This is a genomic window from Aeromonas sp. sif0611 (assembly GCF_019218845.1).
GTDB lineage: Bacteria > Pseudomonadota > Gammaproteobacteria > Enterobacterales > Aeromonadaceae > Aeromonas > Aeromonas media.
In genome coordinates this window covers 973,685-1,026,809 of sequence record NZ_JAHUWU010000001.1, presented here as the reverse complement: position 1 = coordinate 1,026,809, position 53,125 = coordinate 973,685, and the positions used below count along the sequence as shown (strand labels likewise).

The window sequence follows — 53,125 nt, the reverse complement described above, 5'->3', positions numbered from 1 at the left end:
ATTCTAACCAGTCGTCACAAGGTATTCGAATGGCCATACAAGGAGGTGGGGATGCAGCAACCACAAGGCGAGGTCCAGTGGCAGACCATGACGGATAACCCCTTGTCTGACAAAGGGATGGATAAAACCATGGGAGAGCGGCTCGCCCTCCTTCGCCGTAGTCTCGGGCTCTCCCAGCGCCGGGCCGCCGAGCTGAGCGGGCTGACCCATGGCGCCATCTGCATGATAGAGCAGAACAAGGTGAGCCCCTCGGTCGCCTCGTTGCAAAAATTGCTCTGCGTCTACGAGCTGCCGCTCTCCCGCTTCTTCGCCGAAGAGGAGGCGCGGGCGCCGAGCGTGGTGATCAAGGCCGATCAACTCATCGAGCTGGGCAGCCAGGGGGTCTCCATGAAGCTGGTGCACAACGGCAACAATCGTCGTCAGCTCGGCTTCATGCTGGAGACCTATGCCCCCGGCACTGACACCGGGGGACAGGTCAAGCATCTGGGGGAGGAGGTGGGCACCGTGCTGGAGGGCTCGGTCGTGCTGAGTCTGGCCGGGCAGACCTATCAGCTCAGCGCCGGAGACAGCTATGTGATCGATACCGGCGAGCCCCACAGCTTCAGCAACCCGTCGGGGCAGGTCTGTCGCATCGTCAGCGCCCACACCCCCGCCAGCTTTTGAGATTGAACAGCGCGAATATTGGAAACGAACCGGTAAGGAAACAGGGATCATGACCGAACATGTAAAGAGTTACTACGCAGCCAGCGCCAATCAGCACGCGCCCTACCCGACACTGACCGAGCAACTGGAGTGCGACGTCTGCGTCATCGGGGCGGGCTATACCGGCCTCTCCAGTGCGTTGCATCTGGTGGAGAAGGGCTACAAGGTGGTGGTGCTGGAGGCGGCCCGGGTCGGCTTCGGGGCCAGCGGTCGCAATGGCGGCCAGATCGTCAACTCCTACAGCCGCGACATCGACACCATAGAAGCGAATTGCCCGCCGGATCAGGCCAGGCTGCTCGGTTCCATGCTGTTTGAAGGGGGCCAGATCATCCGCGAGCGGATCAAACGCTACAACATCCAGTGCGATCTGCAGGAGGGCGGGGTCTTTGCCGCCGAGACCGAGAAGCAGCTTCACGAACTCAAGGCGCAATATGAGCGCTGGCAGAAGTGGGGCAACGACAAGCTGGAGCTGCTCGATGCCGACGGGGTGCGCGAGGTGGTGGCAAGCGATCGCTACGTCGGCGCCCTGCTCGACAAGAGTGGCGGCCATATCCATCCCCTCAATCTGGCACTGGGGGAGGCCGAAGCCATCCGCATGCAGGGAGGGCAGATCTTCGAGCAGTCCGCCGTCACCAGCATCACTCCCGGTCAACCTGCTCTGGTCAAAACCGCCAAAGGGGCGGTGAAGGCGCGCTTCGTGGTGGTGGCCGGCAACGCCTACCTCGGCAACCTGGTGCCCGAGCTCGCCGGCAAGAGCATGCCTTGCGGCACCCAAGTCATCGCCACCGAGGTGCTGGGGGAGGAGCGGGCCCGTTCGTTGCTGCCGCAAAACTACTGTCTGGAAGATTCCAACTACCTGCTCGACTACTACCGCACCTCCGGCGATCACCGGCTGATCTACGGCGGCGGCGTGGTCTACGGGGCGCGGGATCCGGCGGACATCGAACGGCTGATCATCCCCAAGATGCTGAAGACCTTCCCGCAGCTGGCGGGGGTCAAGGTGGAATACACCTGGACCGGCAACTTCCTGCTCACCCTGTCGCGCCTGCCGCAGTTTGGTCGCATCGGCCCCAACATCTACTACATGCAGGGTTACAGCGGCCACGGCGTTACCTGTACCCATCTGGCGGGCAAGCTGCTCTCCGAGGTGCTGAGCGGTCAGGCGGAGCGCTTCGATGCGTTTGCCAAGTTGCCGCACTACCCCTTCCCGGGTGGCCGCCTGCTGCGTATCCCCTTCACCGCTGCCGGCGCCGCCTGGTACACCTTGCGAGATCGGCTGGGGGTATAAAGTCACTCCGTTATCAATAACGGGACCAGCAGGGGCTGCTGTCACCTGGCGGTCATCAAGATGAGTGAACATGGGAGCATGCTGGGGATAGAGGGGATCCTCTTCCCAGTCAGGATCCACACTCTCTTGGAGTCTCCCATGCGCTGCTATCTGGCGAGCCTGTTTGTTCTGTTGCTGACGCTGCCTTGGTGGACGCCGCCCGACTGGTCAGTGACGCCTGCCAGCAAGATGGAAGTGCAGGCCGCACGGCTGGAACGGATTGAACGCCAACATTGGCGGTTGGCTCGCCCGGCAGTGCAATCTCATCCCTGAGAGTTACTGCCAGTCGCAATCAATCAGGCCGCCCACGGGCGGCCTGATTGATTGGGCAGGCATGGCGCCTGCCTGCGGGCTGAGGCGTTTGTCCTTACTCAATCACCTCTGGCAACTCCTTCCCGGCGCGGATCGGCGGCGCCAAACCAGCCGCCGGCATTGCGCTGTACCCCTTGCAACCCCGAGGTCTGCTCGCTGAGCACTATCTCATGACCCCTGGCCTTGAGCCCCTGGATCACGGCCTCGGGCGTGCGCCCCTGCTCCAGCTCGGTGGGGCCGTTGCGGCTGCCAAAGTTCGGCAGGTTGATGGCCTGCTGCAGGCTCAAGCCCCAGTCCTGGGTGCCAAGCAGCGCCTTGCCTACGTAGTTGATGATGGCCGAGCCACCCGGGGAACCCAGGCTCATCTCCAGCTGCTTGCTCTGCTTGTCGAACACCAGCAGGGGCGACATGGAGGAGCGCGGGCGCTTGCCCGGCTCCACCCGGTTGGCCACCGGCAGGCCGGCGGCATCCACCGAGGTGAAGGAGAAGTCCGTGAGCTGGTTGTTGAGCAGGTAGCCGTTGACCATCAGCCGGGAGCCGAAGCCGTCCTCGATGGAGCTGGTCATGGAGACCGCCATGCCGTCTCCATCCACGATGGAGACGTGGCTGGTGGAGGGCAGCTCGGGGGTGGCATCCTGGCCACGGGCCAGTGCCCGCGGCGGGGTGCCCGGTTGGGCGACGCCCATGGATGTCTCCCCGATGAGGCGACCCCGCTCGGCGAGATAGCCCTTGTCCAGCATGCCGCGCACCGGCACCGAGACGAAGTCGCCGTCGGCCACGTACTGGTTGCGGTCGGCGAAGGCGAGCCGCGCCGCCTCGCTGTAAAGGTGGATTGCATCGCTCGACGCCGCCAGCTGGCCGTCCGCCCCCTGTACCGGCCTGAGGGCCGCCATGTCGCGGCTCTCCAGCATGCCGAAGATCTGGCCGAGCGCCAGGGTGCCGGAGGAGGGGGTCGGGAAGCCGCATACCTCGCTCTGGCGATAGTCAAAGCAGAGGCCGTCCCGCAGCCTGGCGCTGTAGCTGGCCAGATCCGCGGCGCTCAGCACCCCCGGATTGGTGGGATGGGCGTGCACCTTGGCCACCATGGCCTCGGCAATGGGCCCTCGATAGAAGGCATCGGCACCGTCCCGTGCCAGCGTCCTGAGTACCCCGGCCAGTGCCGGGTTGGTGAGGCGGGTGCCCGCCGTCTTGGGGCTGCCGTCCGCCTGATAGAAGTAGGCCCTGGCCTCGGGGTCTTTGGCCAGATAGGGATCCTTGGCGAGCAGGGTGGCGAGGCGAGGGCTTATCACAAAGCCCTGCTCTGCCAGGGTGATGGCGGGTTCGAACAGGCTGGCCCAGGGCAGCTTGCCATAGCGCTCGTGAGCCAGGGCCAGGGCGCGCACCGTGCCGGGGGCGCCGACCGAGCGGCCACCTACCACGCCGTCGTAGAACGCCATCGGTTTGCCATCCTTCATGAACAGTTGATCCGTGGCCGCTGCTGGTGCCGTCTCACGGCCATCCACGGCCGCCACCTGCTTGCCATCCCACACCAGCATGAGGGAGCCGCCGCCGATCCCGGAGGATTGCGGCTCCACCAGAGTCAGTACCAGCTGGACGGCGATGGCCGCATCGACGGCGCTGCCTCCCGCCTTGACGATCTGGTAGCCCGCATCCACCGCCAGCGGGTTGGCCGCGGCCACCATGAAGTCTCGCCCCTGCCAGCCCGGCTTGTCGGTCCAGCCGCTGGCTGCCTCCGGGGCGATCAGTGTCTGGGGAGGGGGGACATAATGAAAAGCACTCTGGGGGGCGCAGCCGGTGAGCAGGCCGAAGGCGACCAGCAGGGCGAGGGGTTTGAGGGACATGACAGGCTCCTTGTCGGTTTCTTGTTCACCCGTCGAAATGTGGCACAGTTGGAGCCTGATTGAAAGATTGTCTTTATACTCATGTGGTTACAAAAATATCAAGGAGGGGTCCAGGATGCACAAGGAGAGTCTGGTGAGGCGTTGCGTGACGGGGCTGCTATGCCTGCTGCTGGCCGCCTGCGGGGAGCCAGGGTTAAGACCCCTGGCGGCGGGGGAGACCATATTGGCATTTGGAGACAGCCTGACCGAGGGACGCGGGGTCAACCCGGCCCAGAGCTACCCCAGCGTGTTGGCGAGCCTGAGCGGTCACCCCGTCATCAATGGCGGGGTCTCGGGGGAGTTGAGCCGGGCCGGGCGGGCCCGCCTGCCCGGGTTGCTGGCCGAGCACAGGCCCGCTCTGGTCATACTGCTGGAGGGAGGCAACGACATACTGCACGGCAGCGGGGAGGGGGCGCTCAAGGCCAACCTGGCCGCCATGATAGAGGCGGTGCAGGGCAGCGGTGCCCAGGTGCTGCTGGTGGCCGTGCCTCGCAAGTCCCTGTTTGCCGACGGCGCCCCCCTGTACGGGGAGCTGGCAGAGCAGTACGGGCTGGTGCTGGACAACGACAGCCTTGGCGAGCTGCTGCGCACTCCGGGGCTCAAGTCCGACGCCGTGCACTTGAACGCGCAGGGATATGGCGCCCTGGCCGAGCGGCTGCACCGGCTGCTGCAGGCCCGCGGCGCGCTCTGAGGCACTGGCTCTCACCGTGTCGCCGCCGCCGCCCGGGATCAAAAAAACCGCCATCAGGCGGTTTTTTTACAGGCAGGAGACAACTCAGAGGGACTGCTCTTCGCCACCCAGGGCGGCAAACAGCGCCGGGATGAACTGGGCCAGCTCGGCGGTCACCAGGGCGAAGTCCGCATCCAGGCGGGCGGCGGGATCCTCGCTGGTCACGTCGTCGTTCTGCTCGCGCAGCTCCTCGCTGAACTTGAGGCGCTTGATGGAGAGATCGTCCCCCAGCACGAAGCTCAGGGTCTCGCCCCAGTTCAGGGCCAGCTTGGTCACCAGCTTGTCGTTGGCCAGGTGATTCTTGATCTCGTCGCTCATCAGATCCTGCTGCTTGCAGCGGATGATGCCGCCGTGCTCCATGGCACTGCGCAGCTCGGCCTCGTCTTCCAGGGTGAAGCTGGCGGGCAGATTACCCTCGTTCAGCCACTCGGTCATGGTGATCTCTGGCGGGTTCTTGAGGGCCACCGGCACCACCGGCAGGGTGCCTATGCTCTTGCGCAGCAGCGCCAGCAGATCGTCCGCCTTCTTGGCGGAGCCTGCGTCCACCACCATCAGGTTGTCGGCGGGACTTATCCAGGCGAAGGTCTGGCTGGTGCGGCTGAAGGCGCGGGGCAGCAGGGTGTGCATGATCTCCTCCTTCAGCGCCTCCTTCTCCTTCTTCTTGAGGGCGCGGCCCTGCTCGAATTCGATCGCTTCCACCTTCTCCGCCAGCATCTCCTTGACCACGGTGCCCGGCAGCATCTTCTCTTCCTTGCGGGCGCAGAGCAGGATGTGGCCGGAGGCTGAATGGGTCAGGGTGGAGCCGAATTTACCGAGGGGCTTGACCCACCCGAACCGGGAGATGTCCTGACTGCCGCACGGGGTGAAGGCACAGGCCTCGAGCTGGGTTTCCAGCTGATCCACGGTCAGGTCAAAGGGGCGGGTAAAACGATAAATCTGCAGGTTTTTAAACCACATGGCGTCCTCGGTCTCATAGATTGTCCGGCGGGCATTGTACTAGAGAGGCGCTTTGTGATCAGCCAATCATTCTCGCTAAATAAAGGGCGATCGACTTCACATGGCCTCATCTTGACCGCCCGTCTTGTCATCGAACTCCCCTAGACTGCGAGTGTTCAGATTGTTAACAAGGATGCGAATATGTTGAGAGCGAGCCGGCCGGAAGACATGGAAGAGATCGTCGAGATCTGGCTGCTGGCATCCTTGCAGGCCCATGATTTCGTTGACGCTTCCTGCTGGTGGCAGGCTCAGGAGGAATTGCGTACCCGCTACCTCGATCACGCCCGCATCTGGGTGTTCGAGGAGCGCGGCGAGCTGCTCGGTTTCATGGCGCTGGTGGATGACTATCTGGCCGCTCTCTTCGTGCGACCCGACCGCCAGGGGCGCGGGGTCGGCCATGCCCTGCTGCAGGAGGCCAAGCAGCAGGGGGGGGCGCTCCATACCCGGGTCTTCGTGGAAAACGAGCCGGCGGTGCGCTTCTATCGCCGCCACGGATTCAGGATCGGGAATGAAGTATCGGATCCCCTGACCGGCCATCCCCAGTATGAGATGCATTGCCAGCCCGTCTGAATCTGACGTCAGCGGCCTGTTTTGCTTGAAAAAAGAGGGGCGTATCCTCATCTTGTCCTCATCGGGTACCACTGGCACCTCCCCTCTTATCTTTTATCTTTCGAGCCGTTTTTCATGAAGATCCTGCACACAGCCGACTGGCACCTTGGCCATCAACTCCATGGCCATGAACGCCGCTTCGAACACGATGCCTTTCTCGACTGGCTGACCGACACCATCAAGACGCGGCAGATCGACGCCCTGCTGGTAGCAGGGGATCTGTTCGATACCGCCAATCCGCCAGCCAGCGCCTGGCAGCAGCTCTATCGCTTTCTGGCCAGGCTGCGCGCCGAGATGCCTCACCTCAACATGGTGCTGATCGGCGGCAACCACGACTCCCCCTCCAAGCTGGACGCCCCCCACGAACTGCTGCGCGCCTTCGACCTGCATCTGGTGGGCAGCATCAGCCGGGACGGGGAGGGCAAGCTCGAAACCGATCGCCTGCTGGTGCCGCTGCAAAACAAGGAGGGCAAGGTGGCCGCCTGGTGCGCTGCCGTGCCTTTTCTTCGCAGCAGCGATCTGCGGGTGGAGCCGCTCGAAGAGGGGCAGGATCGGCTGATCGAGGGGGTTCGCCAGATCTATCAGGAGGTGTTGGCGCAAGGCCGCACGCGCTGCGAGCCCGACCAGGCCCTTATCGCCATGGGCCACGCCTACCTGGCGGCGGGCCAGCTCTCGGAGCTCTCCGAGCGGCGGGTGCTGGGGGGCAACCAGCATGCCCTGCCTGCCGACATCTTCGCCGCCGCCGACTACACGGCCCTTGGCCACCTCCATCTGGCCCAGAGCCCGGCCGAGAGGGTGCACTACAGTGGCTCGCCGCTGCCGCTCTCCCTCGCCGAAGCCAACTACAACCACCAGGTGCTGGAGGTCAGGTTTGAGGGGGGCAAGCTGGCGGGGCTGGAGCGGATCCCCGTGCCCCGTGCGGTGGAGATGATCCGCCTGCCCCAGGGCACACTCGAGGAGGCGCTGAACGCCATAGAGGCGCTCTCCCTGCCCGACTGTCCCCAGGAGGCGCAGCCCTTCCTCGAGGTGCGGCTGCTGCTGCCCAAACCCGAAGCGCGCATCCGCGAGCGCATTCTGGCGGCCATGGCGGGCAAGCCGGTGCGCCTCGCCCGCATCAGCACCCAGTATCAGGGCTCGGGGGCGGGGCTGGCCGATGGTCGCGAGCGGCGCAGACTGGATGAGCTCGCTCCCACGGAGGTGTTTCGCCTCTGCTATCAGCGGCAGTTCGAGGGGGAGCCGGCGGCCGAGTTGGTGGCGTCGTTTGAAGAGATCCTGGAGCAGGTGAAGGAGTCCAACTCATGAAAATCTTGTTGCGCTCCGGTGAGGGCCAGGCGGGAACAAGCCGCCCTGAGCATAAAGAGATGCGGATGAAGGAGTGTCATTCATGAAAATCTTGTCTCTGGCAGGGGAGAACCTGGCCAGCCTGACCGGGGCTTTCACCATCGACTTCACCAAGGGGGCGCTGGGCGCCGCCGGGCTCTTTGCCATCACCGGCAATACAGGCGCGGGCAAGAGCACCTTGCTCGACGCCATCTGCCTCGCCCTCTATGACGAGATGCCGCGCTTTATCGCCAATCGCAAGCACGTGGCCGAAGTGGGCAGGGCGGATGACGAAGAGAAGCTCAGGGCCAACGACGTGCGCGGCATCTTGAGCCGCGGCCACGCCAGTGGCTGTGCCGAGGTGCAGTTTCGCGGCTGCGACGGCCGCATCTGGCTGGCGCGCTGGGCGGTGCGCCGTGCCCGCAATCGCTCGGAGGGGCGCTTCCAGGCCCAGGAGCGCAGCCTGACCGAGGTCGAGTCGGGGCAGGTGTTCAGTGGCAGCAAGCGGGAGCTGCAGGATCGCATCGACGAGCTGGTGGGCCTCTCCTGGGAGCAGTTCCGCCGCGCCGTCATCCTGCCCCAAGGGGAGTTCGCCGCCTTCCTCAAGTCGAGCGCCGATGAGCGCTCCGCCCTGCTCGAGCGGATGACGGGCACCGAGCTCTACTCCGCCATCTCCATCCAGACCCATGAGCGGGCGCGGGCCGAGCAGCAGGCGCTGGCGACCATACAGCAGCGGCTCGGCGACGTGGCCCTGATGGACGACGAGACGCGCGAGCATTGGGTCGCCCAGCAGCTGAGTCTCTCCACCAGCCTCAAGCACGAGCAGCAGCAGCGTCAGCTGTTGCAGGACTTGCGGGATCTCAACGGACGGATTGCCGCCCAGTTGCAGGCCTGCCGGGAGGGGCAGGAGGCGCTTGCCGCCGCCGAGGCGGCCCATGGCGAGGCGGCGCCCGGGCGGGAAGAGTTTGCCCGCGCCGAGCAGGCCCAGGTGGCCCGCGCCGATCACGACGAACTTGCCCGCCTCACCCTGGAGGTGCAGCAGCAGGAGCAGCAGATAGGCCAGCTTGCGTCCCAGCTGGAGCAGGTTGAACCTGTGTTGCAGCAGGCCGCGCTGCGCGAACAGCAGCTGCTGGCCGACAAGATTGCCGCAGAGCGGGAGTGGGGCGCCCTGCAACCCGAGCTCAAGCGGGCGCAGGAGCTCGATACCCGGCTCAAGGAGAAGAGCCAGCAGTTGCAGGAGACCCGGCAGCAGGGGACCCAGGCACGCGCCCTGCAACTGGAACTGCAGCAGGAGTGGCAGCAGCAGGCGAGCCGGGTCGAGGCCCTGACGGTGCGCCGTCAGCAGTGGGCTCTGTGGCTCGAGGAGCGCAAGGCCCTGGCCCCACTGGCGCGCCAGTGGCAGCCTTTGCTGGCAACCATCCAGGACTGGGCGGCGGACAGGGAGCTGCTACAGCGCGTGTTGCAAAGCCGCGAGCACAAGGGCCATGCCCTGCGGGATCTCGCCAGCCGGCTGGCGCAGGGACAGCAGGAGCGCGACGACTGGCAGCAGGAGCAGGCGCGATTGCAGCAACAGCAGCACGAGTTGCAGGAGCAGCAGTGGGAGATCCGCCTTGCCAAGGCGCAGGAGCAGTGGCAGCAGCAGACCGAACAGCTGGGCCAGTTGCATCAGTTGTTGGAGCTGGCTGATTATGGTCGCAATCACGGCGAGCAGCATGGCCGTTTGCAGCAGGAGATCGCCCAGCTGGAGCAGGCCCTGAGCCGGCTGACCACGCTCGGCGGCGAGCTGGCGCCGGCCCGCGAGCGGCTCGCCCTGCAGCGAGACGAGGCGCGCCACGCGCTGGAGCAGTCTCGCGCCATCGCCAGTTTCGAGCAATATCGCCACATCCTGAACGATGGTGAACCTTGTCCCCTCTGCGGCGCCGAGGAGCACCCCTACAGTCAGAGCCAGCCGCAGGTGGCGGGCATTCTGGGTCAGCTGGCGGATCGATCCCGCAGCCTCGAGCTCGAGTGGGAGCGACTCAATCATCAATACATCCAGTGCGAGAGCGAACGCCAGGAGCTGGCACGCCAGCTGGCGGCGCGCCGCCAGCATTTGCCGGAGCTGGATGCCCGCGCCGAACAACTGACCTTGCGTTGGCAGCAGCTCGGCGGTGCCAAGTTGCTGGGCCATCCGTTGCCACTGAATCAGAATCAAGCCGATTCCCTGACCAAGTGGAGCGAGCTGAGGAGTACCCTGCTTGGCCGTGGCCAGACTCTGGAGCATGGGCTGGCCCAGAGCCAGCAGCAACTGCGTGAGGCCCAGTTCGGCCAGCAGCAGTTGCAGGCCGTGCGCCAGCAGCTGAGCCAGCTGACCGCCCGCCATCAGCAGTTTGAGCAGCAATGGCAGGAGGCGGAGCGGCAGAAGGTTGAGTGGGAGGCCGAGCTGAAGGCACTGGCCGAACAGGAGGCATCCTTGCGTCAGCGCCTGGCACAGGGTGAGGCCCGTCTCGATCAACAAATGGGGGCTGAGCCCTGGCGCCAGTGGCTTGGTAGCCAGCAATGGCTGGCGTGGCAGCAGACCTGCGAGGCGTATCTGCACGGACAGAATGAGTGGGAGCAGCTTGGCGGCGAGCTGGCCACTCTGACCCCGGTCTTGAGCGCCCAGGAGGCGCGGCTGCAAAGCCAGAACGAGCTGCTGCACAAGCTGGAGCGCGACTACAAGGAGGCGGAGCAGCAGCGTCAGGGGCTGCTCGCCAGCCGGGAGGCCTGCCTCGGGGGCCGCGCCATCGTCCTGATCGAGCAGGAGTGGCAGCAGCGATTGCAACTGGCGGCCAGTCAGCTCGAGGAGGCGGTGACGGCGCTGCGGGTCGCCCGGGAGAAGCAGACCGAGCTCAAGGCGAGGCTAGCCCATCTCGAGCAGGACAGGCAGGTGAGCAGCCGTCGTCGCCGCGAGGCGCTGGGGCGCTGGGCGGCCCATGCTGGCACTCTCGGCATCGCCGAATATGATCTGCGTCGGCTGCTGGCCATCACGCCGGATGAGCTCAGGGCTCGCCGTACCGCCTTGCAGCGCCTGGATGATGCCCTGGCCGAGGCCCGCACCCGGTTGGCCGAGCGTCAACGGTCGCTGGCCCAGGAGGAGGCCAAGCTGGCGCGCTATCGGGAGCATCATGGGGAGCTGACCGCCCTCACGGCCGAGGCCCTTGCCGAGCGTCTGGGCGCCTGCGAGGCTCGCTGTGGCGAGCTGGAAGAGCAGCTGTTCCAGTGCAAGAGCACGCTGGCCCAGGCCGAGGCGGCGGCGCTGAAGGCGGGGAGCCTGCAGGAGGATTTGGCGGCCCAGCAGGCGGTGGCGGATCACTGGCTGCAACTGTCCGAGCTTATCGGCTCCGCCAGCGGCGCCAAGCTGCGCACCTTCGCCCAGAGCCTCACGCTCGAACGTCTATTGTTGGAGGCCAACGCCCAGCTCGGCGAGCTGTCGCCGCGCTATCGACTGGAGCGGGTGCCCGGCACGGATCTGGCGCTGCAGGTGGTGGATTTGGACATGGGGGACGAGGTGCGCTCCGTGGACTCTCTCTCCGGCGGCGAGAGCTTCCTGGTGTCGCTGGCGTTGGCGCTGGCGCTCTCCAGCCTGTCGTCGCGCCAGACCCAGGTCGAGTCGCTCTTCATCGACGAGGGATTCGGCACCCTGGATCCGGACAGCCTGGATCTGGCGCTCTCCAGCCTGGACTCCCTGCAGGCGGCGGGCCGCCAGATCGGGGTCATCTCCCACGTTCAGACCTTGGTGGAGCGGATCGGCGTGCAAATAAGGGTTGAGGCCCTCGGCGGCGGCGAAAGCTGGGTGGTGCTGCCCTGAGGATGATATGCGTCCATGACAAAAGGCCCCTGTCAAAGGGGCCTTTTTGCTGGTGTGCAACCCGTCGCCGGTTATTTGCGCTCGGGCAGCATATTGGTCAGGGTGCTGTCTTTGAGCACGTGGTGGTGATAGAGGGCGGCCCCTGCGTGCAGGGCAATCAGGGCATAACCCAGGTTGGCCAGCGTCTCGTGCAGATCCTTGATGGTCCCTTTCAGGCCATCATCCGGTCCTATCAGCGCGGGCAACTCAAATCCGAAGAAGGGGATGGGCTTGCCACCTGCACTCAGCAGCAGCCACCCCAGCAGCGGCGTCAGGATCAAAAAGCCGTAGAGGGCCAGATGGGCGAGGTGACCGAGCTTGAGCATCAGGGGTGAGGGGGCGGGCAGGATGCGCGGTGAGGGGCTGCCAAAGCGCACCAGCAGCCGCACCACCACCAGCGCCAGAATGAGCAAGCCCACCATGAAGTGAAACTCCTTCATCAGGTCGCGTCCGGTCGAACCCTTGGGGAAAATATCCCTGAACTCCATCAGCCCATAGACGGCCATCATCAGCAACAGGGTCAGCCAGTGCAGGCCGATGCTCAGGCTGCCATAACGTTGTTCCGTATTCTTCAGCATCTTTATCTCCTTGCGGAGGGCGCATTCCATCGCCCTGGTCCATCCCGTCACGCATGGCGCCGGGATCCCGTGGTTTCCACACCCATGCTACAAGGCTTGTCGGGCAATGCCTTGATCTCGACCGCGCTTTTGCATCGGAGTGCCCTTGCCCGGTCAGGGAACTAGCTAGCCCCTGATGGTTGAGAGCAGGCGGACCTAAGGTGTTGCCCATAAAAAAACCGAAGCACATGGCTTCGGTTTTTTGTTGCAGCAGCTGGCACCAGCCAGCGGCGCATTATTTCTTGATGCGGATAACCGGGGTCTCGCCCACGGTCACGGCGCCAGTCATCTTGATCAGCTCTTTGATCTCGTCCATGTTGGAGATGACGACCGGAGTCAGGGTAGACTTCGCCTTCGCTTCCAGTACGGCCAGATCGAACTCGATGATGGTGTCGCCGCGCTTGACCTTCTGACCTTCCTGGGCGATACGGGTGAAGCCTTCGCCTTTCAGCTCGACGGTGTCGATACCGAAGTGAACGAACAGCTCGATACCAGAGTCGGATTCCAGAGAGAACGCGTGGTTGGTCTCGAAGATCTTGCCGATGGTGCCGTCGCACGGGGCAACCATCTTGTTGCCAGCCGGCTTGATGGCGATGCCGTCACCGACGATCTTCTCGGCGAAGACAACGTCAGGCACATCTTCGATGGGCACGATTTCGCCAGACAGCGGTGCAAAAATTTCGATGCCGCCGGTGTCAGAACTGTCATCGGAAACCAGTTTCTTCAGTTTATCAAACAGACCCATAGTAAAAGCTCCTAGAGATGATTGTCGCTGTTTGCAGCCGATCTTAGCAGACTGCCTTCTGCTTAATAAAGTTATCTACACAGGCTTCGATTTCGGCGGCGGTCGCATAGCTCAGTGCCTGGTCTGCCATTGCCTTCACATCTTCGAAGTTGGTGTTGCGGATAAGCTTCTTGATACGCGGTACAGAGATGGCGCTCATGGAGAACTCATCCAGACCCATACCCAGCAGCAGCAGGGTGGCGCGTTCGTCACCAGCCAGTTCACCGCACATACCGGTCCACTTGCCATTGTCATGGGAAGCGTCGATCACCATCTTGATCAGGGTCAGGACGGAGGGTGACAGCGGGTTGTACATGGCGGAAATCATCTCGTTACCACGATCGACGGCCAGGGTGTACTGGGTCAGGTCGTTGGTACCGATACTGAAGAAATCCACTTCCTTGGCAAGATGATGAGCCATCACGGCAGCGGCCGGGGTCTCGATCATGATACCCACTTCGATGGATTCATCAAAGGCTTTGCCGTCGGCACGCAGTTCAGCCTTCAGCTGCTCTACGGTGGCCTTGAGGCTGCGGAACTCTTCGACGGAGATGATCATCGGGAACATGATGCGCAGCTTGCCGAAGGCAGAGGCGCGCAGGATGGCCTTCAGCTGGGCGTGCATGATGTCTTCACGATCGAAGAAAATACGCACGGCACGCCAGCCGAGGAAGGGGTTCATCTCTTTCGGGAAATTCATGTAGGGCAGTTCTTTGTCGCCGCCGATGTCCATGGTACGGACGATGATCGGCTGATCCGGCATGGCCTCTGCCACTTCTTTGTAGGCCTTGAACTGCTCGTCTTCGGTCGGCAGCGCATCGCGGTCCATGAACAGGAACTCGGTGCGGTACAGACCCACGCCTTCGGCGCCATTGCGGATGGCACCCTCGGTATCCTTGACGGTACCTATGTTGGCGCAGACTTCGACCTGATGACCATCCAGGGTGATGGCGGGCAGGTCTTTCAGCTTGGCCAGTTCGTCCTTCTCGGCCTGGAACTGGGCCTGGAATTTCTTGGCTTCAGCCAGCTGTTCGGCGGTCGGGTTGATGATGATCTGGTTGTTGATGCCATCCAGTATCAGCATCTCGCCATTGTTGACGCGCGCGGTGATGTCGTTGGTGCCCACGATGGCCGGCAGCTCCAGGGAGCGGGCCATGATGGAAGTGTGAGAGGTGCGGCCACCGATGTCGGTGACGAAGCCCAGCACATATTTCAGGTTGATCTGAGCGGTTTCGGACGGGGTCAGGTCTTTGGCGACCAGAATGACCTCTTCGTCTATGGTGCTCAGGTTGACAACGGCGATGCCCAGCACGTTCTTAACCAGACGGGTTCCGATGTCACGGAAGTCGGTGGCGCGCTCACGCAGATAGGGGTCGTCCAGCTCGGCCATCATCTTGGCGTACTGTTCGATCACTTCATAGATGGCTTTGTCGGCGGACGCCTTGTTGTCTTTGATGAAGGATCTGATATCCCCTTCCAGCTCCTCATCTTCGAGCAGCATGATGTGGCCTTCGAAGATGGCCTCTTTTTCTTCACCGAAGGTACGACCGGCCATCTCTTTGATGGCTTCCAGCTGTGCGGCTGACTTGGTGCGGGCTTCGAGGAAGCGGTTGATCTCGGCGTCAATCTGGTCGGCAGAAATCTTGCCCTGATTGATAACGATTTCATCTTCTTTCAGAAGAAGCGCCTTACCGAATGCGATACCGGGGGACGCAAGAATGCCAGATATCATAATCCTTCCTATTAAAACGACTGTGGGGGAGGAATAAAGCTGGATTACTCCAGCTCGTCCATCAGGGCAACCAGCTTCTCAACGGCTTTCTGAGCGTCCGGGCCGTCGGCCTGGATGGTCACGTTGGTGCCTTTGGTCAGGCCCAGGGTCTGCAGCTTGAACAGGCTCTTGGCGCTGGCGGATTTGCCACCGGAGACCACAGTGATCTCGCTTTGGAATTCTTTGGCTTCTTTCACGAACTGAGCTGCGGGACGGGTGTGCAGGCCGTTTTCAGCAGTAATAACAACAGACTTCTCGTACATGGTTTCACCCCATATTATTGATATTGTGTGGAGAGATGGTCGCTAATGAGGCTTCCTGTCTCACCGTGTCAGTATGGATATGTTGTAAAGTAACGAAATCAGACCTGCAATGGTTTAATCCAGGTCAATTTTCTGTGCAGTATTCGGCGCCCTGGCTAAGTCTTTTTCGTCATCGGGCTACAAGCCGCGTCAGGTCTGGCCTGAAATTAATTTATAACGAAAAATAACACTTTGTTACCTTGTGATACCTAGCCGGTAAACACCTCGTGACGCCGCACAGGATATGAGATTTATCACAGAATGTCTGCTTTTTTTGTCACACCCAAGTTTGTTATTTTACCCCAAAAAATAAGGGGTCGACTGACACTGATGGCTACTGAGTTTAGCGCATAATGAAAACGGCGCCCCCAGAGGCGCCGTTGTTTTGGTGTAATGCGATCAATTACTGTTGCAGTTCCTGTTCGCTGAACACGCCGGCGAAGAGGGCACTGGAGAGATAACGCTCGGCAGCACTCGGCAGCACGACGACGATGGTTTTATCCGCAAATTCCGGCAGTTCGGCCAAACGGGCGGCAGCCACCACGGCGGCGCCGGAGCTGATCCCCGCCAGAATGCCTTCCTCTTCCATCAGGCGGCGAGCCATCTCGATGGACTCCTCGCTGCTCACCTGCTCGACGCGGTCCAGCAGGGCCAGGTCCAGGTTGCCCGGGATGAAGCCGGCGCCTATGCCCTGGATCTTGTGGGGACCGGGCTTTATCTCTTCGCCCGCCAGTTTCTGGCTGATGACGGGAGATTCGCTGGGTTCGACCGCCACGGAGACGATGGCTTTGCCCTTGGTCTGCTTGATGTAGCGGGAGACACCTGTGATGGTGCCGCCGGTGCCGACGCCTGCCACAAACACATCCACGTCACCGTCGGTGGCATCCCAGATCTCGGGGCCAGTGGTCTGCTCGTGGATCTCGGGGTTGGCGGGGTTTTCGAACTGCTGCAGCAGCACATACTTGCCCGGCTCGGATTCCAGGATCTCGTTGGCCTTGGCGATGGCGCCCTTCATGCCCAGCGGGCCTTCGGTCAGCACCAGGTTGGCACCAAGCGCCTTGAGCAGCTTGCGGCGCTCCAGGCTCATGGTGGCCGGCATGGTCAGGGTGATGGGATAGCCACGGGCCGCAGCCACGAACGCCAGGGCAATGCCCGTGTTACCGCTGGTAGGCTCGATGATCTCCTTGCCCTTGGTCAGCACGCCGCGTTTCTCTGCATCCCAGATGAGATTGGCGCCGATCCGGCACTTGACGCTGAAGCTCGGGTTGCGGCTCTCGATCTTGGCCAGCACGCGGCCCTTGGTAACACGGTTGAGACGAACCAGCGGGGTGTTGCCTATGGTCTGGCTGTTGTCCTCAAAAATTTTGCTCATGGTGCTATCCCTGTGTTTGTTAAGGCGATGAAACAAGATTACCCTGTGGTTTCTGAATGAGAAGTGACGAATCGTTATAACAATATGTTATTACAACATATAGAACTTATTCTCTCTCGCCGAAGGGCCCCTGGGTTCTCCTGCGACCAAAGGAATGGATCTCATGGGATTTGCAGGAAGCGATCGCTATCTCGCATCAAAGTCACTGAGTATGGCCGTCAATGCCGCCATCGTGCTGGAGAAGCCGCTGCTGATCAAAGGTGAGCCGGGCACCGGCAAGACGGTGCTGGCCGAGGCGGTTGCCGAGTCGCTCGGTGCCGACCTCATCAGCTGGCATATCAAGTCCACCACCAAGGCCCAGCAGGGGCTCTATGAATACGATGCGGTGGCCCGGCTGCGGGACTCCCAGCTCGGGGATCCGCGGGTCGGGGACATCAACCACTACATCCGCCGCGGCAAGTTGTGGCAGGCCTTCGCTGCCTCGCAGAGGCCGGTACTGCTGATCGACGAAATCGACAAGGCGGACATCGAGTTTCCTAACGATCTGTTGCTGGAACTGGATCGGATGGAGTTCGATGTCTACGAAACCGGCGAGCGCATCAAGGCGCGCCAGCGTCCGGTGGTCATCATCACCTCCAACAACGAGAAAGAGCTGCCGGACGCCTTCCTGCGCCGCTGTTTTTTCCATTACATCCGCTTCCCCGACAAGGCCGAGATGCAGGCCATCGTCCAGCTGCACCATCCCAACCTCAAGGAGGGCCTGCTCGGCGAGGCGATGGATCTCTTCTTCGAGCTGCGTAATGTGGAGGGGCTGCGCAAGAAGCCCTCCACCTCGGAGCTGCTGGACTGGATCCGCCTGCTGCTGGCCGATGACATCGCCCCCGAGGCGCTGCGCAGCCGGGAGCCTGGCAAGCTGGTGCCCGCTCTCTATGGCGCCCTGCTCAAGACGGAGCAGGACTTGCACCTCTTCGAGAAGCTCGCCTTCCTGGCGCGTCGTGGCGGCTGAATGCTCATCGACTTCTTCCTTCACCTGCGCCGTCACAAGCTGCCCTGCAGCCTGCGCGAGTTGCTGGATCTCCATGGGGCCCTGGCGGCCGGACTCGCCAGCGTGGACATGGACGACTTCTATCGCTTGTCCCGCAGCCTGCTGGTGAAGGACGAGGCTCACTATGATCGCTTCGATCGCGCCTTCGCCGAGTACTACCAGGGGCTGGAGGCCATCCCCTTGCTGCCCGAGACGCTGCCGGATGACTGGTTGCGCCAGGAGTTCGAGCGGCTATTGAGCCCTGAGGAGAAAGCCTTGCTCAGATCCCTCGGCGGGCTCGACAAGTTGCTCGACACCCTCAACCAGCGCCTGCGCGAACAAAAGTCGCGCCACGCCGGCGGCAACAAGTGGGTAGGTACCGGTGGCAGCAGTCCGTTCGGCCATGGCGGCTTCCACCCCGAGGGGATCCGCATGGGGGGAGAAGGCCAGCATGGCAAGGCAACCAAGGTGTGGGAGGCGCGCCACTATCGCAACTTCAGCGACGACTCGCCGCTCGGCCAGCGGGCTATCCAGCTGGCGCTGCGCAAGCTAAGGCGTTGGGTGCGCAAGGGCAATCCCTCGGAGCTGGATCTCGACGACACCATCAGCAGCACGGCCCGCCAGGGCTGGCTCGATGTGAAGCTCAGACCCGAGCGCCACAACGGGGTCAAGCTGCTGGTCTTCTTCGATGTTGGGGGGTCCATGGATGCCCACGTGGCCGAGGTGCAGCGGCTCTTCTCGGCGCTGCGCCACGAGTTCAAGCACCTGGTGTTCTTCTATTTTCACAACTGCCTCTACGACTTCGTCTGGCAGGACAACGCCCGCCGGGCCGAGGAGCGTTTTGATACCTTGCGGCTGCTGCGCACCTACGGCAGCGACTATCGGGTGATCCTGGTGGGTGACGCCAAGATGGGTCCCTACGAGATCACCTGGCCCGGTGGCAGTGTGGAGCAGTGGAACGAGGAGTCCGGCCAGGTGTGGCTCGGGCGCCTGCAACAACATTTCCCCAAGATGGTGTGGATCAATCCGCTGCCCAGGCAGGAGTGGCTCTGGCACCCCTCCATCAAGTTGATGAATGACGTGATCGGCGGGCGTATGCACCCGCTGACCCTGGCTGGTCTCGCCGGAGCGATCGATCAGCTATGAATCTCTGAACCCTAAAAAACAGACAAGCCGGGATTGCACCCGGCCAGGAGCAAAGATGACCTCTATCGTAATCAGTGGCTCAGGCCTCTATACCCCACCCTTTGCCGCCAGCAATGAAGAGCTGGTGGCTGCCTTCAACCAGTTTGTGGATCTCTACAACGAGGAGAACGCCTCCGCCATCGACGCTGGTCAGCTGGATGCCAAGCAGCATTCGAGCTGCGAGTTCATCGAGAAGGCGTCCGGCATCAAGAGTCGCTATCTGGTGAGCAGGGAAGGGGTGCTGGATCCGGACATCATGCAGCCCCTGCTAGCGGAGCGCCCCGATGACCAGCCCTCCATCATGGTGGAGATGGCGGTGGCCGCCGCCGAACAGGCGCTGATCGCCGCCGGTCGCGAGCCGGGGGAGATAGATCTGGTCATAGTGGCGGCCTCCAACATGCCGCGTCCCTACCCGGCGCTGGCCATCGAGCTGCAGCACTATCTGGGGGCGAGTGGCATGGCCTTTGACATGAACGTGGCATGTTCCTCCGCCACCTTCGGCATCAAGACGGCGGCGGATCTGCTGGCGGCCGGGACCGCCAGACTGGCCCTGGTGGTGAACCCCGAGATCTGCTCGGGGCATCTCAATTTCCGCGACAGGGACAGCCACTTCATCTTTGGCGACGCCTGCACAGCCGTGCTGCTGGAGCGGGAGGCCGATTGCAAGGTGGCCAACCCCTGGCAACTGGTGGCGAGCAAGCTGGTGACCCAGTACTCCAACAACATCCGCAACAACTTCGGCTTCCTGAACCGATTCAGTCCGCGCACCCGCTACGGGGATGACAAGCTGTTCCGCCAGCAGGGGCGCAAGGTGTTCAAGGAGGTGCTGCCTCTGGTGTGCACACAGATAGAGGAACAGCTGGGGGAGCAGGGCTGGCAGGCGGGGGAGCTGAACCGTCTCTGGCTCCATCAGGCCAACCTCACCATGAACCAGTTCATCGGCCGCAAGCTGCTGGGCCACGACGCCAGCCAGCAGGAGGCGCCGGTGATCCTCGACAGCTATGGCAACACCAGCTCGGCGGGCTCCATCATCGCCTACCACCTGTTCAACCAGGACCTGCCTAGCGGGGCCCGTGGTGTGCTCTGCTCCTTCGGCGCCGGTTATTCCATCGGCAGCCTGTTGTTGCAACGCCTCTGAGTACCGCCATCCGGCGGTGGCAGCAAAAAACCACCCGAGCGGGTGGTTTTTTTATTGGCCGGGGCCGGTGAAGATCAGGCGGGCTCTATGGCCGACACTAGGCAGTCGGGCTCGCTGATGTGAAAACGCACATTGAGGTCGAACAGCCTGACACCGTACTCCTTGTCGTCCGGTTTGCCCTTCTTGTAGGCGGGACGGGGATCCTGGGCCAGCACCTCGCTCACCAGCTGGCGCAGCTCGGGGTGGGCCTTGAGCCAGGGCATGAGCTGCAGCTCCGCCTCGGGGGTGAAGCTCACCATCAATGGCGGGGTTGGAGCCTCGGGGGCGAAGCCGCCCCGGGCGTGGGGCAGGCTGTCGGCATAGGGAATGTAGGGCTTGATGTCGACCACAGGGGTGCCGTCCAGCAGATCCACGGCGCCGAGGTCGAGCCACAGCTTGCCACGCTCACGGCCCACCCCGTGCAGTTCGACCACGGAGAGGCCGAGCGGGTTGGGGCGGAAGGTGGAGCGGGTGGCAAAGACCCCGACCCGCTCGTTGCCGCCAAGGCGCGGCGGACGCACCGTCGGGTGCCAGCCCTGGGCCATGGTCTGGTGAAACACGAAGCTGAGCCAGAGGTGGGAAAACTGCTCTATGCCGCGCAGCACGTCCGGCTGATCGTAGGGAGGCAGCAGCTCCAGGCGGGCGCGGGCCGATTTGACCAGGCCGGGCTGGCGGGGGATGGCGAACTTCTCCTTGTAGGGAGAGCGGATGATCCCGAGTGTGTCGATGTCGAACTTCATGGCGGATCCTGGCTGAAAACCCCGGCAATGTAGCACAGGCGGACCGAAAACGCAGGCGTCGCCACAGTCGTGGCCCCCTGTGATCCCGGTCGCAGAGCGCGGCATCCGAGGCTGTGTCCTAGCGTCAACTTGCGTAGGGTGGGGGAAGAACAGGGATTGGCCGGGGTCATGGCACCGCGGCGCACAGGAGAGACAGGGATGAAACTGCTGATTATCGGCGGCACCGGTTTTTTGGGCCGCCACCTCACCTCGCTGGCCCTGGATTGGGGTCATGAGGTGACGCTGTACAATCGGGGTCACCGCCAGCACCCTGACTGGCGCGAGCTGACCCAACTGCAGGGGGACAGGGATCAGAGCCTGGATCCCTTGCTGGGGGAGGGACTGCACTGGGATCTGGCCATAGACACCTGCTGCTATGACCCAGCGCAGGCGGCCAGCCTATCGACGGCCCTGCTCGGGCGTTGTGAGCGCCTCATCTTCATCTCCACCATCAGCGTCTATCGGGACTTCGCCCGGCCCGAGATGGACGAGTCGGCGCCGCTGCACCAGGTGGCCCCCGGCGAGTCAGCCAGCGGCTACGGTCCGCTCAAGGTCTTGTGCGAGGCAGAGTATCGGACCCGCTGGGGGGAGCGGCTCTGCATACTGCGCCCCGGCGTGCTGTGCGGCCCCTTCGACCCGACCGGTCGTCTGGCCTGGTGGGTGCAACGGGTGCAGCAAGGCGGATCCTGGCTGCTGCCGGGGGAGGGGCAGGACAGGCTGCAATACCTGGACGTGCGCGACTGCGCCGAGTTCGTGCTGCGGGCCGCCGAGCAGCGACTGGAGGGCTGCTTCAACCTCGTCAAGCCCGGCATCGCCCTGGTGGACTGGGTTGAGCGTCTGGCGGCCCGCCTGATGCTGGCCTCCCCCCTGCAACCGGAGTGGATCCCCTGGCCAGCCCTGATCGCGGCCGGGGTCGAACCCTGGCAGAGCTATCCGACCCTGTTGCCCAATGAGCAGCCCGAGTATGCCGGCTATGGCCGCATCAGCGCCGAGGCGGCCATCGTGCAGGGCCTCAACTTTCGGCCGCTGGAGGAGACGGTGGCGGATGTGGCCGAGTGGCTGGCCGGCGCGCCGGACGCTGCGGTGGCCGCCGGCATCACAGCCGAGCAGGAGACGCGGCTGCGTCAGCTTGTCCGGTAGCGTGGCCGGCAAGTGCCGCAGCAAAGCAAAAGGGCATCGAGAGATGCCCTTTTCTGTCTAGTGTGAGCGCCGCTACTCGGTGCGCATGGCGGCGCCGGCGGCGATCAGCAGCTCGCGCAGGATGGCGCGATGACAGCGGAACTCCTGCTCGCAGTAGCAGCCCACTGACAGGTTAGTGGTGTGGGAGAGGGCTGCCAGCAGCGCCAGATCGTGGCGGGCAGCTGGGCTTGCCATCTCGGCCTTGTACTGCTTGCAGAAGGCGGCCCACTGGGCCGGGGTCTCGGCGGCCTGACCGAGCTTCATGGTCTCGGCGCAGGGGGCCAGGTTGGGGAACCAGACGTCGTACCAATCCTGGCTGGCAAAATCGCTCTTGGGCACGCCGCGAGGCGGGCGGCGCACTGTGCCGATGCGCAGTCCCTCATCGGGGAGACGGGGGCTGCCGAGGCGGACGATGGCGAGTGCCATGCCGAGACCTTACTTCTCTTCGGCCACTTTCAGCGCCTGACCGTAGCAGATCACCTGCTTCAGGCAGCCCGGCACATCGCTGAACTCGGCGCACTTGTCGAAGCTGACGCCGTTGCCGCCCATGTCGGCCACGCGGCGGCGGGCCAGGGTGCGGGCTTCGCCGGCATTGGGCACCGCCTGATTGGCATCGGCCTGGCAGGACTCACCCTCGACGGTGCCGAGGTAGAGGTAATTGAGGTCGGCGAGCTGGTTCTGCTCATAGATCCGGACGCCGCCCGGCTTGAAATACTCGTCGAAGTTTTCCTTGTCCAGATTGCTGTTGAAGGCGAAGTCGGCACAACCGGAGGCAATCAGGGGCATCATCAGGATCAGGCGTTTCATGTCGAGGTCTTGTTGAACAGTGAGGGGGCCATTATAGGGGTCAGTCGCTGCCTGCGACCAGCCCCATTTTTCGCCCGGGAGGCGAGCTGTGACGGGGATCTTGGCACTATCAACAAGACAAGGGGCAGATCCCTGCCCCTTGTTCATTGGCTGTCATCAGGCGGGAGCCAGCCGCTGGTGCAGGCTGCGGTAGTAGTCATCTTCCAGCAACTCCTGGTGCGGTGCGCAGAGGCGGATCTTGCCCTCTTCCATCAGGGCTACCCTGTCCATCTGCTCCAGCCCCAGCAGGCGGTGGGAGATGAGCAGCAGGGAGCGCTTCGCTCCCAGCTTGAGCAGCAGGGCCATGATCTCCCGCTCGGTCTGGCTGTCGAGGCCTTCGGTCGGCTCATCCAGCAGCCAGAGCGGGGCGTCGTGCAGCAGGGCGCGGGCTATGCCGATGCGGCGGCGCTCGCCGCCGGAGAGGGGGCGACCGCCATCCCCGAGCCAGGCGTCCAGTCCGCTCTCGGCCTCTTCATCTTCGTCTGCCAGCAGGGTGGCGAGACCCACCTGGGTGAGAACCTCGGTCAGCCGCTCGTCGCTGGCGTCGGGGGCGGCCAGCTTGAGGTTGCCGCGCAAGGTATCGGCAAACAGATGCACCCGCTGGCTCACCACCGAGCAGGAGGCGCGCAGGGCCCCTTCGCCATACGCGGTCAACGGCTTGCCATCTAGCAGTATCTCGCCGCTCTGCGCCGTCCACTCCCGGGTCAGCAGCCCCATCAGGGTGGACTTGCCACAACCAGTCTGCCCCAGCAGCGCCAGCTTCTCGCCGGGGTTCAGTTGCAGGGTGCAGCCTCGCAGCACAGGAGCATCCTGGCCGGGATAGGCAAAATGGAGGTCCCGTATCTGCAAGGTGCCTTGAGTCGCAGGCGCTTGCTCCTCTCCCCACTCTGGTGCCTTGGCCTCCTGCAGTATCTCGTTGAGGCGACGGGCCGAGGTGAGGCTGGTGGAGAGGTGCTGGAAGGCACCCGCCAGGGGCAGCAGCGCCTCGAAGCTTGCCAGGGTGGCGAACACCATGAGCGCCGTGATGGGATCCGGGGTGCCACCACCGACGCCGTGACCAGCGAGCCACAGCATCAGGGTCAGGGTCCAGCCGCTGAGCAGCTGGACCGAGAAGCTGGCGAGGCCGCTCACCCTGGCCATGCGGGCCTGGGCCTGGATCAGGGCCTGCTCGGCCTGTTGCAGCTCGGCCAGCGCCTTGGGGGCGGCGGCGAACATCTGCAGCTCGGCATGGCCGTCCAGATAATCCACCATGCGGGTGCGCATGGTGGATTTCTCGGCGATGAGTCGACGACCGGGGGCCCGGCCGGCGAAATAGAACACCAGCGGCAGAGCCAGCATGCCAAAGAGCAGTATGGCCCCCAGGGTCAGCGCCAGGCGGCTGTCGAAGAAGGAGAGGAAGAATACCAGCCCGGCACAGCTGAGCAGAGCCGCTCCTATGGGAGTGACGAGGCGCAGGTAGACGTGATCCATGGCGTCGATGTCGGCCACCAGACGGTTGAGCAGATCCGCCTGACGAAAACCGGCCAGGGTTCCGGGGGAGAGGGGGGAGAGTCTTTGCCAGAACCAGACCCGCAACCGGGTGAGCACCCGGAAGGTGGCGTCGTGGCTCACTACTCGCTCACCCCAGCGGCTGGCGGTACGCACTATGGAGAAGAAGCGCACGCCGCCGGCCGGGGTCATGTAGTTGAAGGTATCCCGGGTGGCGACCGCCAGCCCCGCCACGGCGGCGGCGGAGAGGAACCAGCCTGAAAGAGAAAGCAGCCCCATCCCGGCCACCAGGGTGACCAGGGCCAGCAGCAGGCCGAGGGAGAGGCTGAGCCAGTGCTGGCGGTAGAGACGCAGGAACGGCAGTAGATCAGTCATCGAGAGAATCCCCTGAACGTTGGGACAGCAGACGGGCGAAGGGCCCCTGTGCCTGGCAGAGTTGCGCGAAGTGGCCTTGCTCCACCAGCTGGCCGCGCTCCAGCACCAGTATGTTGTCCATCTGGCTGAGCTGATCGAGGCGGTGGGTGATCATCAGCAGAGTCTTGCCTTTCGCAGCGTCTTCGAGCGTGCTCATGATGGCGCGTTCGGAGTGGCGATCCAGGCTGGCAGTGGGTTCATCCAGCACCATCAACTGGGTGGACTTGAGCAGGGTGCGGGCCAGGGCGAGGCGCTGGGCCTGACCGACGGAGAGGCCACCGGCCTGATCTCCGACCGGATAGTCGAATCCCTTCTCCCTGGCAAATTCCCAGGCCTGGGCCCGCACCAGGGCGGCTTCCAGCTCGGCGTCGCTGGCCGTGGGCCTGGCCAGCAGCAGGTTGTCTCTCAGGGAGGCGTGGAACAGCTGGGGGTTCTGGGAGAGCCAGCCCAGTTGCAGCCGCCACTGGCTCATGTCCAGCTCGGCGAGTTCCTGGCCGTTGACACGGAGCGAACCGCGATAGGGGGCAAAGCCGAGCAAGGCGTTGACCAGGGAGCTCTTGCCGGCCCCGCTGATCCCGACCAGGGCAGTGCGCGTGCCTGCCTCAAGGGTGAAATCGATGGGGCCGATCAGCACCTTGCCCTCGGCGCTCAGCACCTCCAGGGCGCGGGCCTCCACCCTGATGGGGCCATCGGCCTGGAAGGGGGCACTCCCTGAAGCCGGTTCGCTGACTTCGGCCTCGAGAAACTCCAGCAGCTGCTCGGCGGCGCCTATGGCCTGCGCCTTGGCGTGGTAGTGGGCGCCGAGTTCCCGCAGCGGCGCGTAAAACTCGGGAGCGAGAAATAGCACGAACAAGCCGGTAAAGAGCGTTACCTTGGCGCCATAGTTACCGAAATTGAGGTGATCTATGTAAGAGAAGCCGAAGTAGACCGCCACCAGGGCCACCGCGATGGCGGCGAAGAACTCCAGCACGGCCGTGCTCAGGAAGGCGAGCCGCAGCACCTCCATGGTGCGCTCCCGAAAATCTTCCGAGGCGTCGCGAATGGCTTCACCCTCCGCCTGGGTACGCATGAAGAGCTGCAGGGTACGCAAGCCCTTGAGTCTGTCGAGGAAGTGGCCGGAGAGCCGCGCCAGGGACTGGAAGTTGCGGCGGTTGGCATCGGCGGCGCCGACGCCCACCAGGATCATGAAGAGCGGGATGAGGGGCGCGGTGCCGAGCAAGATGATGCCAGCGGCCCAGTTGACCGGGAACACGGCCACCAGGATCACCAGGGGGATGAAGACGGCTATGGCCATCTGGGGCAGATAGCGGGAGAAGAACTCCTGCATCTCTTCGATCTGCTCGAGCAGCAGGCTGGCCCAACTGCCGGCGGGGCGGCGCTGGATATAAGCTGGCCCGAGGCGGGCGAGGCGGGTGAGCACCAGCTCGCGGATGGCCTGGCGCACCGCACTGCCCGCCCTGAAGCTCGCCACCTCCCGGCCATAAGCCAGTGCAGCCTTGGTCAGGGTCACCAGCAGCAGGGCAATAAAGAGGGGAATGGACTGCTCGGGCGTGGTGCCTTCGATGATGAAGCCGTGGAGCAGGGTGGCCAGCAGCCAGGCCTGCATCACCATCAGTATGCCCTGACCCATGCCCAGACCGATGGAAAGACCGATCCAGCGCCGGCCATGGCCCGATTGTTTGCGCAACCAGCCATAGAGATGTTTCTGCTTGTTCTTGTCCATTACCACCCTCCTCGGTCGAGTGGCGCAAGACTATCGTCGCCCCCACGGCTTGGCAACCTCGCAGATCCGGGAGTGTGAACGTCTTTGTTTGAAAAAGCAGCTGCATGCTCAATAGTTGGCCGAACAGCTTGATTTATGGCAAAAAATACGAAGGCGGTGATTGCGCTCGCCAGCAAAATGCATATAGTAGAGGCCACTGACGCGGGTGTAGTTCAATGGTAGAACGGTAGCTTCCCAAGCTGCATACGTGGGTTCGATTCCCATCACCCGCTCCACATTCTGATACCAGGTATCTGTCCCGTCTCGTTGTTGCCTACTTCTGGCACGTCTCTTCAGACGCTGATTCCATACCTTGTATATGCTGCGTTCCTGATGCCTTGCGGGCATCGTATAATGGCTATTACCTCAGCCTTCCAAGCTGATGATGCGGGTTCGATTCCCGCTGCCCGCTCCAGTTTTCATGCAAAAAGCCCACTCGACTGAGTGGGCTTTTTGTTTTGGCGGACAGGCGACTTGCACCAGCCACAAGCAGAAGAGGCGCCCACAGGCGCCTCTCGCTTCACCGGGCAGGGATTATTCCTGCTCCAGCTCGCCACAGAAGCGGTAGCCTTCGCCATGAATGGTGGCGATGATCTCCGGGGTGTCGCCCACGCTCTCGAAGTGCTTGCGAATGCGGCGGATGGTGACATCCACGGTACGATCGTGGGGCTTGAGCTCACGGCCTGTCATCTTCTTGAGCAGTTCGGCACGGGTCTGGATCTGGCCCGGGTTTTCACAGAAATGCAGCATGGCGCGGAACTCGGAGCGGGGCAGCTTGAACATGTCGCCTGCCGGGCTGACCAGTGCACGGCTGTTGATGTCCAGCGCCCAGCCATTGAACAGGTAACGCTCCACCAGCTTCTTCTCTTCGCCACCGGCGGTCACGTTCATGGTGCGGCTCAGCAGGTTGCGGGCACGTATGGTCAGCTCGCGGGGATTGAACGGCTTGGTGATGTAGTCATCGGCGCCTATCTCCAGCCCCAGGATCTTGTCCACTTCGTTGTCACGGCCGGTCAGGAACATCAGGGCGATGTTGTCATCTTCACGCAGCTCGCGTGCCAGCAGCAGGCCATTCTTGCCCGGCAGGTTGATGTCCATGATCACCAGGTTGATGGTGTGGCTGGTCAGGGCTTGATGCATCTCGTCGCCATTGTTGGCTTCCAGCACTATGTAGCCTTCGGCCTCGAAGATGCTCTTGAGGGTGTTGCGGGTGACCAGCTCGTCTTCGACGATCAGAATATGTGGTGTTTGCATGAGTATTCCCAGATTCTTATCAGTTAATTATCGAAATTTTAACACTCTTTGGCGTTATCCGACCGGTCCTGAAAATTTATTACGTCATCCTGGGTATGAATGTCAGGTCGAATCATCGCGAATTTGGTATCTATGTTGGCAAACATCCCTGTGCCGCACATAGGCTCTCAACAAGTCTGATCGAGAGAAGCCTGGAAAGGTAGTCCATTACAAAAGTTGCTGCATTTTATCAGTTAACAGGCGCATAACAACACTCTTTGCCGTCAGATAGCAACTTTTTAACTCAGGTTTGATATAAGTCAATCCCGAGGTTCGCTGCATCATACGTGGGCTGGCCTGCTTTTTCGCCCTTAAGAAATGTAATGGGATGTAACATGTGGTTGACATGACTTTGTGGGAAAACTACAGAAATGTGTGTTTTATTGCCCCCTTCGCACCGCCAGTCTGGGCTGCCTATGCCATCGTCACGGCCTGGAATCCGGCCAGCCAGCAGGTGGGGATGCGCCGCAACGCCCGGCGTCAACGCGCCCTGTCACGCCACCTTGCCGATACCCTGGTGATGGGGCCCGTGTGGGGCAGCGATCCGGATGAGTGCTGGCAGGAGGCATCCCTGTTGCTGCACATTCCTCAGGGCGAGGCCATCCGACTGGCCGCCCGCTTCGGGCAGAATGCCTTCTACTGGGTGGTAGAGGGGGAGCTCTGGCTGGTGCCCGTCCTGCTGAAGGGGGCGCCATGCCATCTTGGCAGACTGACTTCCCGCTGGATGCTCAGAGCTTTCGCATGATGAGAGGCTGGACGGGAGCCACACCATCCGGGTATGTCGGTTGCCCGCTGGATTGTCAGCCTGTCCACATGATGAAAGAATGAGCGGACTCATTCACTCCATGGAAGGATGCTGACCATGCTGGATCTACTGCCCGACCTTTGCGATCAACATGGCGATGCCCTGCAGGTGGCTGAGCCGCTGTTTCACGATTATGGCGGCAAGCCGCTGTTTTATGGCGAGGCGGTCACTCTCTCCTGCTTCGAGGACAACAGCCTAGTGCGGGAGCTGGTGGCGAGCCCCGGTCATGGCAAGGTGATGGTGATCGACGGCGGTGGCTCCCTGCGCCGGGCGCTGCTGGGGGACCAACTGGCCATCAAGGCGGTGGAGCAGGGATGGGAAGGGATCCTGATCTACGGCGCCGTGCGAGATGTGGGCACCTTGGCGACGCTGGCGCTGGGAGTCAAGGCGCTGGCGGCCTGTCCGGTCAAAACCGAGAAACGCGGACAGGGCGAGCTGGATGTGGTGCTGTCCTTTGCCGGGGTCAGCATAGCGCCGGGGGATTATGTCTACGCCGATCTCAATGGCGTGCTGGTCAGTGGCGCCAGGCTCCTCTGATCCCTCAGAAGTTGAAACCTACCCCCAGGGTGAGGAACTGCTCGGTGCTGAAGGCACTGAGGCCGTAGTTGGCGGTGATGGCCAACTGCGGTGTCACCAGCAGGCTGCTGTTGAGCTCCACCAGGGTGCTGGGCTTGCTCATCTCCAGCTGTTTGAGTTGGCTGCCGATGTTCAGTGAGGGGGAGAGGCGGTAGCGCACCCCCGAGCTGATATTGAAGCCGGCCTGCTCGCTGTGGCTGCCCACCGCTGGTCCGGCCTCCATGTAGAGGCTAATATCATCCTCTACCGGATATTGGTAGCCGGTGTTGATGAGCCAGATATCGAAATTGTCGCCCGTATGGGCCTGGTTGCCGAGCAGTACGCCGGAATAGCTTTTCACGTAGAGCTGGCTGTCGGCTTCGTTTTTGAGGAAATCCCAGTCGGCGGCCTGGGCCGAAAAAGTGAGACCGAATGCGAGTGCGATGACGAGAGACTTGACCATTCGTTTCCCCTCCCTGGGTCCGGAACAGGACTACAAGCATGGCACATGCCAGCAGGGAGTAAAGGGAACCCCGATCACAATAAAAGAGTTTTGATGGGCGCCAGAGTCATGATAAACAGGCCCCTCACTCTGTGTCTTCACGACTTTCTCCATCACGAGGTGAACTCATGAACAAGAAACTGACCCTGCTGGCTGCGCTGGCCCTGGGAGGCTGCGCCATGGCAACGGGTTCTACCCTGGCAGAGCTGCAAGCATCGACCTGGCAGTTGCAAGGGGCGAGCGGTGATACCTTCACCCTGCAGGTCGCCGGCGACAAGGTGGCAGGCAAGGGCGGCTGCAACCGCTACTTTGGCGGCATCACAGAGCAGGGGGACGGTATTCTGGCTCTGGGCCCCATGGGGGCGACTCGCATGATGTGTACAGGGGATCTGGCCGGCAAGGAGATGAACTACCTGCAGGCGCTGGAGAAGGTGGCAAGCTTCCAGATAAGCGGCAAACAGCTGGTGCTGAAGAGTGCCGAGCAGGCGACGCTGCTGACCTTCGATGCGGTGAAATAAACGGGTATGTTGTCAGGGATTGTCGCAGCCTGACACCAGCCCCAAAGACGCCACGGCGTAATGCCAGTCAGTTAAGTTTGACTGGCATTTTTTTATTCGCTTTTTTCATATTCTCCTTCTGTGACCTTGCCTTCACACTGCACGGCCAATATCGCTCTCTTCTGATGGGCAGAACAAACAACCTCGCTTGTGGCTCAAGGTCCGCTCCCCGCCTTGGGAGATTGCCCGCTGACACATACGGCATGCAGCACCGTCATGGATGAGGAACGCCGACGCCATATGAAAACTCAGCTGACTCGTCGTGTCTCTCTTCAGGCTCGCCGCCATCTTCACCATCTGGCTGTGCGACAGGTTGTACGCTGGCAGTGCATCCATCGATCTTGCCTTATACCCACCGCCTCCTTGCTGTTGAGGGTGCGGGTCAGCAGGCGGGCCTCCGCGGCCCACCTGCCAGATAGTTGGGGGATGCATGATGTGAGTAATTGCAGCTCCCCCTTGCCCGTCAGGTGCGTCTGGTCGCCAGATTGACAAAGATCTGGGCGCCGATTAACAGGCAGTCATCGTCCAGGTAATAGGGATTGGCGTGCAGGTAGTTGCAGATCCCCTTGGCCTGATTGCCGCTGCCGAGGAAGAACATGGCCCCCTTGCGATCCGGTGTGGCGTTGATCATGTAGCTGAAGTCTTCGCTGCCGGTCATGGGTTGACCCTGTGCATTGATACCCTCGGCCGGCAGTACGTCTGCGGCGGCTTGTTGCAGACGGGCACAGGCCCCGGCGTGGTTCTCCACCGCCGGGTAGCCGGCATGGACCATGCTGGTCTTGAAGCCGCGCAGCTCGCTCTGGGCGATGATGTCCCTGAAGCTGTTTTTCAGGATCTGGTCGGTCTCGGCGTCCATGGCACGTATGGTGCCACGGGCCTGCACATGGTCGGCCACCGCGTTGGGAATGGTGCCGCCGTTGATCATGCCGCAGCCGAACACCGCCGGGCTGAACGGGCTGGTACGCTTGGCGACGATGTAGTCCATGTCCTCTATGATCCGCACCGCCTCGCGGATGGCATCCAACCCCTTGTGGGGGGTGGAGCCGTGGGCGGAGATGCCGTGCACATCCAGGGTCCAGGCCGAGCCCCAGGAGGACATCACGCCGCTGTTGAATTTGATGGTGCCCGTTTCCATGGCGCCGTCGTTATGCAGGGCATAGACTTCGTCCACCCCCTTCATGCAGCCGAGCTCCACCATCTTCTCGGCCCCCGGCACCCGCATGTCCTCCTCCGCCATCTGGAAGATGACGCGAACGTTGTAGCGCAGCCGCTCCCGGTGACCTGCCAGGAATTTCGCCGTGGTCAGGGCGATCGCCATGTGGGAGTCATGGCCGCAGTTGTGGGCCATCCCCTCATGGGTGGACTTGAACGCCACCTCGCTCATGTCATGCATCTCCAGGCCATCCATGTCGGCGCGAAACGCTATGGTGGGCAGGCTGGGGTCTATGTGCAGATCCCCGTGAAAACCAGTGAAGCCCGGGTAGTCGGTGATCCTGTAGCCGAACTCTTCCATCAATCCCCGGCAGTAGGCGGAGGTCTTGAACTCGGCCCCGGAGTATTCCGGGATGCGGTGCAGGTGGTGGCGCACCTCGTGGCTGAAACCGCGCAGAGCCAACAGGTCAGGTTCGATATGGTAGTGGTTCATTAGATGATCCCTTGAATGGAGAAACCGAGCTGGGCAACCAGGGAGGCGCCGAAGAAGCAGCAGGTGGAGACGATCATGAAGATGAGGATCACCTTCCACGACATCTTCTTGAGCTCCTCCAGCTGACCGCCCACCGAGAGGCCGGCGAAGGCCAAGAGCGGCACGCAGCAGGAGAGGAAGGAGATTTTGGCCACGGCATCGATGAAGAGGCCGCGCACCGGCGTCTCGGGCAGGCAGATGAGGATGCCGATGATGGTGGCATAGGCAAAGGCTGGCAGGGACGAGGGCAGGTAGCGCTTGGCCACCAGGGAGGCGAACACCACCAGGGACATGGCGATGAAGCTGTCACCCATGAGCCAGAGCGGGGTGCCTGTGGTCAGGGTCTGGGTGAACATGGCCAGCAGGATCGCCAGGAAGACGAAGCGCATATCCATCACGATGCTTTTCATGCTTTCGCTCCTTTGTCAGTCAGGGCATAGATCTTCTCGGCAAGGGGCAGCCCCAGATAGGTGAGGGAGAGGGCACCCAGGGCCGACGAGAGCAGGTTGGAGGCGGCGGCTATGCTCAGCACCTGCTGGGCCAGTGCCTCGTCGAGGCCGTTGATCAGGGCACCGGAGGCGGCGCTCAGCATGGAGCCTGAGCCCACGCCGGAACCGGCGGCCAGGGCCAGCGGATGCAGACCTGTGAGGGGCGCTATGCTGCCGAGCACGCTGAACCAGAGGGTGCCGATGACGGAGCCGCACAGGTAGATGGCGAGCACGCCTATGTACTCCTGGGATCCGGTGCCGAATCTGCCCTGGATCACCGCGACCGAGGGTTCACGGCTGATGGAGGAGCAGGCCCCGATGGCGCGGCGACCGAAGCCGAACTTCACCGCCAGCGGGATGGCGATGAGGATGGGCAGGAGGTTGCCTATCTCCTGCAGGAAGAGCGGCACGCCGACGCTCAGGATCATCTTGAGGTTGGGGATGATCATGCCCGCATACTGGGTACCCAGGATCAGCAGGCTGAAGCCCACCATCTTGCCGCAGAAGCCCTCTTCCTTATCGCCAAAGTGGCGCTTCCAGCCGGGGATGCGATCCTTGACGGGCTTGGCGGAGACGATCATGCCGATGATGACGGCAAAGAGCATGGGCAGTATGGGGATGATGGCGATGCCTATCCTGATCTCCTGTTTCCCGATGAGGTACTGGGCCACGAAGATCAGCAGGGCGGTCGCCAGGGTACTGACTAACACCGTTTTGAGTGGGCTGGTTTGCTGCATAGTGTGTTCTCTTGTTATGCGTTGTCATTCACGCGCGGCGCCGGCCGCAGCGAGATGGGGGCATGATAGGAAGGGCAGAAGGGCATTAATGTGACCGCCATCAAGCTGGCCATATGGCATTTTTTCATGGGGTATGCCGTTTAACCATGCTAAAGATATGGTTTAACAAACCATTAGCAGCCGGTTATGCTGCGCCGTTCGGCGGTCGCAGGGGGAAGCATGGAACTGTTGATAGAAGAGGCGCTCTGGCAGCCTCGTTTGCAGGGTGCGCTGCAGGCGTGGCAGGAGCAGGGCAACCGTTGGCAGTTGCTGCGCGGCAGGGGTAGCGAGCAGCCGGCAGTGACTCCTGCGCCTTGGGCCTGCTGCCCGCCCGACGGCATCCTCTCGGCCAGCGGCCTGCTCTCCGCCTGGCTTGGGGAGGATGAATCTCCCCTCATGACGGTGGACCCGAGCCGCCAGATCCTGATCTCTGCCTCCAGCGTCCTCCTGACCCTGGCCAAGGAGAGCGGCCTGCTCACCCTGGGGCCCAATGGCGCGGATCTGCGACTGAGCGCGGACGACGAGCTGGCTGATGTACTGCAGCGACTGCTTGCCCGGCGCCTGTACATCCCCACATTGCATGAGCCATCGTCCGAACCAGTCTCTTGCTTGGTGCTGCGACCACTGCGGGCGGAGGATGAGGCCGACATAGTGCGTTATTGCTCGGATGAGGCGCTTGCCCGCTACACCCTCAACATCCCCCATCCTTATCCGCTGGAGGCGGCCCGCGACTGGCTCGCCATGAGCGGGCGCAAGGCCGCCCTCGGGCTGGGGCGGACCTGGGCCCTGACCTTGCCCACCCGTGATGAGCCGGCCCCTCTGCTCGGGGTCATCTCCCTGCACTGGCACGGCGAGCTGGCCTGGTGGGTGGGTGTGCCCTGGCAGAATCGGGGGCTGGCCACCCGGGCGGCGCAGCTGGTCAGGGCCTTTGCCTTCGAGCAGTTGCGCCTGCCCGCCCTGACCGCCCGCCACATGCCGGGCAATCTGGCCTCCGGCCGGGTGATGGCCAAGCTCGGCATGCATCATTGCGGTCGGCGGCCCGGGTCGGCACGCCAACCCGCTGAACTGGATCATTGGCGGCTGGATCGCCCGCCGCACCTGCCGGACGGCCTCAAGGGTGCGCTGGCCCCCTGGCTCGAAGACGAGCGGGTGGCGGTGGCCATCCTCCATGAGAACGAGGCCGGAGGGCAGGAGGTGGCGCTCTTCATGGAAGGAACCGAGGCGGGCGGTGAGCTGCACCTCCCCGCAGGGCTGACGGTCAGGTGCCATCCGCTCGCCTGGCTGGCACCTGAGGTCCCCGGGATGCAGGCCCATGGTGGCGGTATCCTGCTCAAGGATCGGAAAGAGCTTGGTCTCGGTTATCTGCTGCGATTGCTAGGGGATCATCCTGGCGCTTGATGTTGACGAAGCCGGTGGGAAGGGGAGGTATTGCGACGTTTGGCGCACGGATTGCCACTCGTTTTCCTGAGTCAGCCCTCCCATTTTCGGATAAAGACGCTCAAGTCAGGAGCCACTTCTGTGAAATAATGGCGGCCCTGCTGTACGAGGAGTAACCCTGTATGTTGAGAACCGAGCGTCCCGGCGACATGCTGCCAGTCTACGAGCTGGTGAGCGCCGCCTTTGGTCGTCCCGATGAGGCCGAACTGGTCAATCGCCTGCGCGAGTGTGGGGCCGCCGTGGTCACCATGGTCGAGGAGGAAGAGTACGAGTTCATGGGGCACCTGATGCTGAGCCCGATCACCATTGACGGGCAGGAAGGTCCCTGGCTCGGGCTGGCTCCGGTGGCCGTCCATCCGGACTGGCAGGGGCAGGGTATAGGCTCGGATCTGGTGCGGGAAGGGCTGGATACGGCCCTCGAGATGGACTGGAAGGCGGTGGTGGTGCTTGGCGATCCCGTTTACTACGCCCGTTTCGGCTTCCGGCCCGCCAGCGACTTCGGCCTGCACTGCATCTACGAGGTGCCTGCCGACTGTTTCATGGCGATGGAGCTGCAGCCCGGGGGGTTGGCCGGTCTGCAGGGCGAGGTGCTCTATCACCCCCTGTTCGATGAAGAGTCGGTGGAGTGACCGCCTGATCCCTCATGAAGAAGGACCCGTTCAGGGTCCTTCTTCATTTCAATCGCTCCCTCACTGGGCGAGAGATTTCAACTGCGGCTTGCCCGGCGGATTGTTCCAGTCGATGGGGCCGTGGGTGAAGCGATACTGCAACCTTGGCAGGCTGAGCTCCAGCCACTCCTCCCGGAAGTAGGCATAACCCTGGTCCCAATCGGGATCCTGGGCCCAGCCGGTTTGCAGGAAGTGGAGCCGGGTACCCTGGCCTTCGGGCACGAAGCGCAGGCTGACCTGGGTCTTCTGCTGACGGATATGGGGAAACTGGGGAGGGAAATTCCAGCTGAAGCTGAGCAAGTCATGGGGCATGACCGCCATCACCCGGCACCCTTCACTGCCGCGTTCCCCCAGCGGGGCCTCTGGCCTGAAATAGATTTCGAAAGGACCGTTGGGTTCCGCCACCATCAGGCATTCGGGCGCCAGAAAGCTGCGCAGACCGCTCTCCGTGGTCCAGGCCCGCCAGACATCGTCGATGTGGGCGGGTACCAGAATACTGCCTTCTATTTGCTTGTTATCCATAAATCAGTGAACCTCAAACCAGTCATGGACGGGACCCAGGCAGTATAGCCCCTAAGGCGATAAAATAGGCAGCCCTGCATCACACCATCACGTATTCAAGGGGGTCCAAATTGCCGATTTGACAGCGCGGCGGGATCCATCGAGAGTGGGAGGCAGTGAGCAGGCAAATCAAGGATGTCTTCATGATCAGAATGATGCGAGATGCAGATGAACCCATGCTGGCGCAACTGTTCCTCAAGGGAAGGCGACAGGCATTCCATTGGGTCGAGCCCTCCCTGTTTAGGCTGGAGGATTTTGCCGAGCAGACCCAAGGTGAGCAGATCTGGGTGGCAGAGAAGGGCGGCACTCCCTGCGGATTTGTCTCCATCTGGGGTCAAGACAGCTTCGTGCATCACCTCTATGTGGTGGCCGACTGGCATGGCCAGGGAATGGGGCGAGCCTTGCTGGCCGCCGGGCTCGCCGGACACAAACCCCCGGCATCCCTCAAGGTGGCCACCCGCAACACCACGGCGCTGGCGTTCTACCATCGTCTGGGCTGGCAAAATACGGATGAAACGGGGCACTGTGACATCACGGGGCCCTGGCGCAGGCTGGTCCTGACACCCGTCGACTAGCCTCCATCGCGAGGACGCCCTCTGCCACGGCAGAGGGCGGCATCAGGGCCATTCCACCCTCCACAGCCCCGGACAGGCTGTCAGTGCCAGCTAAGAGACATGAACGCAAGCAATAAAAAAAGGCCACTTCCTGCGAAGTGGCCTTTTCCAAACGTTTGGTGGAGCTGGGGGGATTTGAACCCCCGTCCAAAATTACTACATCCTCGGTACTACATGCTTAGTCACTCTTTACATTCGCCAACACGCTGCGGAGAGACACGCCACGCATTGACTAGCTCGATTGGTTTTAATGCTTCCGCCCCGAGCAGGACTTCCACACGATCCTGTGAAGGATGACCTTCCAATTCCCTAGGACACAGGCAAGCTAGGGGAGAAGGGCTCAGCGCAGGTTATTAAGCTGCGAGTGCGTAGTTTTCGTCGTTTGCGACTATTTTTTTGCGGTTTGTTAACGAGGCCTACCGCACCTCGGCATGCACCTTGGGTTTCGTGAATCTTGTCGAATCCAGAATCAGCCCCAAGTTGTCAAAAGCGATTGTACGCAAAAATCCTGCCATGGCAAGGCGTTGATGGCAATCGACCGGCATGGGCCGGTCGATTGCTGGTTTATTGGTCGCCGCACGGGCGCTGGCGGCGCACAATCAACCGCGGTTCTTGTTCTTCATGATGCGGGCCTTCTCACGGTCCCATTCCCGGGCTTTGGTGTCTTCCCGCTTGTCGTGTTCTTTCTTGCCCTTCACCAGGCCGATCTCGACCTTGACCCAGCACTCTTTCCAGTAGAGCGCCAGCGGCACTATGGTGTAGCCCTGGCGGGCAACCAGGCTCTCGAGCTTGTCGAGTTCACGGCGGCTCAGCAGCAGCTTGCGGGTGCGAGTCGGGTCACACACCACGTGGCTGGAGGCGGCGTTCAGCGGCAGGAAGCTGGAGCCGAACAGGAAGGCTTCGCCCTGCAGGAAGATGACATAGGCTTCGCTGATGTTGGCCTTGCCCGCCCGCAGGGATTTGACTTCCCACCCTTGCAGGGACAGGCCGGCTTCCACGCGCTCTTCGATGAAGTACTCGTGACGGGCGGTTCTGTTGAGTGCAATGGTGCTGGACCCGGCTTTGTTTTTACTGTTTTTTTTGCTCATGACGGGGGCCTTCGGCAATGTTTAGGAAGGCGCATTATACGTGGGTGGCGGCGGCTGTAAAACGCGCAACCACTCGAGTGGCGGCTTTGTGAGCAGTTCGGTGATGTTTTTGACAGGCAAGGTGATTTCGACGTGATGACCAGGGGCCGCAAAGGCGGCAATTGCGCGCGTGGCGGTCAGGTGAGCAGTTTCGGCGGTGATTTTGGCTGGCAAGGTGATAAAATCGGCCCGATTGAATGAGGAAAGCCCATGCCCCGTATTACTCGCAGTGCCCTGGTGATGTTCAGCGCGGAACAAATGTTCCGTCTGGTCAATGATGTTCACGCGTATCCCGAGTTTCTGCCCGGCTGTGTCGGCAGCCGCGTTCACGAGACGGGTGAGGATTACATGATGGCCTCGGTGGATGTGGCCAAGGCTGGCATCGCCAAGACCTTTACCACCCGCAACCTGCTCGATGCCAACCGCGCCATCAAGATGGAACTGGTGGAGGGCCCCTTCAGCAAGCTGGCGGGCTGGTGGACCTTCACGCCGCTGGACGTGGATGCCTGCAAGGTGGAGTTCGATCTCGACTTTGAATTTACCTCCAAGCTGATCGAGCTGGCCTTTGGCCAGATCTTCCGCGACCTGGTGGGCTCCATGGTGCTCGCCTTCTCCAACCGCGCCAAGGTGGTCTACGGTGTCTGATCTGCTCAATATCGAAGTGGCCTATGCCCTGCCCGAGCGACAAACCGTGCTGTGCATCCGGGTGGCCCCGGGCACCAGCGTGCTGGCCGCCATCGAGCAGTCCGGCATAGTGCAGAAACACCCGGAGATCGATCTCTCGGTCAACAAGTTCGGCATCTACAGCCGTCCGGTCAAGGGCAGCGAGCCGGTGCAGGACGGGGATCGCATCGAGATCTACCGTCCGCTCATCGCCGATCCCAAGGAGATGCGCAAGAAGCGGGCCGAGAAGGCCAAGGAAGAGGGGCGGGCCGATGTGGTCACCGGCGGGCGCCCCGACGTGCACCGCAAGCGGGACGATGCCGACCCGGCCTGATGGGCTGGCAAGGGAGAACAGAAGAGGCGCCATGGCGCCTCTTTTTGATTCAGTACCGCCGCCAGGAGCCTATGGGAAGATAGAGGCCCCCGCGTCATCACAGGGTGAGCAGGCGCTCGTTTTGCACCGTTTCGATGCCGCTCTCTTGCCTGGCGAGTACCGCCATGGCATGTGCCACCTGGCTCGCCTCTATGGCCCGCCAGCGCTTGAGGGGCCCCTGCAGCAGGGGTTTTATGCAGGGATAGATGGCCTGAATTATCTGCTCTGAGCGGCGCGAAGGCTCGCGATGGCCGAGCAGCATGGCGGGGCGCAATATGACGAGTCGTTGCCACGCCTGCGCCAGCAAGGCCTGCTCCATCTCGCCCTTGGTGCGGGGATAGAGGGCGGGAGAGCGCGAATTGGCCCCCAGGCTGGAGACGACCAGCAGGCGCCGGCAGCCGTGGCGGCGGGCCAGGGCGGCAAAGGCCAGCACATAGTCGTGATCGACCCGGCGAAAGGCCTCATCGGAGCCGGCGTCCTTGCGGGTGGTGCCGAGGCAGCAGAAGGCCATGTCGACGGGGCCGGGTAGCGCCACCTCGTTTAGGCGTTCGAAGTCTACCGGCAGCCAGTGCCGGTTGGGGGCGGCCTCGCCCGGCTGGCGGCAGAGCAGGGTTAGCTGGTGCTCAGTGCCGAGCTGTCGGATGAGGGCCTGGCCTACCAGGCCGGTTGCCCCGGCGATCAGGATCTGGCTCATGTGATCTCCTTGAGGGGATGATGAGGGGCGTTGACGTCCTTGATCATGGTTCAGGGAGTGCGCCCCTGCGGAACCCGATCGGAGGCCAGACAAGAAAAAACCGGCCTTGGCCGGTTTTGTGATGCTGTCAGAGCGGGGTGGTGAAGGCGGCGGGGAGGGGGAAGTCACCCGTGGCGGTGGCGAGTCTGTCACCCACGAAGTTCAGGGTCAGCTCCTTGCGCTCCTTGTCACCACGACCTGGCTGGAACTCATAGAGATAGTACCAGGTGTTGGGGTCAAAGCCGTCGCGCAGCATGGGAGAACCCAGCACGAACTCGACCTGCTCGCGGGTCATGCCCTGGCGCAGCTTGTCGACCTGCTTTTGTTCCACATAGTTGCCCTGAGGAATATCGATGCGATAGACCAGGCTGCAACCGGACAGGGTGAGGGCGGTCAGGGCCGCGGCAATCAGGTGTTTCATCCGCATATCGGGTTCAGATCATCCATACAGTCTTTTTTAGCTCGGCAAATCATACCCACTCCCCGTGCGGAAGTAAAAAGCCATTGATCCTCCTGCCAATAAAAAGGGCCGCGTGGCGGCCCTGACAAACAACAGCCCCTCACATGGCGGCGCGGAAGAGGGCGACGATCTCGGCGAACGGTATCGGCGAAGCCGTAGGCCTGCTTGGGGGCGTGCTCGGCCTGCGCATCGAGGTCATCGACCCTGATCCCGGAGTGTGCTGCTTGTCGTTTTCACCAGAAAGGTTTTGTAACCAGTCACCAAGAGTGAGAAAACCGGGAGCAGCCGAAAGCAAGTGGGATCTCGTGGGACAAACTCAAGGCTGACAAGGTTTGGAGGATGATCGGGAGGTGCCTGGTTCTGGTGGCCTCAAAATGATAAAAAGCGCATCGCTCTTGGGAGCGATGCGCTGAAAATGATAACTCTGACTTTTAACTCTGGCGTGACGCCGCCATGTTTAAACCGCTGTCTAACAGTGATTAGATGGGTTTAAAAAAAATCGTGCCCGGCCCAGACAACCTTGCCGATCACGGCCAGGCTTTCCAACTGGTTGGCGGGAACGACCTGCAGGGGATAATCAACCCGGTTATCGCTGATGATGGTGATCCCGCCATCGAAGTTCTTCTGCAAGCGCTTGGCATAGAGTTCCTCTCCCAGCCGCAACACGAAGATGGATCCGTCTTCGATCTGATTCTTGCTGATATCGACCAGGATGGAGTCGCCAGAGTGAATGGTGGGTTCCATGCTGTCGCCTTTGGCAAAGACCACCACCAGGTTATCCGGGCTCAACTTACGGAACGTGAGCCACTTGCGGCGAAAGGCCAGCTTGCGTTTAACCTCATGATCATCATTAAACGCGCCATGGCCGGTACTCACGGTGACATGGTAGCCATCGATCAGCGCGTACTCCTCATCAAACTCATCAGGTCGCACAGCCTGCTCGGCAACCCCATCGGGATGTTTCGGGCCCTGGCCCGTGGCCAGCCACTCCAGATTCACATTGCACGTTCGCGCAATGCGCAGCGCCTTGTCGATGGTGGGCAGCGAATTGAACGGAGGGAAGTATTTGCGCATCCCCGACTCACTCATTCCTACCAACTCGGCGAATGCCTTGTAGCTCAGACTCCCACGTAGCTCGTCCAGGCGGTCACTCAGAGTATCCATTCCAACCGTCAGAAAAGATACCTCACCGTCTTTTTGTGCTGCTTGTGGTTTTTCTTCATAACGCTCTGACATACAAGGAATTCTCGGCTAGTGGCTATTGCTGGTGAGTCGATAGACAAAAAATTCCGCACAAAAAGACTTGTCAATCTTTTTGGGGTGATCAATCATTCATATGTGACGCATTGCGACATAAAATCATTCTTTTATGAATGATAAAGATACGCGCCGCGACACTTGATGATACCGAAACGGGGTGAGTATGTCAGGGAAAACACCAGAGTGGATCAGGGCTGAGCTCATAAAACGCGGATATTCCCAGGCTGCTTGGGCCCGCGCCAAAGGGTTGCATCCCAGAGCAGTGCAGCGCTGCATCAAACAATATGCCCCCTCCATGGGCATCAGCCCCAAGCGCAGGGAAAGTCGTTCCATCATGGCGCAGCTTTCCGACTCGCTGGGCATCGACTTGCTGGGAGGTGGCCAATGAGTACCTGGTTCACCGCCCAAGGGTTGGCCGGATTGATTGGCATGCCAGCCTATCCCGATGGTGTGCGCAAAAAGGCTGAGCGTGAAGAGTGGCAAAGTCGCAAGCGCGAGAAAGGCAAGGGCGTTGAATACCACATCAGCTCGCTGCCCGCAGAAACCCGACGTTATCTGGCGGAGCAGGCTGTCGCCCAGCAAGGGCAAGCGGTGACCGATCATGCGGCCGGCGGCAAGGCGATGGCCAAGCTGCTTGCCCGCGAGGTGCCGGTGAAGCCGGATGCGGGGCGTAAATTGCTGACCCTGGGGGCCGCGGCCCGCAAGAAGGTAGATGCCCGGTTGTTGATCCTGCAGGCCGCCGATCTCTTCCTGGCACCTTATCAAGCCTGCCAGCAAGGGGAGGTGGGGCGCCGCGCCTTTATCGAGGCATACCGCACCCGCAGCCTGTCACTACCTGTGAGCGTCTATGAGCAACAAAAGCCGTTCAGCCTGATCACCTTGCGGCGCTGGCAAGGCACCCTGGCGGATGCTGGTCCGGCGGCACTGGCAGGCAACTACCAGCGGGAGCGGCCATCCAGCGTCGAGCAAAGCCCGGATCTGGCCCGGTTCCTCACGGCACTGATCACCGCCAAACCGCACTTGGCCAACAAGTGGGGGGCGCTGCATGAGTTGGCGACCCAGTACAGCGAGATGAACCAGCTTGGCTGGCAGATCCCCAGCCAGTCCTCCTTGCGCCGCTGGCTGGTCAAGTGGTTGGCAGAGAACAAGGTGGCCTTTACCTATGCCACCAACCCCGACGCTTACAACAACAAGTACCGCGCTGCCATCGAAGAGATGTACCCCTGGATGGGCCAGCCCAACGACGTCTGGGAGTTCGACAGTACCCCTGTCGATGCCATGTTGGTGGAAGGGCGCCACAGCATTATCGCGGTGATCGATGTGTTCACCCGTCGGGTGCGGTTGCTGGTGGCCAAGACCTCATCGAGCGAGGGGATCTGCCTGCTGCTGCGCAAGACCCTGCTGACCTGGGGCACCCTCAACGACAACGGGGTGATGCGTACCGACAACGGCTCCGATTACGTGAGCCAGCGGGTCATGTCCATCTGCACCCTGCTCGGCATGAACGTCAGCCGATCCAACGCCTATTCGGGATGGGAGAAGCCGCATATCGAGCGCTTTTTCCGCACTCTTTCCCACGGTCTGATCGAGTTGCTGCCCGCCTATATCGGGCACTGCGTGGCCGATCGCCAAGTGATCGAGGCTCGCAAGAGCTTTGCCCAGCGGCTGGAGGAGAAGCGCAAGCCGGATGCGGAAAAAGAGATCTACGAACTTGCCATGACAGCCGGCCAGTTACAGACCCTGCTCGATGACTGGCTCGATGCCCGTTATCACAACCGCAAGCACAGCTCACTCGGGATGACCCCCAACGAGAAGTACCAAATCGCCCGCTACCAACGCCGCGCCATCGTCGATGAGTCGGCGCTGGATCTGCTGCTCAACCATATCGGTGAGGCCACTGTCTCCAAGGGCTTCATCAAGGCTGGCGGCCTCAAGTACAGCGCCCCGGAGTTACTGGAGAACAGTTGGAAGAGCCAGCGGGTCAGCGTGTTCCTCGACCCGAGCGATGTGGGCCGCGCCATCTTGTACCGCACCGGCGACTGGAACGAGCGGATCGAGGCCGTGAACCTTGACCTGCTGGGGAACGGGGTGAGCCCGGATGCTTTCCGCGCCGCCAAACGTGCCGATGCCAAGGCGCTGGCGAGTTTTCGCCGCGAGATGCGCAGCCTCGCCAAGACCTTTGGCATCGACGAGCTGCATCAGGATGTGGTGCGCCACTTCGTTGACCAGGCGCGAGACGTTGCCCAGTTCCAACGCAGTGATCTCGGGCTCGATAACCCGGCATTGGCTGCGCTCTCAGGCATTGCTGCATCCACTGAACCTGCCCAATTCAGCGCGGCAGAGCTGGCTGCGATAGAAGCCCGCCGCGAAGAGAAAGCAGCCCGCGCACAGGCGACTGCCGGGCAGGAATCCAGGGCGCTCAAGACCGAGTACGAGCAGGCCATGTATCTGGCCGAGAAGGAGTTGGATACCCCGCTCGGCGAGCGGGAGAAGGAGTGGCTGAGCAAGTACCTCTACAGCCACAAGCTGATGGCGAAACGGATTATCCGCCATCTGGAAAGTATCAGGGCCACTCGCAACGCCCAGGCAAAAGGTTAGCAAGCGGCCCTGTAAAACAACCTCATAAGGACAAAAAGACTATGAAACACAAGATCGTCGAAGTCAAAAACATGATCAAGACCGAGCAGTTGCTCGACAACCTGCTCAACCGTTCCAGCATCGTGCCGGGCATCGGTTTGATCCACGGTCCCTCGGGCTTTGGCAAGACCACTGCCGTGGAGTGGTTGTTCAACCAGGACGAGGTGAACGGCATCTATGTGCGCTGCTACAAGGCCGACACCGTGACCAGCTTGCTGGAGCAGATCGCCAAGGAGATCGGCATTCCCCAGCGCCACAACCTGCGGGCCCAGGTCGATAGCATCGTCGAAGCGGTGCGGGCCGAGGAGCTGGCCATCTTCGTGGACGAGGCGGATTACGTGGTCGGCAATGCCCGCATCATGGAGACCCTGCGCGATATCTATGACGCCACCGAACAGCCGCTGATCCTGGTGGGGATGGAAGAGATTGCCCGCCGCATCAGCCAGCGCAAGCAGCTGTTTAACCGCATCTCCCAGTGGATCGAATTCAAGCCCGCCGACCTGGAGGATGTGTCCCTCATCGCCAACGAGATGCTGGAGGTGGACGTGGAGATTGACGACGCCCTGCTGGACCTTATCCGCAAACGCTCGAACGGGGTGGTGAGGACCATCGTCTCGGCCCTGGACAAGATCGAGAAGATGGCCATGGCCTCTGATGCCCGGATTATCCGGCTGGAGGACGTAGATTCCAGCGAACTGCTGCATGACGTGCGCCGCAGCCGGTAGCCGTGAGGACCACCAAATAACAACAAAGCACGGGAGGGATACCAGTGGTTGATATCAACGATAAGTCCAAGACGGAAGAGGCTTGGTTGTGGATGTGTAAACAGGACTCGTTCGATATGAGTGAGTTACTCGCAGCGACAGACGTTAAGCAAGCAAATTTATATGCCCTGATGCGTCGTTGGTTAGCGAGCGGCCATCTCAGTTGCGTTGTAGAAGGGCCATTGCGCCAAAGAGAGGTGTTTGGCTGCAATCGGTATCAAGTTTCGGATGTGAATGAACCACCCAAATTTGGCACCAATCAAGGAACTTGCATCTCTCGGAAGAAGCGGAAAAGCCGGCGCAAGACCAGCCAACAAAAGATGTGGAACACCATGAAAATCAGTCGGGTGTTCACGTTGACGGAATTGGCGATGACCTCGAATTCAACCAGTAACCATGCAGGCGTCTATGCAAAGGCGTTGGCCAAGGCTGGTTACGTAAAAGTTCAGGCCAAAGCCATGCCACATCGTGGAGAGGTCGCCAAGTACCAGTTGCTGAGAGATACCGGTCGCTTTGCCCCCATTGTCCGCCAAAACGGTTGCTGGGATCAGAATCAGCAGCGGCTCTATCCGTTCCTGGTTGAGGAGGAGAAACATGGACACGTGGCTTGAGGTATTGCAAGCCGAGGTCGGGGCCAGCTCGTTGTCCGTGGTGGCCGAGAAGCTCGGTCTGTCCCGCACCACGATAAGCCAGGTTTGCAACGAGAAGTACCCAGGCGATCTGGCCCGGGTGCAGAAGTTGGTGGAAGGCAACCTGATGGGACACAAGGTGACCTGTCCCATTTTGGGGGAGATCCCGGTGCATCAGTGCCTGGCGTTTCAGCGCCGAAGAGCGGACGAGGTCGGGACCAGACCGATGGATATCAAGCTCTGGAAAGCCTGTCACAGCGGCTGCCCCCATAGCCAGCTCAGTGAGGATCAGCAACTGCGTCGGCCGATGCGCCTGGCCGTCGAACAGGTTGGCAGAGGCGTGGAGAAGGGCACCCGCTATGACGCCGAGGCCACCCTCTCCAGGTTGCGCCGCCAGGCGAAAAGCGATGGCGAGAACGCCAGCAGCAGCCTGCGCATCTTGGCTGAGCTGCTGGCCGAGGAGCTCAAGATCCTGGGCATCAAATACAACCGGCTGCTCGACAAGGTTGAGAAGCACGGCCAGTAAACCAGCGGGCTCGGGGTGTGCGGTGGGCCCAGTGAGACATCACAAGGAGAACGGGATGAACAGAAATCTGCAGAAGACCGCCGAGCAGTTGCGGGTCTGGCTGACGGCGAAAGGGTGCAAGGTGAGTACCAGCCGGGTATGCCATACCCCCTTGCTGGCGGTGACTGGCCCCTTGCCCGAAGCGATGACCAAGCGGGCAGTGTGGGGGCGAGAGTGCCTCGCGGGTGTGGTGCGGGATGTCGCCATCGTGCGCTTTGGTGGTTGCCTGCTGCACTGGCGCCAGTAAGCGACCACCGAACAACAACGGGATAAATCAAGGAGAGCCTCATGCAAGAAGCACAGACCAGCAACACGACCCCGATGCGGCAGAACGCCCAGGGGCACTGGGTACCGGAAACCCTCATCGCCCCGGCCGACAAACTGCGCGATGAGGTGGTGATGGCCATCATCGCAGCGGCCCGCGAGCAGCGCTCACTGCTTGCCGCCTTCAAGATCGGCGCCATGCAGCAGATCGCCGACTTTGTGGACCTCTCGGCCGAGCAGTACGGGGTGGCCTGGGGCGGCACCAAGGGCAACGTGACTCTGCTCAGCTTCGACGGGCGCTACAAGCTCATTCGAGCGGTGGGGGAACACCGCAAATTTGATGAACGGATCCAGGCGGCCAAGGTGTTGATCGATAGCTGCATCGAGCGCTGGAGCGATGGGGCCAGTCCTAAGCTGCGGGCCTTGGTGGACCACGCCTTTCGGGTTTCCAAGGCCGGTCATATCGACGTCAACCAGGTGCTCTCCCTGCGTCAGCTCAACATCGAGGACGCCGACTGGGAGCAGGCCATGCAGGCGATCGCCGACGCCATCCAGGTGACCGGCACCAGTCAATACCTGCGGCTCTACGAGCGTGACGCTCAGGGGCGTTACGTCCAGATGAGCCTGGATCTGGCGAAGTTGTAAGGGAGGAGTGCGCAATGAATATCAACGTAGAACAAGCCGAAGAGCAACTGCAGCTCTGTGAACAGATCAGCGAGACCGAAGGCACCTGCTATCCCGATGACACCTATGAGGACGGTATTAAGGCCGCGTTGTTATGGGTGCTGGGGCTGGGCCCGGCGCCGCTGAGCGAAGAGGAGTACCAGGATCTGATGCCACTGCAGTTCGAGTAGTGACAGTGCGAAACAGGGCGGCCGCGCCGCCCTGTCTGTCCGGCGTGGTGGCCGGGCACTGATGAGCAGCCGACTTATGTGTGGAAAAGAGCGGCCCAGGCGTTCACCGCCTGTAAAGGAGCACGGCGATGACCAAGATAGATATGGATATTCGGCTTACCAAGATATTCAGCGCGGCCGCCATTGCACAGGCGACCCCTGATAGACGGGCTGTGTGCAGACAGCTCAAGCAGTTTGATAGAGAAGCTCGTGCCCAAGGGCTGTTTGCCCTGGCAGGGGAGGCCAGCCAGATGCGCTGGCAACTTGTGGCAGAGCTGCAGCAAGCCAGAGCGGCAGAGGTCAGTCATGGCGGCGTCTAATTGGCAGGGCTTGCTGGCCTATGTGATGAAGTTTGGCCCTTTGAGCCAGCAAGGCGCCGAGCAGTGGCTCGATAGTCATTGCCCTGAGTGGCGCAATGGAAACGATGTGCCCGCCGGTCAAATCTGGGTGGCAAAAGTGGGGAAAAATCATGACAGCAAACAATGAACGTACCCGCTTGATCCGGTTGGTACAGGTGGGACGCCGCTCCCTGGGGCTGGATGAGGAAACCTATCGAGAGCTGTTGGCCCAGCAGAGTGGCAAGCGCTCGGCGGCAGCGCTGTCGATCCAGGAGCTGGACAAGGTGCTGCAGGCCATGAAGGGGGCGGGGTTTAAACCGACTGTTAAACGTGGCGTAAAAGGAGGCAAGCAGAAGCGTTTAAGCCCGGTCAGCGGTACCCAGGTTCGGACGGCTGAGATAGGAGTGATCCGGGCTATCTGGATCACAATGGCCAAACACGGCCTGCTGCGTGATGGCAGCGAGACGGCGCTCAATCACTATGTGGAGCGTCAGACGGTGCGGATCAATAACGGGGTGGGTGTGGCCGAGGTGTCCTGGCTCGATGGTGCGTTGGCTTATTCGGTGCTGGAATCCCTCAAGCACTGGCACAAGCGGGCGATGGTTGAGGCGCTGCGGGCCGCCAAACGGCGCGTTCCCGTCGGTAGGGGCGGTGCGGTGGCGGGCTATCAGGCCGTTGTGGCTGCCTTTGAGCAGATGCAGGCGGAGGTGCAACATGGATGAGATGGATAGCAACCAGGAGAATCTGGACCTGTTCGCCGATGACCATGAATCCCTGGGGCAGTTGGTGGACCGGCTGGATCAGATCCCGGCGGCCGAGCTGACCGCCAAGTGGCCCAAGGCGCTGGCCGAGCTGGTCGATGTGCTCGCCTGTGAGCTGGGGCGCGGCGGGATGGCGGCGGATAAGGCGTTGGCCCAGGCCCGCAAGCTGGCATTGGTGCAGGCTCACTATATGGGGGGCCGCGCCTACTACATCCCCACCGGCGATCATCTCAAGGCCGCGCTGCGGGACAGAGCCATCTGGGATGAGTTCAACGGCCGCAACATCGACCAGTTGGCCCGTAAGCACGGCCTCTCCGTGCCGCAGACTTATGCGGTAGTGGCGGAGCAGAGGTTGCTGACCCGACGGCGGATGCAGCCGGAATTGTTCTAGCCATAAAGAAAGATCCCACCTAGGTGGGTCTTTCTTTATCTATCTGCAAAGCTGTAATCGGTTATCTTCCTTGCCTTCAATAGTATGGATTGCATGAAACGGTAACGATTTTTTTTCAGTGAGAGTGTTCAGACATGGAGTATGAAGCGGTTGTAGAGCACTAATCACTGATCAAAACAGTTGTTGTGGGGGGTACAGAGGCGGTCTATACAAGCCCGAAATACCAATAACCGATTGACTCTTACATATTAGAGTTGCTAAAACAAAAATAGTGAAATTAGACTGTGCAAAGTACATTTATTGCGAATAGATTGTTTTTTACCATCTTAAATTTTTAAATAAAATCAAGGGGATATCATTAAATGGCGTCGAACCTAGACAGATACAAGGAGGACTTTGAGCGTTTGGAGAGCGATGCAGTGCGGTTGCAGCAGTCGTTTTCCTTACTTTGCTTTGGCAAAGAAGAGTATGAAGCTGCGGCCCTTAAAGCCTTCGGTGGAGATAAGGTAGTAGTGAAAGCGCATATGGATGCTATTCCTGATTTCACGAGAGCATACCAACCTTGGTATTCCGAGTGCTTGGTTCTAATCAAGCAGCTTCTTCCTGATCGACTGAATGATTTCGTCCGCCTTTACGAAAAACCAAAAGGTCGTAAGGATATAGATTTTGAGAATTATCGTATTGAGGACGCACTGCAGGGGCTGCGAACCACTCGAAACGGCCAGGTAATAGCAGAGCAGAAGTCTGCGACAACTCATCTGACGCAGCAGATTGCAATTCTCAACTCCATCAAACGACGATTTGAGAGTTCGCTATATGATATTCGTCAACTCGTTCAAGCCGATCTTTTAGACTCGGAGTTAGATGTTGCTCGTGAATTGTTGAAGCACAAGTTCACTCGTGCCGCTGGCGCATTAGCCGGGGTTGTGCTGGAGAAGCATTTGTATGAGGTGTGTGTTGCTCACAATATCAGAATCACAAAGACACACCCGACTATTGCAGACCTCAATGAGGCACTCAAAAATGCTTCAGCTATTGAAACAACTCAATGGAGATTCCATCAGCATCTTGGCGACATAAGAAATTTGTGCAGTCACAACAAGGCTGTTGAACCGACCGTAGAGCAGGTTCATGATCTTATTGACGGTGTTGCGAAAGTTACGAAGACAGTGTTCTAGTTGCTGCCAACCCATTATCACTCCGGACCACCGTTGGTGGCCGACGAATTCAAATGTTAGGTGTTATGGATCCTGAAGAACTTCCACTCATTGATTCCCTGCGTGGCTTGGCAATGCTTCAGCAGGAATTTCTTCGTCTCGCGCTTTTCGTCGCGTCTGAAGGCCCAGCAACGTTCGAAGGGGAAAAGCTAACTTGTACACTTGGTGACGGACAGCGGCGCACAAGCACATTTCTGGCGATGGCTGCGGGTCAGTCGCTTGAAACGTTGCTTCACATGGCGAAACTTCGCGGCATACCGGTTCGAGACGCTTATCCGATCGCCAGATCGACAATCGAATCTTTCGTGAATGCTAGCTATCTTTTGGTCGAATCAGACAATGTAGCTGCACGAGCCATCCGGTACATCGATTTTGCTGCTTGGCGTCACCACAATAGAAAATTTGGAAGCGGTGAGTTCTCGATCGAGGTTCGTTCCGACCCTGATCCAAAAGCCACACTCGCGAGGGAGTATCCTGAGTTCAGTGGTAAGGGCAACGGCTCGTGGACTAATCTCGATGTGCCCAGCCGTATAAGGATAATTGGCGAATTAGCTGGTCGTCGATCTGGGTCACGCCTGCTTGCAGCTTATGGTCTGATCTACTCTCTTTCATCCGAGATCATTCATGGCTCTCCCTTCGGCGCAAGCTACTTCTACTCGGCGCATTTGAAGGGCGAGAAAACTACTGAGGCATTTCAAGCCGCAACCGTGCGTCATTTGGAAGAGATCTTTATCGGCGTGCTACACGCTGGTTGCGGTTACCTTGCTGCGTTCTTTGGGCAACAGAATATGCAAGCACCATTGAAAGCGGAGGAGAAGATATTTGCGCGCCTTCTTGAGTTGAGTACAAAGTCGCCCTCTGCAATTCCGATCGGTGCGCCGTAGGAAATCGATTCAGAGGGGGCATAATGCAAAATAGCTCAATCAAACCTGAGCGAGAAACTGTATAGGCCGGTGAATTCGAACGTTAGGTACCCCCTACTATGTAAATCACAACGCCGTGAAGAACACTACTGTTACCAGTATATTCATTCAATGATCTGACGACCTCTAGTCTTCATGTAACCCACCATAAACCCCCGACAAAAAGGCCCCTCGGTACGCTGCGATAACGCAGTTTATCGAGGGGCCTTTTATGTTGCCTGATACCTACCCGATTGCTCTTGCCTGGTTGCTCCGTCCCGATGTGGAAGGGGGCGAGGTCAACCACCCGGCCGACCGTGGCGGCCACACCAAGTTCGGCATGGCCGATGCCGCCGACGGCAAGAAAGATGGCATGCTCGACCTCGATCGGGATGGTCGGCCGGATATTGCCGTCGGCGATGCGACCCCTGCCCACGCCCAGCTGTTTTACCGCGCGAACTACTGGCTGCCAGCCCGTTGCGATCGGGTGGATAGCGTCTGTCCGCTGATTGCCATCGCCCTGTTCGATGGGGCCGTGCATCACGGCCCTGGCCGCTCAGTGCGCCAGTTGCAGCAGGCGCTCGGTGTCATGGTCGATGGGGTGCTGGGCTCGCAAACCTTGCGGGTGCTGGCCGCCAAGACCGGCCGGGATGGTGGCCGGGCCCTGCTGCTCGCGCTGCTTGAGGTCCGCGCCGGTTTCATGCTTGGCATCGTGCGCAAAGACCCCAGCCAGTGGGTCAATGCTCACGGCTGGAGCAACCGCCTGCTGCGCCTGCAGAGTTACCTGCTCTCGACCCGGTTCGGTGAGGGGGCGGCATGAGCAAACCCAGCCTCACCAACAAGCGCCAACGGGCCCAGCAGCGGATCGAGGTGGCCGGCTATTTCGGCATCCCTGAGCTCAAGAACCCCCGTTACCTCGCCTGCTTCAAGGATGGGCGCCGCGCCCATCTCAAGGCCGCCCTGGCCGGTGCGGACCTGGAGGCCATCCCGCTCTACAGCCATCACGCCACTCGCCAATCCCTGTACGAGCAGGGCTGGCGGTCGGTGGGCGAGCTGGATCGCCTGCGGGCCCGTGCCTGTCTTACCCCAACCCAACCTAAGGAAGCCCATCATGCCTGATTCCCTGTTACCCCAAGCAAAGCCTGCGCTCAGGAGTCGCGCCGTCATCGGCGGCGTAATCGCCGTGGGAGCCGGTATCGCCGGCCTGTTCGGCGTGCCGATCGATACCGGTACCCAAACCAGCCTGGTCTCCACCGCCGTGGATCTGGCCAGTGCCATCGGCGGCCTGCTGGCCATCTGGGGGCGCCTCAAGGCGACCCACGTCATCAAATAAGCCATCAAGTCGGGCAGGAGACACCCTTGAGCGACCCCATAGATCGCGCCCAGCAGCTCGACGCCGAGCGGACCGGGCGCCTTATTGACGCCCACCGGGCAAGGCCCAAACCCCGTGGCGATGGCATCTGTTGCGATTGTGATGAGCCCATCCCGATTGCGCGGCTGCATGCCGAACCCGATGCGCCGCGCTGCATCGAGTGCCAGACCCTATTCGAGCGCAAGGAGGCAATCCGTGTGGGATTTCATCGTTAAGAACTGGGGGCCCCTGTACGCCCTGGCCAGTCTGGTGGGGTTGATTGTCATCATCCTGCTCTCCAAGACCTACGCCAAGCGGGAGGATGTCACCGGCCTGGCCGCCAGGGTGGCCAGGGTCGAGCAGCAACTCTCGGATCTGCCGACCGAGAAGGAGTTGCACACCCTGCAGCTGGAGATCAGCGAACTGCGTGGTGAGCTGCGGGCACTGGCGCCGGAACTGCGCCAGGCCCGCCGGCTCGCCGACCTGCTGCTGGAAAATGAACTCAAGGAGAGAACATGAGCATTCAAGTGATATTGGACGCCCAGCAACGCCTGGTGATCTTGCGATCCTTGCTCGATATCGGCGGGGCCGCCAACGAGTCGATCCTCAATGACTGCCTCGACCAGCTGGGTACCGGCCGGGTATCCCGGGATCGGGTCAAGACCCTGCTGGCCTGGCTGGATGAGCAGGGGCTGGTGCGCATCGAACGCCTTGCCCAGGTGCAGGTGGCTCACCTCACTGGTCGGGGTCAGGACGTGGCCGAAGGGCGATCCAGCGTGCCTGGCGTCAAGAAGCCCCGTGCCGAGGATTGAGGGAGGATGACCATGGCCGAGAAACCAACCCGGGGCCGGGCCAGCAAGGTGTGGCTGCTGCCCGAAGCTATCCGCAACGCCCTCAACGAGATGCTGCGGGATCGGGCCAACAGCCAGGCCGCCATCCTGGATGAGATCAACGGCCTCATTGAGGGGGCGGGGTTACCCGATGACCTCAAGCTCTCCCGCTCTGGGCTCAGCCGGCACGCCAGCCAGGTGGAGCAGGTGGGCCAGCACCTGCGCGACTTGCGGGAGACCACGGCGGCCTTGACGGCCCAGCTCGGCGACAAGCCGATGGGGGAGACCACCAAACTTATCCTGGAACTCGGCCGCTCCCAGCTATTCAAGGCGATGCTGGCCCAGGTGCAGAACCCGGAGGAGGCGGTGGATATCGACATGCTGAAAAACGCCATGCTGGCGGCTCAGCGCCTCGAATCCACGGCCATGCAAAGCCACAAGCGGGAGAAGGAGATCCGCCAGGCCTTTGCCGAGGAGGTGGCCGCCAAGACCGAGGCCATCGTCACCCAAGCGGGCCTGAGCGGTGAAGCCGCCGCCGAGATACGCCGCGAAATCCTGGGGATTGCCTGATGACCACGATCGC

The 53,125-nt window shown here is 61.4% G+C and carries 62 protein-coding genes, 2 tRNA genes, 2 other RNA genes and 1 pseudogene (1 of these 67 only partly in view); 43 read left to right on the top strand and 24 right to left on the bottom strand.

The genetic code is table 11. The features are described from left to right. Positions 1-51: 51 nt before the first annotated feature. The 3 genes from puuR to KW824_RS04600 are packed head-to-tail and all read left to right on the top strand — an operon-like array spanning position 52 to position 2,302. A complete protein-coding gene (gene puuR, locus KW824_RS04610; protein WP_042650494.1) occupies positions 52-663 on the top strand; it encodes an HTH-type transcriptional regulator PuuR in 612 nt (203 codons plus the stop codon). Between the two features lie 49 nt (positions 664-712). Next, positions 713-1,990: an FAD-binding oxidoreductase gene (locus tag KW824_RS04605; RefSeq protein ID WP_218409039.1), complete on the top strand. Its 1,278-nt coding sequence runs from the start codon at positions 713-715 to the stop codon at positions 1,988-1,990. 60 nt (positions 1,991-2,050) lie between these two features. After that, positions 2,051-2,302 carry a hypothetical protein gene (locus tag KW824_RS04600; protein WP_256351242.1) on the top strand — a complete coding sequence of 84 codons (252 nt, stop codon included), beginning with the start codon at positions 2,051-2,053 and terminating at the stop codon, positions 2,300-2,302. Between the two features lie 98 nt (positions 2,303-2,400). Here KW824_RS04600 and ggt read toward each other — a convergent pair whose 3' ends face one another. Further along, a complete protein-coding gene (ggt, locus tag KW824_RS04595) occupies positions 2,401-4,182 on the bottom strand; it encodes a gamma-glutamyltransferase (RefSeq protein ID WP_218409038.1) in 1,782 nt (593 codons plus the stop codon). A gap of 115 nt (positions 4,183-4,297) precedes the next feature. Here ggt and KW824_RS04590 point away from each other — a divergent pair, with 115 nt between their 5' ends. Then, entirely contained in the window at positions 4,298-4,912 is a 615-nt protein-coding gene (locus KW824_RS04590) for a GDSL-type esterase/lipase family protein (protein WP_218409037.1), read from the top strand. A gap of 84 nt (positions 4,913-4,996) precedes the next feature. On the opposite strand, the gene rdgC is transcribed toward KW824_RS04590, so the two are convergent. Further along, positions 4,997-5,908, bottom strand: a complete 912-nt coding sequence (gene rdgC / locus KW824_RS04585; RefSeq protein WP_005331880.1) for a recombination-associated protein RdgC — start codon at positions 5,906-5,908, stop codon at positions 4,997-4,999. Between the two features lie 180 nt (positions 5,909-6,088). Here rdgC and KW824_RS04580 point away from each other — a divergent pair, with 180 nt between their 5' ends. The 3 genes from KW824_RS04580 (at position 6,089) to KW824_RS04570 (ending at position 11,705) form a co-directional block, all read left to right on the top strand. Beyond that, positions 6,089-6,517 (top strand): GNAT family N-acetyltransferase, encoded by a 429-nt coding sequence (locus KW824_RS04580; RefSeq protein WP_005331882.1) that lies wholly within the window; start codon positions 6,089-6,091, stop codon positions 6,515-6,517. Between the two features lie 114 nt (positions 6,518-6,631). After that, the gene (locus KW824_RS04575) at positions 6,632-7,858 is read left to right on the top strand and encodes an exonuclease SbcCD subunit D C-terminal domain-containing protein (RefSeq protein ID WP_218409036.1); all 1,227 of its coding nucleotides are present in this window, start codon (positions 6,632-6,634) and stop codon (positions 7,856-7,858) included. Positions 7,859-7,940: 82 nt separating this feature from the next. After that, on the top strand, positions 7,941-11,705 hold the full coding sequence (locus KW824_RS04570) for an AAA family ATPase (protein ID WP_218409035.1): 3,765 nt from the start codon (positions 7,941-7,943) through the stop codon (positions 11,703-11,705). Between the two features lie 71 nt (positions 11,706-11,776). Here the strand turns inward: KW824_RS04570 and KW824_RS04565 are convergent, their stop codons facing one another. The 5 genes from KW824_RS04565 to cysK all read right to left on the bottom strand — a co-directional run bounded on the left by KW824_RS04565 (position 11,777) and on the right by cysK (position 16,590). Further along, on the bottom strand, positions 11,777-12,322 hold the full coding sequence (locus KW824_RS04565; RefSeq protein WP_043130136.1) for a cytochrome b: 546 nt from the start codon (positions 12,320-12,322) through the stop codon (positions 11,777-11,779). Between the two features lie 274 nt (positions 12,323-12,596). After that, positions 12,597-13,106: a PTS glucose transporter subunit IIA gene (gene crr / locus KW824_RS04560; protein ID WP_005325875.1), complete on the bottom strand. Its 510-nt coding sequence runs from the start codon at positions 13,104-13,106 to the stop codon at positions 12,597-12,599. A gap of 43 nt (positions 13,107-13,149) precedes the next feature. After that, complete coding sequence (ptsI, locus tag KW824_RS04555; RefSeq protein WP_005325873.1) at positions 13,150-14,877, bottom strand: phosphoenolpyruvate-protein phosphotransferase PtsI; 1,728 nt, start codon at positions 14,875-14,877, stop codon at positions 13,150-13,152. Between the two features lie 44 nt (positions 14,878-14,921). Further along, on the bottom strand, positions 14,922-15,179 hold the full coding sequence (locus KW824_RS04550; RefSeq protein WP_005303128.1) for an HPr family phosphocarrier protein: 258 nt from the start codon (positions 15,177-15,179) through the stop codon (positions 14,922-14,924). A 442-nt stretch (positions 15,180-15,621) separates the two neighbouring features. Further along, positions 15,622-16,590, bottom strand: a complete 969-nt coding sequence (cysK, locus tag KW824_RS04545; RefSeq protein WP_218409034.1) for a cysteine synthase A — start codon at positions 16,588-16,590, stop codon at positions 15,622-15,624. A gap of 163 nt (positions 16,591-16,753) precedes the next feature. Here cysK and KW824_RS04540 point away from each other — a divergent pair, with 163 nt between their 5' ends. Genes KW824_RS04540 through KW824_RS04530 form a run of 3 tightly spaced genes read left to right on the top strand, consistent with a single transcriptional unit; the run spans position 16,754 to position 19,937 of the window. Then, a complete protein-coding gene (locus tag KW824_RS04540; protein ID WP_041206183.1) occupies positions 16,754-17,596 on the top strand; it encodes a MoxR family ATPase in 843 nt (280 codons plus the stop codon). Then, entirely contained in the window at positions 17,597-18,760 is a 1,164-nt protein-coding gene (locus KW824_RS04535; protein ID WP_218409033.1) for a VWA domain-containing protein, read from the top strand. It abuts the gene before it with no gap. Between the two features lie 55 nt (positions 18,761-18,815). Continuing rightward, entirely contained in the window at positions 18,816-19,937 is a 1,122-nt protein-coding gene (locus tag KW824_RS04530; protein WP_218409032.1) for a beta-ketoacyl-ACP synthase III, read from the top strand. Positions 19,938-20,011: 74 nt separating this feature from the next. Here the strand turns inward: KW824_RS04530 and tsaA are convergent, their stop codons facing one another. Further along, complete coding sequence (gene tsaA / locus KW824_RS04525) at positions 20,012-20,716, bottom strand: tRNA (N6-threonylcarbamoyladenosine(37)-N6)-methyltransferase TrmO (RefSeq protein WP_218409031.1); 705 nt, start codon at positions 20,714-20,716, stop codon at positions 20,012-20,014. A 198-nt stretch (positions 20,717-20,914) separates the two neighbouring features. Here tsaA and KW824_RS04520 point away from each other — a divergent pair, with 198 nt between their 5' ends. After that, positions 20,915-21,895, top strand: coding sequence for an NAD-dependent epimerase/dehydratase family protein (locus KW824_RS04520; RefSeq protein WP_218409030.1), 981 nt, complete (start codon positions 20,915-20,917; stop codon positions 21,893-21,895). Positions 21,896-21,967: 72 nt separating this feature from the next. Here KW824_RS04520 and KW824_RS04515 read toward each other — a convergent pair whose 3' ends face one another. The 4 genes from KW824_RS04515 to cydD all read right to left on the bottom strand — a co-directional run bounded on the left by KW824_RS04515 (position 21,968) and on the right by cydD (position 26,405). Then, on the bottom strand, positions 21,968-22,360 hold the full coding sequence (locus KW824_RS04515) for a DUF488 domain-containing protein (protein WP_218409029.1): 393 nt from the start codon (positions 22,358-22,360) through the stop codon (positions 21,968-21,970). Positions 22,361-22,369: 9 nt separating this feature from the next. Next, on the bottom strand, positions 22,370-22,741 hold the full coding sequence (rcsF, locus tag KW824_RS04510) for an Rcs stress response system protein RcsF (protein ID WP_005325859.1): 372 nt from the start codon (positions 22,739-22,741) through the stop codon (positions 22,370-22,372). A gap of 156 nt (positions 22,742-22,897) precedes the next feature. Continuing rightward, on the bottom strand, positions 22,898-24,643 hold the full coding sequence (gene cydC, locus KW824_RS04505; RefSeq protein ID WP_218409028.1) for a cysteine/glutathione ABC transporter ATP-binding protein/permease CydC: 1,746 nt from the start codon (positions 24,641-24,643) through the stop codon (positions 22,898-22,900). Then, positions 24,636-26,405 (bottom strand): cysteine/glutathione ABC transporter permease/ATP-binding protein CydD, encoded by a 1,770-nt coding sequence (cydD, locus tag KW824_RS04500; protein ID WP_218409027.1) that lies wholly within the window; start codon positions 26,403-26,405, stop codon positions 24,636-24,638. The genes cydC and cydD overlap by 8 nt, the downstream gene beginning before the upstream one ends. 201 nt (positions 26,406-26,606) lie before the next feature. On the opposite strand from cydD, the gene KW824_RS04495 reads away from it, so the two are divergent. Together KW824_RS04495 and KW824_RS04490 are read left to right on the top strand one after the other, a co-directional pair. Beyond that, positions 26,607-26,680 (top strand) — tRNA-Gly (locus KW824_RS04495). A gap of 104 nt (positions 26,681-26,784) precedes the next feature. After that, a tRNA-Gly gene (locus tag KW824_RS04490) sits at positions 26,785-26,859 on the top strand. 119 nt (positions 26,860-26,978) lie between these two features. Here KW824_RS04490 and arcA read toward each other — a convergent pair. Then, on the bottom strand, positions 26,979-27,698 hold the full coding sequence (gene arcA, locus KW824_RS04485; RefSeq protein WP_005325853.1) for a two-component system response regulator ArcA: 720 nt from the start codon (positions 27,696-27,698) through the stop codon (positions 26,979-26,981). A gap of 385 nt (positions 27,699-28,083) precedes the next feature. On the opposite strand from arcA, the gene KW824_RS04480 reads away from it, so the two are divergent. Beyond that, entirely contained in the window at positions 28,084-28,482 is a 399-nt protein-coding gene (locus tag KW824_RS04480) for a DUF3293 domain-containing protein (protein ID WP_218409026.1), read from the top strand. Between the two features lie 117 nt (positions 28,483-28,599). Beyond that, complete coding sequence (locus KW824_RS04475) at positions 28,600-29,079, top strand: putative 4-hydroxy-4-methyl-2-oxoglutarate aldolase (protein ID WP_218409025.1); 480 nt, start codon at positions 28,600-28,602, stop codon at positions 29,077-29,079. Between the two features lie 4 nt (positions 29,080-29,083). On the opposite strand, the gene KW824_RS04470 is transcribed toward KW824_RS04475, so the two are convergent. Further along, positions 29,084-29,560, bottom strand: coding sequence for a hypothetical protein (locus KW824_RS04470; protein WP_218409024.1), 477 nt, complete (start codon positions 29,558-29,560; stop codon positions 29,084-29,086). 167 nt (positions 29,561-29,727) lie between these two features. Between KW824_RS04470 and KW824_RS04465 the strand changes: the two genes are divergently transcribed. Then, on the top strand, positions 29,728-30,117 hold the full coding sequence (locus KW824_RS04465; protein ID WP_005325848.1) for an META domain-containing protein: 390 nt from the start codon (positions 29,728-29,730) through the stop codon (positions 30,115-30,117). A gap of 71 nt (positions 30,118-30,188) precedes the next feature. On the opposite strand, the pseudogene KW824_RS20955 reads toward KW824_RS04465, so the two are convergent. The 4 genes and pseudogenes from KW824_RS20955 to KW824_RS04450 form a co-directional block, all read right to left on the bottom strand. Continuing rightward, positions 30,189-30,533: pseudogene (locus KW824_RS20955) on the bottom strand (IS4 family transposase); the annotation flags it as partial. Positions 30,534-30,619: 86 nt separating this feature from the next. Continuing rightward, the gene (locus KW824_RS04460; protein ID WP_218409023.1) at positions 30,620-31,801 is read right to left on the bottom strand and encodes a M20 family metallopeptidase; all 1,182 of its coding nucleotides are present in this window, start codon (positions 31,799-31,801) and stop codon (positions 30,620-30,622) included. Beyond that, positions 31,801-32,250, bottom strand: a complete 450-nt coding sequence (locus KW824_RS04455; protein ID WP_005325846.1) for a hypothetical protein — start codon at positions 32,248-32,250, stop codon at positions 31,801-31,803. The genes KW824_RS04460 and KW824_RS04455 overlap by 1 nt, the downstream gene beginning before the upstream one ends. Further along, complete coding sequence (locus KW824_RS04450) at positions 32,247-33,065, bottom strand: DUF3100 domain-containing protein (protein WP_218409022.1); 819 nt, start codon at positions 33,063-33,065, stop codon at positions 32,247-32,249. The genes KW824_RS04455 and KW824_RS04450 overlap by 4 nt, the downstream gene beginning before the upstream one ends. Before the next feature lie 219 nt (positions 33,066-33,284). On the opposite strand from KW824_RS04450, the gene KW824_RS04445 reads away from it, so the two are divergent. Both KW824_RS04445 and KW824_RS04440 read left to right on the top strand, forming a co-directional pair. Next, positions 33,285-34,502 carry a GNAT family N-acetyltransferase gene (locus KW824_RS04445; RefSeq protein WP_218409021.1) on the top strand — a complete coding sequence of 406 codons (1,218 nt, stop codon included), beginning with the start codon at positions 33,285-33,287 and terminating at the stop codon, positions 34,500-34,502. 161 nt (positions 34,503-34,663) lie between these two features. Continuing rightward, positions 34,664-35,170 carry a GNAT family N-acetyltransferase gene (locus KW824_RS04440; protein ID WP_218409020.1) on the top strand — a complete coding sequence of 169 codons (507 nt, stop codon included), beginning with the start codon at positions 34,664-34,666 and terminating at the stop codon, positions 35,168-35,170. 60 nt (positions 35,171-35,230) lie between these two features. On the opposite strand, the gene KW824_RS04435 is transcribed toward KW824_RS04440, so the two are convergent. After that, complete coding sequence (locus KW824_RS04435) at positions 35,231-35,731, bottom strand: SRPBCC domain-containing protein (RefSeq protein ID WP_005325836.1); 501 nt, start codon at positions 35,729-35,731, stop codon at positions 35,231-35,233. Between the two features lie 182 nt (positions 35,732-35,913). On the opposite strand from KW824_RS04435, the gene KW824_RS04430 reads away from it, so the two are divergent. Continuing rightward, on the top strand, positions 35,914-36,345 hold the full coding sequence (locus tag KW824_RS04430; protein WP_182785930.1) for a GNAT family N-acetyltransferase: 432 nt from the start codon (positions 35,914-35,916) through the stop codon (positions 36,343-36,345). A gap of 156 nt (positions 36,346-36,501) precedes the next feature. Here KW824_RS04430 and ssrA read toward each other — a convergent pair. Further along, positions 36,502-36,861, bottom strand: a transfer-messenger RNA (tmRNA) gene (gene ssrA, locus KW824_RS04425). A gap of 122 nt (positions 36,862-36,983) precedes the next feature. Beyond that, positions 36,984-37,472 carry an SsrA-binding protein SmpB gene (gene smpB, locus KW824_RS04420; RefSeq protein WP_041206169.1) on the bottom strand — a complete coding sequence of 163 codons (489 nt, stop codon included), beginning with the start codon at positions 37,470-37,472 and terminating at the stop codon, positions 36,984-36,986. A 249-nt stretch (positions 37,473-37,721) separates the two neighbouring features. Here smpB and KW824_RS04415 point away from each other — a divergent pair, with 249 nt between their 5' ends. Together KW824_RS04415 and KW824_RS04410 are read left to right on the top strand one after the other, a co-directional pair. After that, the gene (locus KW824_RS04415; RefSeq protein WP_043133123.1) at positions 37,722-38,156 is read left to right on the top strand and encodes an SRPBCC family protein; all 435 of its coding nucleotides are present in this window, start codon (positions 37,722-37,724) and stop codon (positions 38,154-38,156) included. Then, positions 38,149-38,508 (top strand): RnfH family protein, encoded by a 360-nt coding sequence (locus KW824_RS04410; protein WP_043133124.1) that lies wholly within the window; start codon positions 38,149-38,151, stop codon positions 38,506-38,508. The genes KW824_RS04415 and KW824_RS04410 overlap by 8 nt, the downstream gene beginning before the upstream one ends. A 97-nt stretch (positions 38,509-38,605) precedes the next feature. Here KW824_RS04410 and KW824_RS04405 read toward each other — a convergent pair whose 3' ends face one another. The 3 genes from KW824_RS04405 to KW824_RS04395 form a co-directional block, all read right to left on the bottom strand. Continuing rightward, positions 38,606-39,241, bottom strand: a complete 636-nt coding sequence (locus KW824_RS04405) for an NAD(P)H-binding protein (protein ID WP_218409019.1) — start codon at positions 39,239-39,241, stop codon at positions 38,606-38,608. Positions 39,242-39,368: 127 nt separating this feature from the next. Then, positions 39,369-39,707 carry an outer membrane protein assembly factor BamE gene (locus tag KW824_RS04400; protein ID WP_005325779.1) on the bottom strand — a complete coding sequence of 113 codons (339 nt, stop codon included), beginning with the start codon at positions 39,705-39,707 and terminating at the stop codon, positions 39,369-39,371. Positions 39,708-40,229: 522 nt separating this feature from the next. Continuing rightward, positions 40,230-40,976, bottom strand: coding sequence for a helix-turn-helix transcriptional regulator (locus tag KW824_RS04395; protein ID WP_081332097.1), 747 nt, complete (start codon positions 40,974-40,976; stop codon positions 40,230-40,232). A 408-nt stretch (positions 40,977-41,384) separates the two neighbouring features. On the opposite strand from KW824_RS04395, the gene KW824_RS04390 reads away from it, so the two are divergent. From KW824_RS04390 to KW824_RS04285, 22 genes are all read left to right on the top strand, one after another. Then, the gene (locus KW824_RS04390; protein ID WP_218409018.1) at positions 41,385-43,598 is read left to right on the top strand and encodes a DNA-binding protein; all 2,214 of its coding nucleotides are present in this window, start codon (positions 41,385-41,387) and stop codon (positions 43,596-43,598) included. A 41-nt stretch (positions 43,599-43,639) separates the two neighbouring features. Further along, positions 43,640-44,362 carry an AAA family ATPase gene (locus tag KW824_RS04385; RefSeq protein ID WP_218409017.1) on the top strand — a complete coding sequence of 241 codons (723 nt, stop codon included), beginning with the start codon at positions 43,640-43,642 and terminating at the stop codon, positions 44,360-44,362. 44 nt (positions 44,363-44,406) lie between these two features. Further along, on the top strand, positions 44,407-45,012 hold the full coding sequence (locus KW824_RS04380) for a hypothetical protein (RefSeq protein WP_043133130.1): 606 nt from the start codon (positions 44,407-44,409) through the stop codon (positions 45,010-45,012). Next, positions 44,996-45,556 (top strand): transcriptional regulator, encoded by a 561-nt coding sequence (locus KW824_RS04375; protein WP_180911498.1) that lies wholly within the window; start codon positions 44,996-44,998, stop codon positions 45,554-45,556. Before KW824_RS04380 ends, KW824_RS04375 begins: the two co-directional genes overlap by 17 nt. Positions 45,557-45,611: 55 nt before the next feature. After that, positions 45,612-45,842, top strand: a complete 231-nt coding sequence (locus tag KW824_RS04370; protein WP_124813042.1) for a hypothetical protein — start codon at positions 45,612-45,614, stop codon at positions 45,840-45,842. 41 nt (positions 45,843-45,883) lie between these two features. Further along, positions 45,884-46,504 carry a DUF3164 family protein gene (locus KW824_RS04365; RefSeq protein WP_218409016.1) on the top strand — a complete coding sequence of 207 codons (621 nt, stop codon included), beginning with the start codon at positions 45,884-45,886 and terminating at the stop codon, positions 46,502-46,504. A gap of 14 nt (positions 46,505-46,518) precedes the next feature. Further along, entirely contained in the window at positions 46,519-46,713 is a 195-nt protein-coding gene (locus KW824_RS04360) for a hypothetical protein (RefSeq protein WP_218409015.1), read from the top strand. A gap of 5 nt (positions 46,714-46,718) precedes the next feature. Further along, positions 46,719-46,788: hammerhead ribozyme type II (locus tag KW824_RS04355), an RNA gene on the top strand. A 53-nt stretch (positions 46,789-46,841) separates the two neighbouring features. After that, a complete protein-coding gene (locus KW824_RS04350) occupies positions 46,842-47,072 on the top strand; it encodes a hypothetical protein (protein ID WP_218409014.1) in 231 nt (76 codons plus the stop codon). Beyond that, positions 47,059-47,238: a hypothetical protein gene (locus KW824_RS04345; RefSeq protein ID WP_218409013.1), complete on the top strand. Its 180-nt coding sequence runs from the start codon at positions 47,059-47,061 to the stop codon at positions 47,236-47,238. The genes KW824_RS04350 and KW824_RS04345 overlap by 14 nt, the downstream gene beginning before the upstream one ends. After that, the gene (locus tag KW824_RS04340) at positions 47,222-47,812 is read left to right on the top strand and encodes a gp16 family protein (protein WP_218409012.1); all 591 of its coding nucleotides are present in this window, start codon (positions 47,222-47,224) and stop codon (positions 47,810-47,812) included. The genes KW824_RS04345 and KW824_RS04340 overlap by 17 nt, the downstream gene beginning before the upstream one ends. After that, positions 47,805-48,242 (top strand): Mor transcription activator family protein, encoded by a 438-nt coding sequence (locus tag KW824_RS04335; RefSeq protein WP_371316581.1) that lies wholly within the window; start codon positions 47,805-47,807, stop codon positions 48,240-48,242. The genes KW824_RS04340 and KW824_RS04335 overlap by 8 nt, the downstream gene beginning before the upstream one ends. Positions 48,243-48,604: 362 nt before the next feature. Beyond that, positions 48,605-49,420 carry a hypothetical protein gene (locus KW824_RS04330; protein ID WP_218409011.1) on the top strand — a complete coding sequence of 272 codons (816 nt, stop codon included), beginning with the start codon at positions 48,605-48,607 and terminating at the stop codon, positions 49,418-49,420. A gap of 65 nt (positions 49,421-49,485) precedes the next feature. Continuing rightward, positions 49,486-50,343, top strand: coding sequence for a DUF5677 domain-containing protein (locus KW824_RS04325; RefSeq protein ID WP_218409010.1), 858 nt, complete (start codon positions 49,486-49,488; stop codon positions 50,341-50,343). A 250-nt stretch (positions 50,344-50,593) separates the two neighbouring features. Beyond that, a complete protein-coding gene (locus KW824_RS04320; RefSeq protein ID WP_218409009.1) occupies positions 50,594-51,181 on the top strand; it encodes a glycoside hydrolase family 108 protein in 588 nt (195 codons plus the stop codon). Continuing rightward, positions 51,178-51,480, top strand: a complete 303-nt coding sequence (locus KW824_RS04315; protein ID WP_218409008.1) for a hypothetical protein — start codon at positions 51,178-51,180, stop codon at positions 51,478-51,480. The genes KW824_RS04320 and KW824_RS04315 overlap by 4 nt, the downstream gene beginning before the upstream one ends. Next, positions 51,473-51,694, top strand: coding sequence for a hypothetical protein (locus tag KW824_RS04310; protein WP_218409007.1), 222 nt, complete (start codon positions 51,473-51,475; stop codon positions 51,692-51,694). Before KW824_RS04315 ends, KW824_RS04310 begins: the two co-directional genes overlap by 8 nt. A 26-nt stretch (positions 51,695-51,720) precedes the next feature. Then, entirely contained in the window at positions 51,721-51,948 is a 228-nt protein-coding gene (locus KW824_RS04305; RefSeq protein WP_042074576.1) for a TraR/DksA C4-type zinc finger protein, read from the top strand. Then, on the top strand, positions 51,929-52,231 hold the full coding sequence (locus KW824_RS04300) for a DUF2730 family protein (RefSeq protein ID WP_043133774.1): 303 nt from the start codon (positions 51,929-51,931) through the stop codon (positions 52,229-52,231). The genes KW824_RS04305 and KW824_RS04300 overlap by 20 nt, the downstream gene beginning before the upstream one ends. After that, positions 52,228-52,524, top strand: a complete 297-nt coding sequence (locus KW824_RS04295; RefSeq protein WP_218409006.1) for an ArsR family transcriptional regulator — start codon at positions 52,228-52,230, stop codon at positions 52,522-52,524. The genes KW824_RS04300 and KW824_RS04295 overlap by 4 nt, the downstream gene beginning before the upstream one ends. Before the next feature lie 12 nt (positions 52,525-52,536). Further along, the gene (locus KW824_RS04290) at positions 52,537-53,112 is read left to right on the top strand and encodes a DUF3486 family protein (RefSeq protein WP_218409005.1); all 576 of its coding nucleotides are present in this window, start codon (positions 52,537-52,539) and stop codon (positions 53,110-53,112) included. Further along, positions 53,112-53,125 carry the 5' portion of a terminase large subunit domain-containing protein gene (locus tag KW824_RS04285; RefSeq protein WP_218409004.1) on the top strand. Its footprint extends 1,573 nt past the window's final position, so only the first 14 of its 1,587 coding nucleotides appear in the window; the start codon lies at positions 53,112-53,114; its stop codon lies beyond the right edge, outside the window. Before KW824_RS04290 ends, KW824_RS04285 begins: the two co-directional genes overlap by 1 nt.

Bases quoted from the DNA above. Each gene is read 5' to 3' on its own strand.
- ggt (WP_218409038.1), bottom strand. From the start codon at position 4,182: ATGTCCCTCAAACCCCTCGCCCTGCTGGTCGCCTTCGGCCTGCTCACC.
- KW824_RS04335 (WP_371316581.1), top strand. From the start codon at position 47,805: ATGGATGAGATGGATAGCAACCAGGAGAATCTGGACCTGTTCGCCGAT.
- KW824_RS04535 (WP_218409033.1), top strand. From the start codon at position 17,597: ATGCTCATCGACTTCTTCCTTCACCTGCGCCGTCACAAGCTGCCCTGC.
- KW824_RS04400 (WP_005325779.1), bottom strand. From the start codon at position 39,707: ATGCGGATGAAACACCTGATTGCCGCGGCCCTGACCGCCCTCACCCTG.
- KW824_RS04370 (WP_124813042.1), top strand. From the start codon at position 45,612: ATGAACAGAAATCTGCAGAAGACCGCCGAGCAGTTGCGGGTCTGGCTG.
- KW824_RS04440 (WP_218409020.1), top strand. From the start codon at position 34,664: ATGTTGAGAACCGAGCGTCCCGGCGACATGCTGCCAGTCTACGAGCTG.
- KW824_RS04350 (WP_218409014.1), top strand. From the start codon at position 46,842: ATGACCAAGATAGATATGGATATTCGGCTTACCAAGATATTCAGCGCG.
- KW824_RS04540 (WP_041206183.1), top strand. From the start codon at position 16,754: ATGGGATTTGCAGGAAGCGATCGCTATCTCGCATCAAAGTCACTGAGT.
- KW824_RS04565 (WP_043130136.1), bottom strand. From the start codon at position 12,322: ATGCTGAAGAATACGGAACAACGTTATGGCAGCCTGAGCATCGGCCTG.
- KW824_RS04385 (WP_218409017.1), top strand. From the start codon at position 43,640: ATGAAACACAAGATCGTCGAAGTCAAAAACATGATCAAGACCGAGCAG.
- KW824_RS04445 (WP_218409021.1), top strand. From the start codon at position 33,285: ATGGAACTGTTGATAGAAGAGGCGCTCTGGCAGCCTCGTTTGCAGGGT.
- KW824_RS04315 (WP_218409008.1), top strand. From the start codon at position 51,178: ATGAGCAAACCCAGCCTCACCAACAAGCGCCAACGGGCCCAGCAGCGG.
- KW824_RS04575 (WP_218409036.1), top strand. From the start codon at position 6,632: ATGAAGATCCTGCACACAGCCGACTGGCACCTTGGCCATCAACTCCAT.
- KW824_RS04295 (WP_218409006.1), top strand. From the start codon at position 52,228: ATGAGCATTCAAGTGATATTGGACGCCCAGCAACGCCTGGTGATCTTG.
- KW824_RS04320 (WP_218409009.1), top strand. From the start codon at position 50,594: ATGTTGCCTGATACCTACCCGATTGCTCTTGCCTGGTTGCTCCGTCCC.
- KW824_RS04455 (WP_005325846.1), bottom strand. From the start codon at position 32,250: ATGAAAAGCATCGTGATGGATATGCGCTTCGTCTTCCTGGCGATCCTG.
- KW824_RS04325 (WP_218409010.1), top strand. From the start codon at position 49,486: ATGGATCCTGAAGAACTTCCACTCATTGATTCCCTGCGTGGCTTGGCA.
- KW824_RS04550 (WP_005303128.1), bottom strand. From the start codon at position 15,179: ATGTACGAGAAGTCTGTTGTTATTACTGCTGAAAACGGCCTGCACACC.
- KW824_RS04340 (WP_218409012.1), top strand. From the start codon at position 47,222: ATGACAGCAAACAATGAACGTACCCGCTTGATCCGGTTGGTACAGGTG.
- KW824_RS04470 (WP_218409024.1), bottom strand. From the start codon at position 29,560: ATGGTCAAGTCTCTCGTCATCGCACTCGCATTCGGTCTCACTTTTTCG.
- KW824_RS04520 (WP_218409030.1), top strand. From the start codon at position 20,915: ATGAAACTGCTGATTATCGGCGGCACCGGTTTTTTGGGCCGCCACCTC.
- KW824_RS04430 (WP_182785930.1), top strand. From the start codon at position 35,914: ATGATCAGAATGATGCGAGATGCAGATGAACCCATGCTGGCGCAACTG.
- KW824_RS04390 (WP_218409018.1), top strand. From the start codon at position 41,385: ATGAGTACCTGGTTCACCGCCCAAGGGTTGGCCGGATTGATTGGCATG.
- KW824_RS04310 (WP_218409007.1), top strand. From the start codon at position 51,473: ATGCCTGATTCCCTGTTACCCCAAGCAAAGCCTGCGCTCAGGAGTCGC.
- smpB (WP_041206169.1), bottom strand. From the start codon at position 37,472: ATGAGCAAAAAAAACAGTAAAAACAAAGCCGGGTCCAGCACCATTGCA.
- KW824_RS04530 (WP_218409032.1), top strand. From the start codon at position 18,816: ATGACCTCTATCGTAATCAGTGGCTCAGGCCTCTATACCCCACCCTTT.
- KW824_RS04345 (WP_218409013.1), top strand. From the start codon at position 47,059: ATGGCGGCGTCTAATTGGCAGGGCTTGCTGGCCTATGTGATGAAGTTT.
- KW824_RS04580 (WP_005331882.1), top strand. From the start codon at position 6,089: ATGTTGAGAGCGAGCCGGCCGGAAGACATGGAAGAGATCGTCGAGATC.
- KW824_RS04375 (WP_180911498.1), top strand. From the start codon at position 44,996: ATGGACACGTGGCTTGAGGTATTGCAAGCCGAGGTCGGGGCCAGCTCG.
- KW824_RS04480 (WP_218409026.1), top strand. From the start codon at position 28,084: ATGACTTTGTGGGAAAACTACAGAAATGTGTGTTTTATTGCCCCCTTC.
- ptsI (WP_005325873.1), bottom strand. From the start codon at position 14,877: ATGATATCTGGCATTCTTGCGTCCCCCGGTATCGCATTCGGTAAGGCG.
- KW824_RS04515 (WP_218409029.1), bottom strand. From the start codon at position 22,360: ATGGCACTCGCCATCGTCCGCCTCGGCAGCCCCCGTCTCCCCGATGAG.
- KW824_RS04605 (WP_218409039.1), top strand. From the start codon at position 713: ATGACCGAACATGTAAAGAGTTACTACGCAGCCAGCGCCAATCAGCAC.
- KW824_RS04590 (WP_218409037.1), top strand. From the start codon at position 4,298: ATGCACAAGGAGAGTCTGGTGAGGCGTTGCGTGACGGGGCTGCTATGC.
- KW824_RS04475 (WP_218409025.1), top strand. From the start codon at position 28,600: ATGCTGGATCTACTGCCCGACCTTTGCGATCAACATGGCGATGCCCTG.
- KW824_RS04600 (WP_256351242.1), top strand. From the start codon at position 2,051: ATGAGTGAACATGGGAGCATGCTGGGGATAGAGGGGATCCTCTTCCCA.
- KW824_RS04330 (WP_218409011.1), top strand. From the start codon at position 48,605: ATGGCGTCGAACCTAGACAGATACAAGGAGGACTTTGAGCGTTTGGAG.
- KW824_RS04290 (WP_218409005.1), top strand. From the start codon at position 52,537: ATGGCCGAGAAACCAACCCGGGGCCGGGCCAGCAAGGTGTGGCTGCTG.
- cydC (WP_218409028.1), bottom strand. From the start codon at position 24,643: ATGACTGATCTACTGCCGTTCCTGCGTCTCTACCGCCAGCACTGGCTC.
- KW824_RS04570 (WP_218409035.1), top strand. From the start codon at position 7,941: ATGAAAATCTTGTCTCTGGCAGGGGAGAACCTGGCCAGCCTGACCGGG.
- KW824_RS04360 (WP_218409015.1), top strand. From the start codon at position 46,519: ATGAATATCAACGTAGAACAAGCCGAAGAGCAACTGCAGCTCTGTGAA.
- tsaA (WP_218409031.1), bottom strand. From the start codon at position 20,716: ATGAAGTTCGACATCGACACACTCGGGATCATCCGCTCTCCCTACAAG.
- KW824_RS04435 (WP_005325836.1), bottom strand. From the start codon at position 35,731: ATGGATAACAAGCAAATAGAAGGCAGTATTCTGGTACCCGCCCACATC.
- KW824_RS04405 (WP_218409019.1), bottom strand. From the start codon at position 39,241: ATGAGCCAGATCCTGATCGCCGGGGCAACCGGCCTGGTAGGCCAGGCC.
- KW824_RS04415 (WP_043133123.1), top strand. From the start codon at position 37,722: ATGCCCCGTATTACTCGCAGTGCCCTGGTGATGTTCAGCGCGGAACAA.
- crr (WP_005325875.1), bottom strand. From the start codon at position 13,106: ATGGGTCTGTTTGATAAACTGAAGAAACTGGTTTCCGATGACAGTTCT.
- KW824_RS04465 (WP_005325848.1), top strand. From the start codon at position 29,728: ATGAACAAGAAACTGACCCTGCTGGCTGCGCTGGCCCTGGGAGGCTGC.
- KW824_RS04365 (WP_218409016.1), top strand. From the start codon at position 45,884: ATGCAAGAAGCACAGACCAGCAACACGACCCCGATGCGGCAGAACGCC.
- arcA (WP_005325853.1), bottom strand. From the start codon at position 27,698: ATGCAAACACCACATATTCTGATCGTCGAAGACGAGCTGGTCACCCGC.
- cydD (WP_218409027.1), bottom strand. From the start codon at position 26,405: ATGGACAAGAACAAGCAGAAACATCTCTATGGCTGGTTGCGCAAACAA.
- rdgC (WP_005331880.1), bottom strand. From the start codon at position 5,908: ATGTGGTTTAAAAACCTGCAGATTTATCGTTTTACCCGCCCCTTTGAC.
- rcsF (WP_005325859.1), bottom strand. From the start codon at position 22,741: ATGAAACGCCTGATCCTGATGATGCCCCTGATTGCCTCCGGTTGTGCC.
- puuR (WP_042650494.1), top strand. From the start codon at position 52: ATGCAGCAACCACAAGGCGAGGTCCAGTGGCAGACCATGACGGATAAC.
- cysK (WP_218409034.1), bottom strand. From the start codon at position 16,590: ATGAGCAAAATTTTTGAGGACAACAGCCAGACCATAGGCAACACCCCG.
- KW824_RS04460 (WP_218409023.1), bottom strand. From the start codon at position 31,801: ATGAACCACTACCATATCGAACCTGACCTGTTGGCTCTGCGCGGTTTC.
- KW824_RS04395 (WP_081332097.1), bottom strand. From the start codon at position 40,976: ATGTCAGAGCGTTATGAAGAAAAACCACAAGCAGCACAAAAAGACGGT.
- KW824_RS04450 (WP_218409022.1), bottom strand. From the start codon at position 33,065: ATGCAGCAAACCAGCCCACTCAAAACGGTGTTAGTCAGTACCCTGGCG.